Origin of the sequence: Hymenobacter sp. (assembly GCF_036387835.1) — a bacterium.
Lineage (GTDB): Bacteria > Bacteroidota > Bacteroidia > Cytophagales > Hymenobacteraceae > Hymenobacter.
Genome location: NZ_DASVSY010000119.1, coordinates 1 through 57,671 on the forward strand (window position 1 = coordinate 1; position 57,671 = coordinate 57,671).

The window sequence follows — 57,671 nt, forward strand, 5'->3', positions numbered from 1 at the left end:
ACAGGATTTCCGCGTTACAGGCTCATTGACCCTGATCTTGCCTTGCATGGCTCAACCACCTACTTCCTCTTCTACTGGGCCTGTATGGCAATCAGCAGCTTACACGCTTTACCGTGACAGATTGGTGCAGGGCCCACACACGGCGCGGGCGGTATCGCGCACTGAGCTGACATCCGACTACCAAAGCCCAGCCAATGCATTTCTAAGCCCGCAGGTAAATTTCAAGTTCAGCTTGAATGGCTACGACAATGAAATGCCACCGGGCCAGGACCACCTGTTTGTGGCGGTGCCTGACGCCAACGGTGCTTCATTGGAAACGCCGGCCATCGGGTTCGGTCAACCCTATAGAGACAGTACTCTGGTACCCGTTGGCACCTACCTCGCGCCCAACACGCCCCTGAAAATCCGGCTGGATATGCGGCCGGTGCTGGCGGCATTCGACAGCCAGGGCTTCTACACCTTATATAATGGAGAGTATCTGTACAAAGACGACCTGAAGCACATCTTCGTGGCCGGCAACACGGCGCCCTTGTGCTGGGACTTCGACAACCTGAGCCAACAGCCGCAGCTAGAGCTTAAAGACTTCGACGGCAGCGGCATCTACGAAGTAACCGTACAGCTCAACCCTCCCATAGCCGCGCAACCAACTGTTAGCCAATGGACGCCACGCCTCAATACGGCGGAGTTTCCGCAGTGCATGTCCGAGTACCCGCTGCTCGATGCGCTGTATAACCTGGCACTGGAGGAAGCGAAACGCGCCGTAGAGCCCGATGGCACCTTTCGCACCGGGCAGGAGTGGGCCGGCGTCTGGACCCGCGACATCAGCTACAGCATCATCTTGGCACAGGCAATCTTGCAGCCTGAAGTAGCCAAAACCAGCTTACTGAGCAAGGTCACGCCCCACGGTCGCATCGTTCAGGATACCGGCACCGGGGGCGCCTACCCGTGCTCCACTGACCGGGTTATTTGGGCTACGGCGGCTTGGGAGATTTACAAGACCACCGGCGACGAGGCCTGGCTGGAACAGGTGTACCCCATCATCAAGAACACCATCGAAGACGATGAGCTGGTGGCTTATACTCCCCACCGCCACAACGCGGGCGCACAGTCCTCTTCCCCAGAAGTAGAGGAAAACCGTCCTGACCAGACAGCGGGCCAGCCGACCAACTTAGTGCGCGGCGAATCTTCCTTTCTGGATTGGCGCGAGCAAACCTACCCGCAGTGGATGCAGCCGGCAGATATTTATCAATCGGAAAGCCTTGGTACCAATGCGGCACACTTCCAGGCCAACATGGTGCTGGCTTTGATGGCCGGTAAGCTCGGCGCCGCGGAAGTGGCCCGCGCGGCCCAAGAAAGAGCCGCCCGCATTAAAAGCGGCATCAACGAGAACCTATGGCTGCCCGAGCAAGGCTACTACGGCCAGTACCGCTACGGCCGCATCTACCAAGTCCTGTCGCCACGGGCCGAAGCTTTGGGTGAGGCGCTGACTGTACTGTTCGACATAGCCGACGAGGACCGTAGTCAAACCGTGGTGGCCCGTACGCCGGTCATGGACTATGGTATTCCGTGCATCTACCCGCAGATTCCTGGTGTGCTGCCTTATCATAATGATGGAGTGTGGCCCTTTGTGCAAAGCTATTGGGGACTGGCCGCCGCCAAAGCCGGCAACGAAACGGCTTTCATGGAAAGCATAGCCGCCATAACCCGGCCAGCCGCCCTGTTCTTAACCAACAAGGAAAACTTCGTGGCCAGCAACGGCGACTTTGCCGGCACGCAAGTAAACAGCAGCGTCATGCTGTGGAGCATTTCGGGGGCGCTAGGCTTAACCTATAAAGGCTTGTTTGGTATGGACTTTCAAACGGATGGCCTCACGTTCCGGCCCTTCGTGCCGCAAGCACTGCAAGGCCAGCGTAAGCTCACCAACTTCCGCTACCGGCAGGCCGTGCTGGATATCGAGTTGCAAGGCTTCGGCAACGTTATTCGCTCCATTACTCTTGATGGTCAGTTATTACCCAATGCCACCGTACCCGCCAGCCTTGTCGGCCAGCACTCTATCTATATAGAACTGACCAACGAAACCCCGCTCCCGGCAACTCAAAACAAAGTACCCCACCACGTTTCACCGGTAATGCCAACCGTAACCTACAGCGCCGGGCGCCTGGAGTGGAATATGGTGGAAGGCGCCGAAGCCTATCGGCTACTGTGTAATGGTCAGGTGGTAAGCCGCACCACCGAGAACAGTTGGCCAGTTCTCACTCCTAATATATACACCGAGTATCAGGTAATGGCCCTGGACGCGCTAGGCTTCGAAAGTTTTGCCAGTGAGCCGTTGCCCATTGAACCCGAGAAGGTACAGTACACCTTCGAGTTGGAAGCCAGCTCTTCTGGCGCAAGCAAGTCTTGCCAAGGCTACACGGGCAGCGGGTTTGTGGAAACCAGCACCACGGTTAACCGGCGCGTAATGGCCCACATAACGGTACCTATCACTGGGCGCTACGCAGTGGATTTTCGCTACGCAAATGGCAACGGCCCAGTTAGCACCAGCAACAAATGTGCTATGCGCACCTTACGCAACAGCTCCTCTGTTCTCGGCACTATAGTGCTACCACAACGCGGAGCAGACGAGTGGTCGGATTGGGGCTTCACGAACCCGTTATTGCTGAGCTTAGAAGGTGGTAATCACACCCTAACGCTCAGCTTAGAACCGGCTAACAGGAACATGAATGACGAGGTGAATGAGGCCTTGCTTGACTATTTGCGACTGACGAGGATAGGCCAAGGCTACTGATACTTTTTTAACATACTAATACTTTAATGCCTTTAAACGAAATGGAGGCATATCGAATTGGATTGTAAAATTTCAATACTGAATTATTAGCGAAAGCACTGCAACCTGCGTAAATTCGCTACGTATCTGGTATCCCAATTATCCTTCTCTGCCCATGAAAAACTCTGCTACTTTGCACGACATTCAGACCGAAGGCGATATCAAAACGCTGGTTGATACGCTATGCTACAAAGCCACTAATGATACACTGCTAGGTGCCAGTTTCGGGGCCGCAGCTCGTATTCACTGGCCACATTATCTTACCACGCAGTACCATTACTGGAGCAGCACGCTGCTCGGCAAAGGTCAGGCCAACGGCGAACCGCTGCCCGAGCAAGTGGTGCTGCCACGTAGCGGGGCCCACGTTGAGCATTGGTTTCAACTGTTCTCTACCACGGTAGAAGAGCATTTTGCTGGCACCAAAGCCGAAGAAGCCAAGCAGGTAGCTCGCCAATTGGCGACCCGCTTAGGCATACTTCGCTCCCGGGAACTTCCCGTTGATTAACTGAACAACTACTCTCCTTGTGGGCAGCAACCTCATTCTTACCGATTCTATAGAAACACGCTGATACTTACTACGCCTCCACAACCCCCTCCCGCACAAATTCCCACCCACGAAAAAGGCTCCCCGCATTACGCAGGGAGCCTTTTTGTTTTCGATACTACGTGTCGCGCCAGATTACACGCCTAGCAACAGACGGGTTGGGTCTTCGAGCAGTTCTTTCACGCGCACTAGGAACGACACTGATTCGCGGCCGTCGATGATGCGGTGGTCGTAGCTCAGCGCCAAATACATCATCGGGCGAATAACTACCTGGCCGTTTTCGGCTACCGGGCGCTGCACAATGTTGTGCATGCCCAAAATGGCCGACTGAGGCGCGTTGATGATAGGCGTGCTCATCATCGAACCGAAAATACCGCCATTGGTGATGGTGAAGGTACCGCCGGTCATTTGCTCGATGGTGAGCTTGTTGTCGCGGGCCAACATGGCCAGACGCACCACTTCTTTCTCAATACCCTCGAAGGATAGCTCCTCGGCGTTGCGAATCACGGGCACCACCAATCCTTTCGGGGCCGATACGGCGATGCTGATGTCGCAGAAGTCGTTGAATACGATATCAGTACCGTCAATCTGCGCATTTACGGATGGGAATTCCTTTAGCGCCACGCACACGGCCTTGGTGAAGAACGACATAAAGCCGAGGCCCACGCCGTTTTTCTCCTTGAACTTGTCTTTGAACTTGGTGCGCAAATCCATGATGGGCTGCATGTTCACTTCGTTGAACGTAGTGAGCATGGCCGTTTCGTTTTTCACCGACACCAAGCGGCGGGCCACCGTCTTGCGCAAGTTGCTCATCCGCTCACGGCGCTGGTTGCGGTTGCCAGAAGCTGCCGGAGCCGTTTCAACTGGCTTGGCCGCCGGAGCGGGAGCTGAAGTTGGCGGAGCAGCGGCCGGAGCCGGAGCTGCTGGGCGGGTTTGCGCGTTTTGCGCGTCTTCTTTGGTAATGCGCCCGTCGCGGCCCGTACCCTGCACCTCAGTTGCGTTGATACCTTTCTCCCCGAGAATCTTGCCAGCCGCTGGCGAAGGTGTACCCGTAGCGTAGCTCGAAGTGGAAGCCGAAGTAGCCGGTGCGGCCACCGCGGGAGTTGCCTGCGAAGCAGTTGACGCCGAAGCAGCCGGGGCCGCGGGAGCTGCGGCAACACCACTTCCACCTTCGATGCGGGCAACAGTAGCACCAATGCCAATGGTTTCGCCTTCCTTGGCGGCGTGACGCAACATACCCGTACCCTCAGCGGGCAGTTCGAAAGTGGCTTTGTCTGATTCCAGCTCGGCAATAATTTCGTCGCGCTGCACTTGCGCCCCGTCTGCTTTCAGCCACTTCGATACGGTTACTTCCGTAATGGATTCCCCAACCGCCGGAATCTTCATTTCCACCGTTGCGCCACCAGTGCTGGCTGCCGAAGCAGGAGCTGCCGCCGGAGTTGGCGCAGCACTTGGCGTGGCCGTTGGCGTGTCGGCCGAGCCTGACTGCGAGCCGCCGTAGCCGCTTTGGTTGCTGGCCTGTGGGTTTTGCTCTCCTTGCGACACAGGGTCCGCGGTAGGCTGTGCGGGGGCTGCCGGAGCGGGCTGCGCCGCTGGAGTTGCCGCCGGAGCGGCGGCGGCCGGACCATCAGAGGCCGCACCGTTGTCCCCAATATCCGCAATAACTGTCCCGATGCCGATAGTTTCGCCTTCGGCCACGCGGATCTTCAGGATACCATCCGTTTCGGCGGGTAGCTCGAACGTAGCTTTATCGGATTCAAGTTCGGCAATAACTTCGTCGCGCTTCACTGTATCACCGTCCTGCTTCAGCCATTTGGCAATAGTTACTTCGGTGATGGATTCGCCAACTGCGGGGATTTTGATTTCCAGACCCATGATGGGATGTTGAGGGGGTGTGATGCCAGCAATTAGCCGGCAGTTCGTTGAATTGTAAGTCGATAGAGCAAACAACGCGGAGCTGGTACCCTTGCTAGCAGCTAAGGTACCGTGCTACTATGCGTCCTGGCTTTTGTCGGCTACGGCTACGGCTTCTTTGATGGTGGAATCGGCTACGGCTTCTTTGGGCTTGTCGAAGGCCCGCGCCACAAGGTCCTTCTGCTCTTTGATGTGCACCTTGTTGTAGCCGGTAGCTGGCGATGCCGAGGGCTTACGCGCAACAACGTCTTCCAGCTCGCGGCGCATAAAGCGCAACAGGTAATTCCAGTAGCCCATGTTTTCGGGCTCCTCTTGTACCCAATACACCTTCGCCTTCGGATACTTCGCCAGCTCGGCATCCAGCTGCTTCTTCGGGAACGGGTGCAGCTGCTCCATGCGCACGATGGCAACATCAGTGCGGCCCGAGGTATGCTGCTCTTCCAGGAGGTCGAAGTACACTTTGCCGGAACACAGCAGCACGCGCTTCACCTTCTTGGCTTCGGCGTACGTATCGCCGAGCACCTCACGGAAACCACCACTCGTAAACTCTTCTACCGGCGACACGCACAGCGGGTGGCGCAGCATCGACTTCGGCGACATCACCACCAGCGGCTTGCGGAACTCCCACGTCAGCTGCCGCCGCAGGGCATGGAAGAAGTTGGCCGGTGTCGTCATGTTGGCCACCACGATGTTGTTTTCGGCGGCCAGCTGCAAGAACCGCTCAGGGCGGGCATTGGAGTGCTCGGGGCCTTGGCCTTCGTAGCCGTGGGGCAACAGCATCACCACCCCGTTCATGCGCTGCCACTTGCTTTCCGACGACACAATAAATTGGTCGATCATGGTTTGGGCACCGTTGGCGAAGTCGCCGAACTGCGCTTCCCATATCACCAGAGCCGTTGGGTTGGCCATGGCGTAGCCAAACTCGAAACCAAGCACCCCATACTCGCTTAGCAGCGAGTTGTAGATATTCAGCTTTTCCTGGCCTTCCCCAATGTGATTGAGCGAGTTATAGGGTGCCGACGTTTCGGCGTCGTGCAACACGGCGTGGCGGTGCGAGAACGTACCGCGCTGTACGTCCTGGCCGCTCACGCGCACAATGTGCTTTTCTGCCAGCAACGACCCGTAAGCCAACAGCTCGCCCGCGGCCCAATTGAGTATCCGCGTCTCGAAGAACATTTTCTTGCGCTCCTCGATCAGCTTTTCAATCTGCTTCAACGGGCGGAAGCCTTCGGGCAGGGTGGTAAGGGCCTTGCCTACTTTCGCCACCTCTTCCTCGCTGATGCCGGTTTCCGGCGACTTATCGAAGTCTTCGGGCTTGCTGCGGCGCAAACTGCGCCACTCGTTTTCGAGGGCCTGGTAGTTGTACGGCAGGGGCTTCTGCTTCACCAGATCCAGGCGGGCCTGGAGGGTTTCGCGGAATTCTTTGTCCATCTGCGCGGCTAGTTCGGCGTCTACGTCGCCGCGTTGTACCAGCGTGGTGTTGTACACCTCGCGCGGATTCTGGTGCTTGCTGATGATGTTGTAGAGCGTCGGCTGCGTGAACTTCGGCTCGTCCGATTCGTTGTGGCCGTGGCGACGGTAGCACACCATATCAATAAAGATATCGGCGTGGAACTGCTGCCGGTACTCGGTAGCCAAACGCACGGCAAACACGACCGCCTCGGGGTCGTCACCGTTGACGTGTATCACGGGCGCGTCGATAATCTTGGCCAGGTCGGTGCTATAAATAGACGAGCGGGCGTCTTCGAAGTCGGTGGTGAAGCCAACTTGGTTGTTGATAACGAAGTGTACCGTACCGCCCGTCTTGTAGCCTTCCAGCTGCGACATCTGCGTTACCTCGAAGCCAATGCCTTGGCCAGCCAACGCCGCGTCGCCGTGGATCAGGATGGGCAGCATCTTGTCGTAGTCGTTGCCATAACCGTGGTCGAGCTTAGCGCGCACGAAGCCTTCCACCACTGGGTTCACCGCTTCGAGGTGCGAAGGGTTAGGGGCCAGCTTCAGGTTTACGGTGCGGCCCGCGGCGTCCACCTGGCTGCTGTAGCCCATGTGGTATTTCACGTCGCCGTCGCCCATGGTCAGGTCGGGAACGGCAGTGCCCTCGAATTCCGAGAAGATCTGCTCGTAGGTCTTGCCCATGATGTTGGCCAGCACGTTGAGGCGGCCGCGGTGGGCCATGCCAATCACCACTTCCTCTACCCCAAGCTCGGCACCGCGCTGGATGATGGCATCGAGCGCCGGAATAGTGGTTTCGCCACCTTCCAAGGAGAAACGCTTCTGCCCCAAAAACTTGGTATGCAAGAAGTTCTCAAACACCACCGCCTCGTTCAACTTGCTGAGGATGCGCTTTTTGTAGTCAATGCTCGGGTTAAAGTTGAGCGAGTCTTTCTCTACTTTTTCGCGGAACCAGTCGAGGACCTGTGGGTCGCGGATGTACATGTACTCGAAGCCAATGGTGCCCGTGTACACCTTCTCGAGTGCCGCTACGATGTCGCGTAGTTTGGTGTTGGCTCCTAGCCCCAATACTTCGCCGTTTTTAAATACGGTATCAAGGTCGGTTTCGCTGAGCCCAAAATCCGCCAGGTCGAGGCGGGCTTTGCGGTCTTTGCGCTTGCGTACCGGGTTGGTGTTGGCGCGCAAGTGGCCCCGGCTGCGGTACGCGTGAATCAGATTGCGTACCTGCGTTTCCTTGTCGGCAGCCACAGTGTCAACGGAGCGAATTTGCTCGGTACCGTTGGTGGAAGCCATTTGCGTGAGCACGCCCTCTCCCACAGTTTGGGGTACGCCACCATCGGGGTACTGCTGCGAGAAATCAAAGCCCTCAAAAAATTTCTGCCAGCCAAAGTCAACCGATTGCGGGTCGTTCTTATAGGCTTGGTAGAGTTGGTCGATGTAGTCGCCGTGGGCGTTGGCGATATAAGAATATGCGTCCATGCGGTGGGAGCTGTTGGGTCGGGAGTAAAGGTAACAAGTCTGGCATTGAGGCAAAAACCTGTATTCGACTACACGAATACGCCTTACTATCAACATATTGCTTTCAAAGCAGACTCACAGGCTCAACAAAAAGGCCATCCAATCTATTCAAAATAAAACAGAAAGCCCTTTTCCTGAACGAAGGAAAGCGCTTTCTGTTACCGTAAGACGCATACTAATTCGATTTACGGTTGTGTACACAGTCGAAATCGAAGCATCTCGCATGTTGATACATGCTTATACTAAAGTAGTGTCATGCTAAGTTGAGGTGTAGCCAACGCAAGTGTCTGCCAGTATGATAACCATCACCTGCATCAGCACGCGAGATGCTTGCGTTGGCTACGCCTCCTGCTACGCGGACGCCAGATCAAGCAGGACGTTCCCGTTCCGGAGTAGCTTACCGGACTCTTATCTTAAAACGGCTTTGCTTCAAGCTTTTATTGCCAACCAATGCACGGCAGTACATATAAGAAGGACCTTAAATAAGCTACTGTGCCATTTTCATTTTGAAGATGTGGTACGGCTGATCTTGCCGACCGATGCCTTTATTCCAGGTTGCCGTTTTGTGTATGGCCGAATTGGTAACGTAGAGCATCCCCTCGGGGCCAAAGGCAAACGTATCGGGCCATTCGAGGCGCGGGTCCTGCACTACGGGCTCGATTTTGCCAGCGGGCGTACGACGCACAATCGAATGGTTTTCAAAGGCCGTCATGTAGAGGTTGTTTTGGGCGTCAATCTCCATACCGTCGCAAGCGGGCACTTTGCCTAGGTCTTCTATCTGCTGGCCGAGTTGGGCATCCGTTAGCGCCGGGTTGCGCAACGCTTCCGTTTTGATGCGGTACAGCGTGTAGCTGGTTAGGGGTTTCCAATAGAGGTATTGGAAATCCTGGCTTAGCGCAATACCGTCGGCGTTGAAACGCGCCTTCTTACCGGTTGGGTCTACCATCTCGTGACCATCGGCCTTGATATTCAGCGTAGTATCGCCGAGCATAGACGGATGCTTCTCCAGCACCTTGCGGGCCTTCCCCGATTTCAGATCCACTACTACCAGGGCCCCGATGCCAGATTCGGTGATGTAGGCGTAGTTACGCTCGGTGTCAATCCGAACGTCGTTGAGGTAGGACTTACGGGCGGCTACACTTTCGGGGAAGCTGATGTTTTGGGTTACCTTATTGGTCTTCGGATCAATCTTAACCAGTTTGGGGCCGCCTACTACGGTGCCTTTTATGTTGGGCGAGGCCGGGTCGAGCACCCACAGCATGCCCGATTTGTCGGCGTAGACACTTTGTGGGCAAATCCAGTGCTTTTGCGGCTCGTTACGCACGGTTTCGTTCCAAGTGCACCAGCTGGCATCCGGGTAGGGCTTTACAGAACCGTCCGTACCAATTTCAGCTACCGGATTAACCGGGTTATTGTCCCAACGCGGAAAGTCGCCGAACACCCGGCCGTCGGGCAGCACAGCAACCCCCACAATCTGCGGTTCGCGAAACGCGGCTACCACCTGCAATGGCGAATTGGCAGGTGCTTGCGGCGCATCCGTGGTAGTAGAATCAGTTGAGGTGGTAATGCCGGCTTGGTTGGCCGTGTTAGACGGCGATGAGCAACTGCTAACTAGCCCAACAGCAAGCAAAGCAACGGGCAAGGCTACTGGCCTTGAGGTAGAGAAACCGAAAAAATAATCCATGGATTTAAGCTTGAAACAGTTGAAGTAATCGAATACTACTGACTCCTTAAGTTGACCATTCAGTTACCCACATCTGGTAGCTTTCCTGCTTAATAATGGGCCAATAGCTACTCTCCGAGATCTTTCTTCTTTACTGCTAAGATTGGTAAAGGTTGAGGCAGTACTACACCAACTGACAGGTTTGATAGAATATCATTGACAGTTCGTCATGAATTTTGCCGTATCTTTGGCGCCTCTTACCGGGTAAGTGTCGCTAAATCCTATCTTTTATAATTTTTATCCGATTTTCCTGCTTAACATGCTTGTTTTGGCCTTTTGGCTTTCAACATAAAAAACCGGGGCAACCTTTTCTATTCGAAAGGAGTTATGCCCGTCCCTGAAGCCGAGTCGGGCCGGCTGTCCACCCTCTCCGGGCGAAGCGAGAGTACACGAACCCAAAAGTCATGTCCATTGCGTTATTCCTTCTAACCTTCCTCTTCCCGCCCCGCACTATTTCGTCCCCCGCGCTAGCTCTGCCCTCCACTGTGGCTAGTCTTAGCCCCCGTCCGGTGGCTGTTGCCGTACCCATACCGGCCGCTAGAATACTCCCCAAAACTCTGTCGTACACTGTTACGGCAACCACTTACTGGCCTGAGCTAGGTCAGACTGATAGCGCCCCGATGGAAACCGCTGATGGATCCATCATCCCAACCCGCCATTCGAGCCGCACCCGCTGGCTGGCCGTTTCCCGCGACTTACTGAAAGACTGGGGCGGCCCCTTCCGCTACGGTGAGAAAGTACGGGTCCGGGGTATCTCTGAAGCCCTTGATGGCGACTATATAATCCACGACACGATGAACCGCCGCCACCGCCACTGCGTGGATGTGCTGGTGAACGAACGGGAATGCAAATCAGGCCTCGAAGGCCGCTGGAGCAAAATCAAGCTTAGCAAGCTGACTCCTAAACCAATATGGCAGGCTAGCTAGCCGCCGCTTGCCTCCCTCCTTTTACTTTTTTGTGTTTTCCTCTGGATAGCGCGTTAGCTGTCGGGGTTCGCCATCCGCTTCATATAGGAAGGAAAGCGGCAACTCAGGATCCTGCATGATTTCGGCCAGCGGAATATTCCACCGTTTCCACATTTCCAGCAACGATTGTCCGTATGCTGCATTTTCCCAAGGGTTGAAAATGTCGCTGGTAATGTCGTCGATGAGCGTATCCATGACGATGTGCGTGGCACCAGGCTGCCGTGTGCGCGGAAAATAATCGGGCACTACATTTAGAATGTAAGCGGCGTAGTACACTCGTGCCTTAAACTCAGCTACTTGCACTGGGTGCAAGGGCCTTGTGGCATCCTGGTACACCCGGCGCATAGCCTGCCCGATAATGCCATTGTCGACAAGGCAGGCGGTTATAACTGTGTTGTCGAGCTTGATGCTGAAGGTCAGAGTGCTTAGATCGTCGTCGTATTCGAAGGGCATGGCGTCCTGCGTTGGATCGACTTCAAGCACGAACACGGAGGCAGGAGTGAAATCCTCGAATTCGATGGGTACGCGCAGGGCCTGGAAACACTGGAAGAACGCCTGAAAGCGACGCAGCATCCGGGCATTTTCGGCCAGCGGATACTGTGGCACCGCCAGCGGCTCTAGCTCATTCAGCAGTTCCTTTACCAGTACCCCGTAGAACATCTTGCCGAGCCACAGGTACAGAGTTTTGTCGTCTAAACCCCTTAGCGCCTTAACTCCTTGGCTAGCAGCTTCTTTCACCTGCTCTTCCAGAGGCTCAACGTGCTGCGTGCGGCAGCGTGGGCAGCAAGGAATCCGCAGATCCTGATACGTTACGATGCTGAGGTCGAGCAGCTTGATTTGCCGATGGTGCAGGTCGTAGCGCGTCATCAGCCACTCGGCGAAGACGGGCACAAAGTCGGCGGGCGTGGTAGGCGTGCCGCACAAAAAGCACTGTTCCGGCCCGAAGCGCATGCCGTCGAACGGGTAGTAGAAAGTGAAATCGTCGAGGGCAGGAGAATCAGACATAAGCGGGCCGCCATAAGGGCCCGCAAAGGTAGCCCACTAATCAAGCAGAGTAAAACCTGCTGATGCTAATTCCAAGCAAGCAGTGGTTAGCTAAACTCGAAGCGAGCTTTTGAAGCAACCTAAACAAAAGCGCCCCGGCTGACTGGCCGGGGCGCTTTTGTTGTCTCGGGAGTTTGTAGCATGGAAGCTATAAGGAGCCACAAGAAACCTGTTCTGTGACGCGTGTAGCAAATTCAGACGCATTCATGCAGTGCCGAATACATGCTTCGCTCGTCGCGGAACAGACTTTCTGTGGCTTCCGCGTTACTTGCTTAGCGCGAAAGTGAAGAACCCACCTTAATGAGCACCTTGCTTAGGTGGCCAAGAGGAGCTGAGTAGTCGGCGTTGGGGTCGTCGGCTACCTTGGCCGTTTCGGCGCCTAACGTGGCTATGGTTTCTGCCAAGTCATGCGTTTCGGTGTCGGAAGCCGTTAACTGTCCGCGCAAAATGGCGAGTTCCTGGATTATCTTGGCTAGGCCGGGCCGTTCGGAAGCTTGCAGTACCGCTTCCCAGCGCTCTATTTCGGCTAGGCCGTGCTGGTCGCGCTTATCAGGAACGCCAGCATTGAGCAGATTGAGCGTGTCTTCGAGCAAGGCAGTATTCTGCTGATCGGTGACGTCGAGCGGCACATTGGGTGTAGCGGGCGTCTGGGGGGTGGAAGCAGTGGAGTCCATGATGATAATAGTCAGTAAGCGAAAAACCTTGCTTTCCTATACTTACTCCCGTCGCGAAAAGTTGAGTTCAGGCAGTTCTCAAGATCAGGTACGGCTTTACGGCTATCAGCTTTGTTGCTGCATCAGAAAGCGGAAAAGGAAGTGAGACAAATAAGCTAGAATGTTCTATTATCTCACTTTACGGGGTCTTCCTCTTTCAAAGAGTTTCACTTAACCGCTACAGTACTGTTGGGTTACCTTTTGTTGAGCGCGCAGTCAAAAAAACAAGTTTTCAACCGCTCTTTACTTTCATATTTCATGAAGCTGTCCGTTAAAATTTTGTTTGTAGCTGTTGCTTTCGCTGCTATCTCCTGCACCGAAACCGGCAAAGAGAATGCTGAAGCCGCCGCCAATAACACCGGGGCCGCCGCCGAAAAAACCGGCGACCCTGTTGAACTGGAAGCCAGTAATGCCGCTGACGCCACCGGAGCCGCAGTAAACAAAGCCGCCGCCAACACTGAAGTGGCCGCTGAAAAGGCAGGCGCAGCCATCGATAAAGCTGTCGACAAAGCCGGTCGGAAACTAGATGCCGCTGCTGAAAAAGTAGCTGCCAAAACCAAAGCCGCCGCCGACAAAGTCAACGCGAAGCTCGACAAAGTAGCGGCCGATGCCAAAGCTGACGTTGATAAGGAGAACCGGGAAGAATAGAAGCTCCAGCCCGCCCGAAGCCGCACAGCAAAACCAAGCAGTAGGCTGGCTTTGTTGTGCGGCATTTAGCGTTCAAGCCGGTGCTTAAAGCTATCGGCGGTGGCCTTACTTGTTTAGCTCGGTTTCTGCTGAAATATCGGCCACCTCTAGTAGCACCTCGTAGTAGGGCCGGCGCATTATGCGGGCTTGCAGCCAGGCGTAGAAGCTCATGGCCTGCAAGTCTTCGCGTTGCAGGGGCAACGATTGGGGCATATCGTCGACCCGCTGGGCGAACGAGGGATGCTGCGTAGCCTCCGGATTGTCAATTAGCTCGCGCACTAGCGTTAGGTAGCTAAGCACGTAGGCGTACGGGCCGCCGTCCTCTACACCACTTCGCTCGCGTAGCAGCCGCTCAATGGACCGCAGGCGGTTCAAAGCCAAATCGGAGTTGCCCATTTCAAATTGGGCCAGCATTTCACCGATGTTCTTGTTGATAAGCCACTCCAAACCCATTTCCTGCTCGCACCAGTGGTCGGAGCGGCCAATGCTGATGAGGGTTTGGTTGGTTTTGCTGAATTTGCCTTCTGCGAAGTAGTGAAAGGCTAGCCCGAGCCGAGCTGTGAGCTGGTCGCGGGGCGAGAGGGTGTTGGCGGACGAGCGCAGGGCTGATTCCAGCAGTTGAATGCTTTCGGCATTGCGACGCAGAAAGGCATAGTTAGCGGCCAGCAGAAACGTGTAGCGTGGCAACCACTCGGCCTGGTAGCTGGCGCCGCCTTCCTCGGCCAGCGCCCCTCGCAGCAACTGCAGATACCGCACCGACTCCTCGAAACGCCGTACCCGGTAGAGGGCGTGCGCAATCATGTAAAGCAAACCTACTTGGTAGTAGCGGTGCGCGGGTTGGAAACCGTGGCGCTTTTCCATGAGGTGATAGCACCGCAGCACAAACGGCGCGAACGAGGCAAAGTCGCGGCGCACGAGCATGGCGTTGCGGGCAATCGACATGAGGCGGTAGAGTACGGCCGGGCGGCGCGCAAAGGCTTCCTGCAAATCATATTCGCGCAGCACATCCTGCAAAATACCATCGAAGGCTTCGCCGGCGCGGCCTTTCACGCGGGCTTGGCGCAGGCGCTGCCGGATCAGGCTGTCGACTATACCGGCGCGCTCTTCTTCATCGGCCGCTTTCTTATTGAGGTGGCGGCAGCGGATGATTTCTTCCAGTGGATCGGCAAACTCGCTACCGGCCTGGGCAATCTGGAGATTGTAGACGGTATTGAGCAACTCGTATTGCTCGTTGAGGCGGGCTAGCTTTTCGGCTTTGCGTAGCGTAGACCAAGCCAGGCGCGGTACTCCCACCTCAAACAGGTACTGGGCCAAAGTAAGTAACCCCCTCACGGAAGAGGCCGCCGTGAGGTCGTGCTGGCGCTGGCGCAGCAGCAGGTAATCGGTGAGGTGGCGCAGTAGGCGCTTGCGCAGCGCGTAATAGGCCGTGGCGTTGGGCTCGTCGGGGTAGAGGCGGGTCAGCAGCTGGGGCGTGGTGTATTCTTTGGGGTGCAGCAGCAGCTCGTAGAGGCGCAGGTCCATGCGGCCTTTTTGCTTGCGCTTTTGGCGCTGAATAAACTGGGCGAAATCCTTGCGGTCCTCGGGCGAGAAAGTAGCCAGGGTGGTACGCAAATCATCCATAGTAATAGCGGAGATAAAGTTAAATAAAGGACGAAGCTAACTGCTTGAAACCAGCAGCATAACGTCAAGAAAACAGCAACCTAAAGAAACCTGCTTGCGCGCGAAATTCAAGCAGGCAGGAACTCCTTTGCAGTAGTTTATTTAATGGACCTGCTGTTACCTAGTAACCAAGTCTTAGTAACTGAATACAACATAATTTTCGGGCTTTATCAGTCGAGCTTGTAACTGAACCGTATACCCCTTATCCTCCACTAATACCCACCTACCTATCATGGACGCTAACAACAACGGCATCGACGACAGCACCGAACTGCGTGCTCGCGGCAATTGGAACGAAATCAAAGGCCAAGCCAAGCAGAAATGGGGCAACCTCACCGATGATGACCTCTCTTACGAGGAAGGCAAACAAGACGAATGGTTCGGCAGTTTGCAACATAAAACGGGCGAAGCTGTTGATGATATCAAAGCTTGGTTTAAACGCACTTTTTAGGTGCTGAAAGCATTAGTATTATAAGTTAAAATGCCTCGGACAGCAACGTCTGAGGCATTTGCTTTAAAACCAAGATCAATTATACCAACATGCAAATTGTTGTTTACAACACTGCGTTAGTACATAATTTTTCGTATATGCATTATAATTATTATTATCTACCTACCTTTAACAAAATTGCTTTCAGTGCCCCATTAATATGAGCATTAATCCAGAGGAACTACGCACCCTGGGTAATCCGGCTCTGATACGGCAGCCGAAAACTGCTTTCTTCTGCTCTCGTCAATACCCGGAAGCCATTGAGCGGCCAACTTACGTTTGGGCCCTTGAGCAACGCTATGCACATAACTGCATCTTGTCGGGGTTCCATTCCAAGCTCGAACAGGCTGTGTTCCGCTACTTGCTGCAAGGCCCGCAACAGCCCATTATATACGCATTAGGTCGTGGTATCCAGCCTAATCTACGTTTCGAGTACGGAACCGAGATTGAGGCTGGCCGCTTGTTGTTCCTTACTCCTTTCGAAAGAACGCTGCGTACCGTTACCGACGAAACAGCGGAAATACGCAACTTATTGGTGGCTGATTTAGCTGATCAGTTTTTTGTGCCTTACATGACGGCCGGAGGCAACATCGACCGGCTGCTAGCGAGTCCGGGGGCGCAAGGCAAACCCATTTTCACGCTTGATTTGCCAATGAATCTGCCCTTACTGCAACGGGGGGCGAGTATCTATCGGCCGATGGGGCCACTAAGTCGTGGCACCGGCTTGCCAACCCAACCGCGGCCTGCTGTTTAACCTTAAGCGTAGCTTTCTACGTACGCAGGTCTTACCCACCACTAGGACTTCGTACTATGACTGTAGCCAACACTCTTTCCTCTGCTGTTCCTTCCTCGCCTTCTGCGGGTATTCGGGCGTTGGCGCGCTTCGGCTTTGCGGCTAAAGGTCTCGTGTACTTGCTGATGGGCATTCTGGCGCTACTGGCGGCCACGGGCCAGCGCGGCGGTCAAACAGCCGATAAAAAACAAGCGGTTCAAACCCTGCAAGACTTGCCAGGCGGCCCGGTACTGCTCGGCTTTATTGCTTTTGGGCTGCTCGGCTACATCATCTGGCGCTTTGTGCAGGCCGTGCGCGACACCGAGAACAAGGGCTCGGGTGCCAAAGGCATAGGGCGGCGTCTTGGGTACGCGGGCAGTGGCCTGCTCTACGCTAGCTTGGCTTGGTTTGCCGCCCAGCTAGCCTGGAGCGGTAGTGCCAGCGGTGGCAGCAACAGTCAACAAACCCTCATCGCCAAAGTGCTAAGCTGGCCTGGCGGCAACTGGATAATCATGGCGGTAGGCTTAGCCATTATTGGCGCAGGCATCTACCAGATTATCAACGCCTATTCCGGCAAGTTTCACAAGCACGTAAATGCCAGCGACTTGCCGGCTAATCAGCAGAACATTGTGTACCGCACCGGCCAGGTTGGGTACACGGCGCGTGGCGTTGTAATGGCCATCATCGGTTACTTCTTCGTGCAAGCCGGTCGGCAGTCCAGCGCTTCGGCTGCCGGCACCACCGACGAAGCCTTCGACTTGCTGGCCACTATGGGTCCTGCGGTGTTGGGCATTGTGGCGCTTGGCCTGATGGCGTACGGCCTCTATATGCTAGTGCAGGCCCGCTACCCGGTCCTGCGTGGTGTGTAAGTGAAGGTATGAGTGGGAAATAGTAGCTGCTTTATAGGCACCTCACTCATGCTGGTTTGGTGTTCAGTTGCATCAGGTACAAGAAGGCACCCTGCAGTTCGGCCCGACAATGCTTGGCTTTGTGCTGAATACTATAGTTGGCAATGTAGTTCACCACCATGTTGGGCTGATCCAGTGGTAGGGTGGTACTTTCAACCCATTCCTCGCCTTCTGGAATGTAGATGATGGCCACGCAGTCGCCCCCACCGAACTCGTAGATAACCGTAATGGTACCCGCCTCGCTGGTATACATAATGGAGCCAGAGCGCCCATGCTCTTCTATTTTCACGAATGGCTTCATAGAGGGGTATCGGTGACAGTTGAAACAGGATACTTGGTTGTTTTCGCCTGCTCTTGTGCCGGCGGAACTGGCTAGGCCGGCAGCTGCTCGGCCACGTAATCCTGTAGGTAGTTGTAGCGCGGCAGTAGTTGACCATTACGCGCAATAGTGGCTCGTTCTACTACCTCATCCTGGCCGGGCTTACCTAACAAATGAGGCAGCACGTTGTCGAGCAGCTGGCGGCTGAAGTCGCGGCTGGCGTTGCGGGGCAATTCGCAAGGCAAGTTGTCGACAGCCATGATGGTGATGTTGGACGGATTGGAGTAGGCAGGTTCCAACTCACCGGTACGGCAGTTGTAGTCGAAGGCGGGCTCCGGAATGGAGCTGCTGCGCTTGGTGGTGGGCACCGAGCCGTTTACGTCGCAGGTTACGTCGGCAATGGTATTGATGCGGAAGTCGGGGCGTTGGGTGTCTTGCTCGGTGAAGAGGCGGGGGGCGGCCGGGTGCCAATAGGCGCAGGCAATTAGTAGGTCTGTTACCGGCAGAAAGGCGCCGAAGGTGGACTCGTATTCGTGCGGATTGCGGTGAAAGTCGGGGGTGTCCCACACGCGGCCGTCGCGGCGACGGTTGTAGTCGGAGCTGCCTAGCTGGGTGTACACTGGCTCGTTGAAGTCGTGGTACAAGTAATCATAGACGCTTACCCGCTTCAGGCCCATCAAATCGAGCACTTCCAGCGCGCCTTGCGCCACGCGGCCCGAGCCCGTTACTACCATTTTGATGGGCGGCAGCCGCTTTACCTTGAAGAACTCTTCCTGCATATCCTCCATGTCGATGCATTCATAGGCCGGCTTGAGCTGATACAGGCCGTGCTTGCGGCCGTAGGTTAGCAGCCCGTTGTAGGCACCCACGATGCCGGCCCAGCGGCCAAACGCCACAATCCGCTCCCCGCCTTCCTGGTTGGTCATCAACTCGTAATCAACCAGCGTGATGTTGTGACGCAGCACCGCCCGCAGCAGGTCCCGGTTGGCGGGCTGCTTTTTTACCGTGTGCGAGAAGAACAGGTAGGTTTTGTTGGGAAGTAGCTGGCTGACCGGCACTTCTTTAACGCCCATCAGGATGTCACAGTCCGCAACCTCCGCCTGTACGGTTATGCCTAAGTCGCGGTACTCCTGGTCGGAAAAGCAGCGGTGCGGGCTCTCCTGCACCACAATGCGCAAGCCCGGATACTGCGCTTCTGCTTCCACACATTTCTTGGGCGTGAGGGGCACCCGCTTGTCGGGCGGGGTCTTGCCTTCGCAGATCAGACCGATGGTAATGGGGTTCATATAGGGCACTTGGGTGGGGTGGGAATTCGCCCCAAATCTATTGGTTTTCGTTGGGCTGCGGCCGGACTCGCCCACGTTCTGTGGCTGCCACGCTTCAGACGCTACAACACCCACGATCTGGCTTGTTCACCTCGTTTTGGCCGCTGAGCTTTAGACAGCACAACCCCCATTGCGGCTACTCTTTTTTTCGACGTACATGATTATGGGATAGCGCCTTAGCCAGTAGAGCACAGGACGGTTGCGGTAAAGGCACCTGCTAGCTTGACGCTAGCAACGTTCCTATCCTTCATCCCTTCTCACCCTATGATTCAGACGACTTACTTGCCCCCCATTTCCAGCCTCCCGCACCAGGCAAGACTACGCTGGCTGTGCGCCGCTGCCGGCCAATTTCTTTTGCTGGCTGTTCTGCTGTTGAGCGCTAGCACCACGCACGCCCAACGGCGCATGGAAAAGCTCGACCGGGGCGTAGTAGCGGTTCGGACCGGCGCCAACACCGTATTTGTGGGATGGCGCCTGTTTGGCACCGACCCCAGCGGCCTTGCCTTCAACGTGTACCGGGGCACTACCCGCCTCAACGCCACGCCCATCACGGGCGCAACCAACCTCATCGACAATACCGACGCCAACGCCACCTACGTGGTGCGGCCAGTGCTCAACGGCGTTGAACAAGCGGCTTCGCCCGCGGCCAGCGTATGGCAGCAACAGTACCTCCGAATCCCGCTGCAGGTTCCGGCGGGCGGTACTTCGCCCGGAAACTCCGCGTACACCTACTCGGCTAATGACTGCAGTGTAGGAGACCTGGACGGCGACGGGCAGTACGAAATCGTGGTGAAGTGGGACCCCTCGAACTCGAAAGACAACTCGCAATCCGGCTATACCGGCAATGTTATCGTGGACGCGTACAAGCTCAACGGCACCCGTTTGTGGCGCATCGACCTGGGCCGCAACATCCGGGCCGGGGCCCACTACACGCAGCTCATGGTGTACGACCTTGATAGTGATGGCAAAGCCGAAGTGGCCTGCAAAACGGCCGATGGCACCGTCGATGGCCGCGGGGTGGTTATTGGAGATGCCAATGCCGACTACCGCAACTCGGCTGGCTACGTGCTGGCGGGCCCCGAGTTCCTGACTGTTTTCAACGGCCGCACGGGTGCGGCCATGGCCACCACCCCCTACTTGCCGGCCCGCGGCGCGGTAACCTCGTGGGGCGACAACTACGGCAACCGCGTAGACCGCTTTATTTCAACGGTAGCCTACCTCGATGGCGTGCGGCCGAGCCTAATTATGGGCCGCGGCTACTATACCCGGCTGGTGCGCGTGGCCTGGGACTGGCGCAACGGTCAGCTCACCCAGCGCTGGATCTTCGACAGCGATGCGCCCGGCAACGGTGCTTACGCGGGCATGGGCAACCACCAGCTTACCGTGGGCGACGTGGATGGCAACGGCCGCGACGAAGTGGTGAACGGCGCCAGCGCCATCCGCGACAATGGCACCGGGCTATACGCCAATGGCCTCGGGCACGGCGACGCCCTGCACATGAGCGACATGAACCCCGACCGGCCCGGCCAGGAGGTATGGCAGCCTCACGAGGAGCCGGCCCGGTACGGCCAGTATGGCCTTGAGTGCCGCGACGCCCTCACCGGCCAGCCGCTATGGGGCGTGCCCGCTACCGGCGACGTGGGGCGCGGCCTGGCTGCCGACGTAGACCCCAACCACCGCGGCTACGAAATGTGGGGTTCAGTAGGAGGACTGTACACTTGCACGGGTGTGCAGATCGGAACCGCCAAGCCTACCGTCAACTTTGCCGTGTGGTGGGACGGTGACTTGTCACGCGAACTGCTGGATGCGGCGTACAACTCGACCAGCAACTCCAGCACCGTGCGGCTGGAAAAATGGAACCCCGCTACCAACAGTCTGGCCCGCCTGCTTACCCCGAGCTTGCCTGAGAATGGCGACGGTCAAACCATCAATGGCACCAAAGCCAACCCCTGCGTCACGGCCGACATCTTGGGCGATTGGCGGGAAGAAATCCTGCTACGCTCGCGCGACAACCAGAGCCTGCTGCTGTACTCCACCACCGCGCCTACCACCGAGCGCATCTACACGCTCATGCACGACTCGCAGTACCGGCTAGCCGTGGCTCACGAGAATTCGGCCTACAACCAGCCCCCGCATACGAGTTTCTACCTCGGCACCGGCATGGCGCCGGCGCCCACGCCCAACATCGTGCTGGCCGACAGCACCAACAACGGCCCGCTCGGCACCCACAACGGCAACCCTGGCCGGATTGGGGTGGCGGTGTATCCGAACCCAACCACCAGCACCATCCACATTCAATCGGCCGGGCAGTTCACCTACATAATTTACAACGTGGCCGGCCAAGTAGTGGAGCAAGGCGAACGGCGCGACGACTTCAACGGCGGCCTCGACCTGAAGCCAGGATTGTACATGGTGCGTGTGCGCAACGCCAAAGGCGAACAAACCACCGTGAAAGTGCTCAAGCAGTAAGTAAACTGTCATGCTGACGACAGGAAGCATCGCGCGTGCTGAGGTTGTGCTAGTATCTGCCTCACTAGCAGGATGCTTTCTGTTGTCAGCATGACAGTTTACAGCAACAAGTACAGCGGCTTTTCAAGCTAAACAGGGGCGGGGCGACACAACGAAACAATTTCGTTGTGTCGCCTCAAACTTTTAGCAGACTGATGGATTTAGGAAGCAGGCAATTCGGGTTACTTTTTTCAAGTTACCTTTGTTAGGGTCTGTCCTGATACCTTCATTCTACTACTCAATATTCTGTATGTTGCTCCAACCCAAGGCCGCCGACGTATTCATTGACCGTCATAACGGACCTGATTCCGCCGCCGTGGCCGACATGCTGCGCGCCATCGGGGTCGATTCGCTTGACCAGCTCATCGACGAAACCGTACCGGCCGCTATCCGCCTGAAGCAGCCGCTCAACTTGCCTGCAGCCCTTACGGAGCGGGCCTTTTTGGCGAAGTTTAAAGGCATTGCCAGCCAGAACCGCATCTTCAAGAACTATATCGGGTTGGGCTATCATGACACCCAACTGCCGGGCGTTATCCAGCGCAACATTATGGAGAATCCGGGCTGGTACACGGCGTACACGCCTTACCAGGCCGAAATTGCGCAAGGCCGCCTCGAAGCCCTCATCAATTATCAAACGATGATAATTGACCTGACGGGTTTGGAAATTGCCAACGCCAGCTTGCTCGACGAAGGTACCGCCGCCGCCGAAACGCTGCACATGTTCCACTCGCTCACCAAGAAGAAGAACGCCACCCGCTACTTCGTGTCGGAGCAGGTGCTGCCCCAAACCATTGACGTGCTGCGCACCCGCGCTACGCCGCTCGGCATCGAGCTGGTAGTTGGTGACCACCGCACTGCCGACCTCACCGACGAGAGTTTGTTTGGTGCCATCCTGCAATACCCCGCCGCCGACGGCGCCGTCTACGACTACACCGACTTCATCTCGAAAGCCCACGACAGCAACCTGTTTGTGACCGTGGCTACCGATTTGCTGTCGCTCACGCTGCTCACGCCTCCCGGCGAGATGGGTGCCGACGCCTGCGTAGGCAACTCTCAGCGTTTCGGGGTGCCGATGGGCTACGGTGGACCGCACGCCGGCTTCCTGTCGACCAAAGACCAGTTCAAGCGCGTAATTCCGGGCCGTATTATTGGGCAAAGCATTGATGCGGCCGGCAACAAGGCCTACCGTATGGCCCTGCAAACTCGCGAGCAGCACATCCGCCGCGAAAAAGCTACCAGCAACATCTGCACCGCGCAAGTGCTGCTGTCGGTGCTGGCGGGCATGTATGCCGTGTACCATGGGCCGCAGCGCATCAAGCAGTTTGCTACCAATGTGCATGCCCTCTCGCAGGTGCTGGAGCAGGAGCTGAAGGCCTTAGGTCTTGATCAGCGCAACGAGTTCTACTTCGATACTCTCGACATCAAGCTGGAAAGCCCGGAGCTACAAGCGGCTATTCGGAAAGAAGCCGAAGCCGCGGGCATCAACTTCCGCTACTTCGAGGAGCATGGCACGCCCCGCGTAGGCATTTCGCTGCATCAGAACACCGAAATCGAGGATGTAGCTGACATCGTGGCCGTGTTTGCCAAGGTGCTCGGCAAGGAAGTGAAGCCGGTGGCTTTGCCCGCCGAAATTTCAGTGAACTGGCCCGAGGCGCTGCTGCGTACCAGCCCGTACCTGACGCACCCGATCTTCAACACGCACCACGCCGAACACGAGATGCTGCGCTACATGAAGCACCTCGAAAACAAGGACCTGAGCTTGGCGCACTCCATGATTCCGCTGGGCTCGTGCACCATGAAGCTGAACGCCACCGCCGAAATGATTCCGGTGACCTGGCCGGAAATCGGGGGGCTGCACCCGTTCGCCCCGCGCGAGCAAGCCAAAGGCTACACCCAGATCTTCCGGGACCTGGAGCAATGGTTGTGCGAGGTAACTGGCTTTGCGGCCATGAGCTTGCAGCCCAACTCGGGCGCGCAGGGTGAGTACGCCGGCCTGTTGGCCATCAAAGGCTACCACGATGCCCGCGGCGACCAGCACCGCAACATTGCTCTGATTCCGGCTTCTGCCCACGGTACTAACCCGGCCTCGGCCGTAATGGCGGGCATGCAGGTAGTGGTGGTGAAGAGCAGCGAGGCAGGTGAAATCGACGTGGCCGACCTGAAAGCCAAAGCCGCGCAGTACGCCGACAAGCTGAGCTGCCTGATGGTGACCTACCCCAGCACGCACGGCGTGTACGAGGAAACCATCATCGACATCTGCGAAACCATTCACCAGCACGGCGGCCGCGTGTACATGGACGGCGCCAACATGAACGCCCAGGTGGGCCTCACCTCCCCCGCTACCATCGGGGCCGATGTGTGCCACCTGAACCTGCACAAAACGTTCTGCATCCCGCACGGCGGTGGTGGTCCTGGCGTAGGCCCCATTGGCGTAGTAGCCGACTTGGCTCCTTACCTGTCGGGCCACGTGGTAGTGGATGCCGATGGCCGCACCGGTGGCGCGGTATCGTCGGCTCCGTGGGGTTCGGCCAGCATTCTGCCCATTTCTTATGCCTACATCAGCATGATGGGCGGTGCAGGGTTAACGGAAGCTACTCGCATAGCTATCCTGAACGCCAACTACATCAAGGCCAAGCTGGAAGAGCACTACCCTGTGCTGTACACTGGTGCCAACGGCCGCTGCGCCCACGAAATGATTCTGGACTGCCGACAGTTCAAGAAAGCGGGTATCGAGGTGGAAGACATAGCCAAGCGCCTCATGGACTATGGCTTCCACGCCCCAACCGTGTCGTTCCCGGTAGCGGGTACGCTGATGGTAGAGCCCACGGAGTCGGAAAGCAAAGAAGAACTGGACCGCTTCATCGAAGCCATGATCTGCATCCGCAAGGAAATTGCGGAAGTGGAAGCCGGCCGCGCCGATGCCAAAGACAACCTGCTCAAGCACGCCCCGCACACGGCCGCTGTCGTCCTCACGGAGGAGTGGACTCGTCCTTATACCCGCGAGCAGGCCGTGTACCCCACCGACTACGTGCGCGCCGCCAAGTTCTGGCCCAGCGTTTCTCGCATCGACTCGGCCTACGGTGACCGGAACCTTATCTGCTCTTGCACCTCGGTGGAAGAGTACGCCGACGCCGAAGAGAAGCTCGTGGAAACCGACAAAGGCCCTTCGTACTAATGCTTAATGCGCTACTTCGATTTGATTTTTAGTTGAAAAGGAAAGCCGATTTCTGATGAAATCGGCTTTCCTTTTTTCCTGGAAGCAACAAGTTTTCCTACGCACTAACAACCAAGCAGGAGGCACTAAAACTATGGCTGCGGGAAGCAGGTGCGGTACATGTACCCGCTGACCGTTTTGCCGTCTTTGGTTACGCGGGCTTTCACGAAGTAGACGTCTACCGTATCCGTCACCTGCACTTCGGAGCCAGGGGTGAGGTTGGCCAACTGAGCTGACTCTTTGGTCATGCCGTCATAGAGCACACAATCAACGATTGTATTGTGTGCCACTGGGGTCTTGTTGCTGTTCGTGCTGCTGGTGTTTTCTTTGGCTGCTGTGCAAGCAGTAAAACCCAGTAAACTGAGAAAAAGGAGCAGAGTTCGGTTCATTGTTGAGTTTGTATGGTCGGGGAAGGTAATTAGATTCTTAAATAAGAAGATAATTTTCTCGGAATAATTTTAATAGATTCAACCCGCTATAGCTACTGTTAGGGAACATTGGCACGTTTGAAAACGTTGAAGTAATAAGCAACGAAAGGTGCGAACCGAGCCGCTGAGAGCGGTTTTCCAAGTAGTTGCAGCTTTCTTCATACTGATCCATACCCATGAACTCCATCACTCGCTTATTTGCCCGTCCAGCTGCTTACATGGCTATCGGTTTTTCGCTGCTACTGGGTGTTACTGGTTGCGCTACTTCCTCCCGAGTTGGTGTTACTTCTGATTTCGACCACTCGGTCAATTTCCGTAATTACAAAACGTGGGCTTGGTACCCACAGCAAACGGTAGATGCAGAAGGTGGTCCTGCTAAAGGCTACGAGTCGTTTTTGGACCAGCGCCTGCAAGCAGCCGTAGAGCGCGAGCTTGCTGCCAAAGGTCTAACGCGGGTCGAGAAGGATGCCGACTTGTTTATTGCCTACAGCGCCAAAGTAGAGGAGAAACAGCAGGTTTCGCCTTACTACAACGGCCTCGGCTACCCCTACTACGGCTACGGCCTTTACAACCGCGGTTTATATTCGCCCGTCACGCAATACAAAGCGGGTACCGTTATTATCGACTTAGTTGACGCCAAGCGCAAAGAGCTAACATGGCGTGGCACTGGCCAAGCACAGGTCGATAACCAAAGCATTTCCGAAGAAGAAGTGCACCGCATTGTAAACGGCATCCTGGGCAACTACCCACCCACCGACGCCAATGCTCGTCGCTAACGAGTAGCCTTATTGACAACCTTTTATAGGTAAAAAGCCTCTTAGTTTTAAGAGGCTTTTTTTGTACCTTATGTTATGACTTCCTCTGCCCTTCCTAACTGGCCAGTTGCCGCGTTGCTCATGCTTGCTAGCCTGGGGCTGACAAGCTGCACCACCGTAGCAGAAGGAGTGTATGGCATGCGCCGCTCAGAGACGGTTGACGTGCCGCAGGTGCGCGAATACGCCCAAGATTATGGCGTGGGGGTAGTTCCCGGCAAAAGCTTTGTGTTGGATGTCAGCTACTTCGAATTCTTGAAACGCCAACCCCTGCGGCTCCAGGAAGTAGCTATGAACCACGCGCAGCCACTACAGCTGCTCTACTACAACCGCGCCGGCCGACTGATATCCTATTACGTGAACCGCTACGCCGGCGGCTTCCCCAATCTCGACTGGAACCACGACCGGCAATTGGAAGTGTTTCCGCCCGTTACCCAGGCTCCCGCCGACAGCATGCTTTCCTTTGCGGAGCTGGCGCCCTTTCTGCGCACCGTAGACGGCAGCCGCGTGCAAGCCATGCAGTCGTTTGCCGACTACACGGTAGTGGTGTTCTGGAGTAACCGCATGGGCCGCCAAAGCCGCCGCCTTTTGGCCGCCGCTCAACAAAACCTGCAACTTGCTCCTGCCACCAAGAAAGCCTACATCCTGTATGTTAATAACGATGCCTATCTGAGGCACGTCGGGCTTTGATGTGGTTAGCCACCCTTGCGAGTTCCCTGCGGTTCTTTTCAGGTACCTAGTGCTTATAGCTGCTGTTGCAAATATGAGTAGACGGCTTAACATCGGTATCCTACCGTAACCTGCTCTAGCAGCAAAAAAGGACCAGCTGCGAACAACTGGTCCTTGTGGTAATCTGGCGAAACGACGCCTACTGTGCCGGCTAACTAAATCGGTACGTTCACGTGGCGCTCAGCGTGGTAGCTGCTGCGTACCAAGGGGCCACTTTCTACATACTTGAGGCCACGAGCTAAGCCTTCCTCTCGATAATGCGCAAACAGGTCGGGGTGAATGAACTCGGCTACCTCGAGGTGGCGCTTAGTGGGCTGTAGGTACTGACCCAGCGTTAGAATGTCGAGGCCATACGCCACTAAATCGTCCATAGCGCGGTACATCTCGTCCTTGGTTTCACCTAGGCCCAGCATGATGCCCGACTTAGTGCGCTTACCGGCATCTTTGGTGCGCCGGATTTGCTCTAAGCTCCGCTCGTACTTGGCCTGCGGGCGTACCAGACGGTAAAGGCTGCCCACCGTCTCGATGTTATGCGACACCACTTCCTGGCCACCGGCAATCATCAACTCTAACGCTGTCCAGTTGGCTTTCACGTCCGGAATCAGCGTTTCTATGGTAGTTTCGGGCGACAATTGCTTGATGCGCACTACCGTTTCGTGCCAGATGCTGGCGCCGCGGTCCTTGAGCTCGTCGCGGTTGACGCTGGTGATAACGGCGTGCTTCACACCCATTAGCTGAATGGCTTCAGCCACCCGGCGGGGCTCATCGGTATCGTATTCGGTGGGGCGGCCGGTAGCCACGGCGCAAAACGAGCAAGAACGGGTACACACGTTGCCCAGAATCATGAAGGTAGCGGTGCCGGCTCCCCAACATTCTCCCATGTTGGGGCAGTTGCCACTCTCGCAAATGGTATGGAGCTTGTGCTCGTCCACCAAACGGCGCACGGCGGCATATTCAGGGCCCACGGGCAACTTTACACGCAACCAATCGGGCTTGCGTGGCTTGGCAGGTACGGGCACCTGTGGTTGCACTATGGGCAAGGTTAACAGCAAATCATCCATGTAGTAAAGATACTATAGAACTCAGAAGTCAGAACGTAGCGATGCAAGACAACGCTAAATCCCAGGTACCGCACGAGCTACGAAGCACCTAACAAGAAGTGAGAGGCAAGATTTGTTCCGATGAGTTATAAAAGCTCTTTCAGAACATGTCTTACCTCTCACTTCTAAGCTCTTGCTTCTAGAAATTAACTTCTCGACCCCAAGTAGATAGTCAGGTACACCGAGGGGTAGAAGCGGTTGTTGATTTGGCTGTCGGGTACGTCGCGGGAGCGCAGAATCACGGGTCGCTTGCCGTAGAGTTCCAATAACACTCCCGTCTCTATTCCTGCCACGGCGTCGCGGTAACGGCCATACTCGAAGCTAAGCGCGCCGCGCCAGTGGGCTCCGATATAAGGTTTGGTTTCGTTGGCTCCCGTAAAGAGCGGGGCCCGGTCACGAATCCTTGCTTCGTCGAGGTGGATATACGGATCGTACTGCTCGGTGCGTATAATCTCGCCGCCACCTCGGGGCTGTCCGTTTATGCGTTCTGTGTAATCGTAATTGATATAGTAAGGCATCAACAGGCCAATGGACGGACCCGCCGACATCAAAGCATTCACTTGCACACCCGACTCGGCAGCTTTGCGGAACACTACGCGCTGCGCGCCCACCGAAGGGCGCAGCGCAATAAAGTAGTTCGCTTTGTCGAGCACAAAGGAACTGCCGTTGTAGCTGGCTACTTTCACCTCTTTGCGGTGTTTCACTTCCACCGCCTCAATGCTCCAGAAGCGCGACCAGTTTTCGGAGAGCACCCGCGAAGAGCGTACCGAAACACCACCAATAAGACCGCCTCTGGTGTTGAAGTTGACGCCGTACACAAACTCCTTCCGGTACGAAGGGTCATCATTGGGCGAAGCCAAAGTGCTCTGCGCCTGAGCGGCGGAACCCGTAAAAACGGTCAACAAGCCGGTTAGTGAAAGTAGACGTCGCAAGGGAAACCGGGGGGATAGGGTGAGCGAAGAAACAGAACAGTTGGGGGCTTTAAGGGCCACCCTATCGAAAGTACGTAAATTTGCTGGCATCATCTTGTTTACTAGCTTACTTCCTTAAATATGAACACAGCCACCGCCCGCTACGCCGGCCATTTGCGCACCGAAGCCACTCACACTGCTTCCGGCAATACCATTCTTACCGACGCACCGGTCGATAATCATGGTCGTGGCGAAGCTTTTTCGCCTACCGACCTAGTGAGTGCCGCCCTCGGCAGCTGCATGATGACTATTATGGGCATCGTGGCCGAACGCCTTGCTTTGAATCTGACCGGCGTCACCTACGAAGTAACCAAGCATATGGCGGCTGACCCTCGCCGTATCCGGCAGATTGACGTCCAGTTTCATTTGCCTGCTACCCTAAGCACGAAAGAGCGAACTGTATTGGAAAACGCTGCCCGCACCTGCCCGGTGGCCCTTAGTTTGAACCCGGAAATCCGGCAAGAGGTTCAGTTCGAATACGCAGGATAAGTAAATGAGTTTAAGATCAGTAGCCAGCTTTTAGAAGATTTTCTGCTAGGCAGTCTATCTTCTAAAAGCTGGCTACTGGTGCTGCGTGGCAGCCTTTCTGCGCTTGTTGGCAAGTTAGCCCACTACGCTTTTCACCTCGCTCAGCCGAATACCCATATGCGAGGCATTATAAAGGCATTCCCCATCCTTGATAAGCAAGAGCTGCGGCGACTCGTGCCGCACGCCAAACTGTTGCGCAATTTCCGCTGAAATCGGACGGAAGCGCAGCAAATCCAGGTAGTAGAACTTAGTATCATCAAGGCCTGCCTCGGCCCATTGGCGCTCCAGCTTGCCTTTGGCAGCAGCGCTAATCGAGCAAGTGGTGCTGTGCTTGAAGATGAGCACGGGCTGCTCGTGCGACTCGCGCACTATGTCTTGCAGTTGCTCAGCTTGGGTAAGAGGTTGCCAGGGTATCATGGGAAGAAATGAAGGTTAATTACTAGTGGTCTTTGTCTTCTTACGCAGACGCAGACTAATAGTACTAGGTTCACTTACGCGGGCCGTCCCTGTATTATCGAACTTATACTTCTGCCGGCCATCGTTGGGCTTTGCGGGGCGGCCTCCGTCGCCGCGCTTGAGCGCTGCTTTATCTACTGCCAAGTGCGAGTCTTTGTAGGGTGCCGGGTATTTGTGCGCGTCTCGTAAAGCACGACGGTTGACGGCGCGCTGGTTGGGCTCACTAATCTGAGCTGAAGCGCTGAAACCAACTAGCAACAAAACCACGGTCAAAGCAAAGACGCGCATGGATGGGGAGAAAAAAGAGAGCAGAAATTGAGGAGCTGTTTGTGAACAAGAATCTATCCAAACAGATACTAATACTTACGGAGCGCCGCTAAACCAGCAGCCACACCTACCTGCCAGATTCTAGAAGGGCAATACGAAACCTAGAAACTTACGCTGTCCAACTTTGTGCGTAAGCCGGCGGTGTTCATACTTCGGTTTCTTTAGGAGGCCGTTTTTATCGTAGCTGTTTTTCTGTGGTTTCACTTCCACCGGCTCGGCGCTTACATCACTGCCGTCCGCATTTTGGTCGGCCGATTTCTTGGCCGTTTTCTTGACCTTCGGCTGCGGCGGCCCCTTCGGGCTAGGCAGCGCATAGCGGTGACTTTGGCAGGAAGCCAAGAGCAACATGGCGCTCAGCATATAAGCTAATACACTTCTTAACCTCATTTCACCTAGTATTTTTAAGTAGCAGGAATTGATTATCGAGTAGCGACTTTGATATAGAACATTTAGGCAAACTACTTTATGACTAGCTCAAGTGCTTAACATGCAATGCCTACGAGCCTACAGTCATCTATAACGGCAACATTCTAATTACCGAAATTATCTAATAATTCAGCAACTTCTCTACTGTCTCGCGCAAACGCTGCAGCGGCAAGAACTGCTTTTCCAGATTGGGCGAGAAAGGAACGGCCGTATCCAGCGACGCGACGCGCAGAACGGGAGCATCCAAATGCTCGAAACAGTGCTCGGCTATCCAGGCGCTTAGCTCGCCGCCGAGGCCACCCGTGAGCGTGTCTTCGTGCAGTAGCAGCACCCGGCCATTCTTGTTAACGGTACGGCGCACGGCTTCTTCATCCCAAGGCAACAGAGTGCGCAAATCCAGGATGTCGGCATCGAGGTGGAGCTCACTCGCCAGCGCCAAGGCCCAATGCACGCCGGCCCCGTAAGTAATGATGCTGAGCGTCTCGCCTTCGCGCACCAAAGCTGCCTTGCCAATGGGCGTGGTATAGTAGGCATCGGGCACCGGGCCGGATATACTACGGTAGAGCATCTTGTGCTCGAAATACATCACGGGATTAGGGTCTTCAATAGCGGCACAAAGCAAGCCCTTCGCGTCGTGGGGGTTACTGGGGTAGACTACCTTCAGGCCAGGCGTGTGCGTAAACCAAGCTTCGTTGCTTTGCGAGTGGAACGGGCCAGCCGCCGTACCAGCCCCGGTGGGCATGCGCACCACCACATCGGCGTTTTGGCCCCAGCGGTAGTGGCTTTTGGCCAAGTTGTTTACGATCTGGTTGAAACCACAGGTCACAAAATCAGCGAACTGCATTTCCACCATGGCTTTCTTGCCCTTCACGCTCAATCCTAATCCGGCACCCACAATAGCTGATTCGCAGAGCGGAGTATTGCGGACTCGTGCTTTTCCGAACTGGGCCACGAAGCCTTCGGTGATCTTGAATACCCCCCCGTAGTCGGCAATGTCCTGGCCCATGAGCACCAGTTCCGGGTATTTTTCCATGCTCTGCCGCAAGCCGTCTGCAATAGCATCTACGTAGCGTTTGTCGGTGGTAGGTGCGTCGGTGGCGGGGCTTTGGCTGGGTGCTAGGAAAGTGCGGTACATATCCCCCACTTCTTCCGACTCGCTAGCGGTAGGCATGGGCACTTCGTCGGCTACTCGCAAGCCTTCCTCTATTTCGCGCTTGATTGTGTGGCGGTAACGCATGCGTGCTTCCTCGTCTAGGATGCCTTCCGCCAGCAGCCACTTTTCATAGTTCTCGACGGGGTCTTTCTGCGCCCACTCCTCGAACAATTCCTGCGGCACGTACTTGGTGCCGCTGGCTTCTTCGTGGCCGCGCATCCGAAAGGTAAGCGCTTCCAGCAGCACCGGTCGGGGGTTGCGGCGCATGTCCTCGGCCAGCCGTTGCACGGTGTCATAAACTTCCAGCACGTTGTTGCCGTCGATTTGCAGGGCTTCCATGCCGTAAGCTGGTCCTTTATCAACAAAGTAATTGAAGCGAAACTGCTCCCGGCTGGGCGTACTGAGGCCGTAGCCGTTGTTTTCAATGATGAAAATGACGGGCAGCTGCCACACGGAGGCCACGTTGAGCGCTTCGTGGAAGTCACCTTCGCTGGCGCCGCCGTCGCCGCTGTAGGCTACGGTTACCTTCTGATTGCGATCCAGCACATCGGCTAGCGCAATGCCATCGGCTACCGCTAACTGAGGACCGAGGTGCGAGATCATGCCCACAATGTGGTGTTCATTGGAACCGAAGTGGAAGCTTCGGTCGCGGCCTTTGGTGAAGCCAGTAGTTTTGCCCTGCCACTGCGCGAAGAGCCGGTCGAGCGGCACGTTGCGGCCCGTGAACACCCCCAAGTTGCGATGCAGCGGCAGAATGTACTCGTCGGGCTCTAGAGCCAGCGTGCTCCCCACCGAAATAGCTTCCTGCCCGATGCCCGAAAACCACTTGCTTATCTTACCCTGCCGGAGCAAGATGAGCATTTTCTCTTCTATCAGGCGCGGCTTAAGCAAGTGCTGATAGAGGTACAGAAGGGTTTCGTTGGAATAGTCTTTACGGTCGAAATGCATAGGGCGGGGCGGGTAGGCTATATGTCGGGGCCAAAAGTAACGGATTGGGTCGTAGGGAGGATAGATCATACCGTTCGATCCGACAAGCAGCAGGGACAGGGGCAATTCAAGACTAACACCTTCATTGGTATTTATGCTAGTTACATCAAACGGCCCAACTTACGCCTGTGGCCATGCAACGAGTTTTCGCCTCACTTATGACTGCTGCCTTTGTTGTGATGCTGCACTCCACGCTTGTGTCGGCTTTGGTTTGGCGCCATGCTAGTCCTGGCAAAATTTTTATCTAACCTTGCTATATTCTACTGTAGGGTTGCGCCATAACAACACCAAGAACTACAACTTTGCTTCCGAAGCCTTGGCATTAACGCAATGAACAGAGTGAACTCCTGCCATGGTTTTGTACAGCGCTACGCTTCTGTTTACCTTGCTCGCGGCAACCCTTAATGTGCTCTTTTACTGTTTTATAACACAGGTTAATACTATTCTATGCCCCAACTTCTACCCGCTACTCTTCTCCTGCTGACGGCCACAACTACGGCCACCCATGCGCAACGTCCCGACTCACTTACCCAGCGCCTGGTTTCCGTTAAATTAGACGCCCCAGACAGTCTCGCAGCCAAGCTGAACCCAGGATACAGAGTCTATTGCACGCTTGGTGTAGTGACAACTATAACGCCTTTTATCTTTCCTTCTTTCACTACCGTTCAGTCCGTACTCACTCGGATAGCCGGGGTGCAAGTGACGCCCTACTCCGGGGCGCCAGGCGCCTGGAGCACAGTGCGTATCCGAGGTGTAGCCAACGTAACGGGCAACAGCCAACCGCTGTACGTGGTAGACGGTATGCCGGTGTATAACCTGAATATGACGCCGGAAAGGTGGACCAGCATTCAGTACCGGCCGCAAGACGGGCCTAATTTCGGTAACACGACAACAAGCCCCTTTTCGCCGGTCAGCAATCCACTGCTGGACCTGCCCGTGGAGGATATAGACCTGGTAGAAGTGGTGAAGGGTGCAGCGGCTACCGCCTTGTATGGCGCCCAGGGCACCAACGGCGTTATCCGTATCAGCACCCGGCGCGGGGCCGATGGCACTGCCTCCACCCAAGCGCCACGGGTGCGCTACGCAGGCTGGGGCGGCGTGCAGCAGGTGCGCCAGCGCTACGATCTGCTCGATGCACGCCAGTACGCCGACCTGATTAATGTGGCGGCCGTTAACAACGGTCGTCCGGCGCCCTACTCAGTTACTGATCTGAGTAACCTGCGTGAAACAGACTGGCAAGACGAAGTATTTCGGGTTGCCGCCATTCAGAGCCATAATCTCAGCCTGAATGGCCTGACGGCCCGCCGCACCCGCTACTATGCTGCCGCCGACTATTTACGCCAGTCAGGTGTACTAATCAATTCCAGTCTGAGTCGCTATAGCCTGCGCACTAATCTGGAGCAACAATTTGGCAGCAAGCTGACGGTTGGCGTACGGGTAGCCGCCAGCCAGCTCGACCAGCGCCAGCCCGGCTACGAGCCCGACGCCGGGCCGCTGCTGCAAAATATTTTGTTGGCGAGCCCGGCCGTGCCCGCTCGCAACGCCACTGGTAGCGTAACGCCCGATCCGCTGCGCGACGTGGCTACGGCCGGACATACGCCCCGCACCCGTCGGCTGCTGGCGCAGTTGCAGGCTACCTACCAGTTCGCACCCGGCTTTTCGCTGCGCCTGTTCGGTAGCCGCGAGCAAGCTCTTACCCACGACGCGTATAGTGTTAACTACAATTCCCCAGACAACAACAGCCGAATTTTGCGGCAGGATACGTCGAAAGTAGACTCGAAAAGCTGGATGGCAGGTATGGAAATGCACTACCAGCGCATTTTGCGCGAGCGGCATACTCTCACGGCTAACCTAAGCTACCTGCGCCAGCAATACAAGTGCGAAACCAGCTATACTCAGCGACAGGAAACTATTAATCCCAATCAAAACGGCAATGCGTTTAGCAGTCTCGGTGCTACCTCGCGGCAGGAGTTGTTCCCAACCCACAGCCCCACAGCCGCCCTGACCTACGCATACGACGGCCGCTACGAACTGCAAGCCGCGTTGCGAACCGACATTTGGTTGAAAGATAATTTTGCACCCTCAGATTCCCGTTGGTTTCCGGGCGGCGAAATACGCTGGCATATCGGTAAGGAGAAGTTTCTGGGGGCCGTACCGAGCCTGAATACACTCACCCTCAAAGCCGGCGCGGGCCGTACCAGTAGCAGCCTCACTACCGACGGCCTGCTACAGCCCTTTATTATCGGAAATAATACCCTCGTTGATAAGCCCTCTTACGACCTAACCACACAACTTGATGCTGGTTTGCACCTAAGCTTGCTACAAGAAAAGCTAACGCTGGACGCAGACGTGTACCAGCGCCGAACCCTGGGTGCCCGTACAGTAGTAGTGGCAACGTTGCCCGGATCTGGCAGTAACCCGAGTACTATAGCTCTTCCCCTTGGTGTCGACCTTCGGAACCGAGGGCTAGAACTGACGCTAGGCAGCACTTGGCAGGCGAATAGCTTGGCAGGAACAAGCCGATTGGCGGTTGCCACCAATCACAACCAAGTAGACGAGCCACAGGACCAATTGAGGACATCCCCAGTCTATTTGGGGCTGGAAGAGGGCAAGGCAGTTAGTAGCTTTCTGCTGTACGAGCAAGATGGCATCTACCCCATCGGCTCGGCGCGAGCCGGGCAGGTTCGCCTGCGCGACCAAAACAACGACGGTCGGATAGACATGGCTGACGCCCAGTACCAAGGCACGGGCCTGCCCCGCTACACGCTCAACTTCTACCAGCAGCTTGCTTTAAAGAAATGGCAATTAGAAGCTCAACTGGACGGCTTGTTCGGCTACCAGCTGCTCAATTCCACCCTGGCCTTGCTTGACTCCCCAACTGGCATTGGCAACAGCACCTTCCAGGCACTCAACTACTGGACTGCTACCAACCAAAACACGTTGGTGCCACAGCCTGGCAGTGCTGCTTTTCCCTCTATCTATCAGCTCACTAGCCGCAGCCTAGCCAGTGGCAACCATGTACGACTCTCGCAGCTTAGTATCAGTTACGAACTACTGAGCACCGGCTCGCGCAAAGCCAGCGTGTGGGTGGGCGGCCAGAACTTACTCGTGACAGGCAAGTACCACGGCTACGATCCTAATGTGAGCAGCGCCGGGGCCTCACCGCTGTATGCTGGCCGCGACGCTAGCGTGTATCCGGTGGCACGGGTGTGGCAAGTAGGTGTGCGAGGGCAGTTTTAACAGTTGACTGGTTGTCTAGCGCTACGGTCGAGACACTTATTTCGTCAGCAACCAGCCCAGTTGCAAAGCTCCTACGCTTCTCTCTATCTTGCCTTGCCGAAAGCACCTTTTCAGGGTGCTTTCGCTGTTTCAGATTCTGCTGCCTACCAACTATTTCGAGCTTATGGCAGCGGTATTTTGCTAATTATCTCGTCCTGCAACTTCAACAATTGCTGCACACCTCTGCGCTGCTCCTACAGCGACTCGGGCCTACTAGTATTGAGCGTTAGTTCAATGATAGCCACCCGTTGGTAGTAAGCAAGAAGTACGGTCTAGGCTTAACGCAATATTGTGTTGGGCCTGATGCTGGTACAACAGTTCCATGTTGTTGCTCACCTAACTTGCACACATCAGCTTACAAGCCCACTTTGTAGTTGGCTATCATTAGTAAATGAAGAAAAGTACTCTGTTCGTTTTGCTGGTCTTGTTTGTGCTGCTGGACCTGGGCTACACATTTGTGCAAGCCTATCAACTACCACTAGAAGGCGACTTACCATCTATTGTATTACCTGCCCCTGACTGTCGACAAGTGTTGCAGGATCCTTTTGGTTGGGGAGCACTAACACGCGATGAAGTATACGTTGCTCCTAACCGCTTTTTTGCGCACGCCTCCATGGTGTCCTATTTCAAGTCCGTACCGTTTGCTTTGCAACGTATTACCAATCCCATCAATAGCATATACGCAGCCTGTGCGCTGTTTGCGGTGGGCGTGCAAGCACTGCTACTCTATATATTGGGAGTTTATATTACAGGTACGTATCGTCTTAGCCGCTTCAATATATGGCTGGCCATAGCACTTCTAGTTCCTCTGTTCCAGATATCGGGCTATAACGACCAGATGGGTATAATTGATCGGGCCATCACGTACACGTTCTTTTACGCGTTTCCGATGACGTTGCTGCTGCTGCTGCTGCTGCCCTTTTATCAGGCTGCTTACTATGGGCAGCCACTACGCATCAGTTGGCCGGGACGCATAGCCTTAGTTGGGTTGATGGTGGTGCTGGCTTTCAATGGCGCCATCATTACAGGAGTAGTAGCAGTGCTTTTTTTCGGCATAGCCTTGCACTGGATTATTCGTCAATGGCAATCTGGAAGCGGCTTGTCAGTAGGGCAGCGGCTTATTCGGCTTGTGCAAGTGCCTGTTTTGCCAGTGGTAATGCTTGGGCTGTTTACTGTACTTTGCTTATACTCACTTTATATCGGACTTAGCGAGAAGGAAAGCAGTGAGCATGTACTACCCCTATGGGACCGGTACGCTCGCATTCCATCCGGTATTGCTTGGCAATTTCGTAAACCAGGCTTGCCAATATTGATAGGAGCTGCTCTCATAAACGGTTTTATCGTCCGTCGATTAGTCCCTCCTAGCCCAGGCCGGCAGCGTGTTCTTCGCATTTTCGGGTGGCTTGGTTTGTTTGCTCTGGTTTATTTGCTGCTACTCCCTCTTGGGGGCTACCGTCAATACCGACCACTCATTATTCGTCGCGACTCAATTCTGCCAATTATTTTGGGAATAATGTTTTTCTATGGCCTATCCAGCTATTTTCTGTTACACCAGTTGCCCGCTTTGTTCCGCCGCCGGTATATAGCTTGGCTGGTCGTGCTTTCTAGCTTTTATCTGATAACAGACACTCTATTTCTAACGGACAACAACACCTGTGAGCGCCAAGGCCTGGAGCGCTTGGCACAGGCTACCGAGCCGATAGTAAGAGTAAGCGCCGAGTGCGCCGTGATGTCGTGGTGGAAGATAAACAGGCCTGAGTATTCGGAGACTAATGCCCAGCTGCTGGAATACTGGGGCATTACGAAAGGCAAAAAGCTATACTACCACGAGGGCTGGTAAGGATTTGAGCGCAGTTTATATTTTGTCTTACCTGAGGGCACGCTCTGTTACGTTCTTAACTACAGATCAACTGCGCTCAGAACCCAATACCTACACTCGCAGTTAGACAATTATCTGTTCACAACTTCGCTTTCATGATTCATTTCGAAGAATTCACTTTGGCCAATGGTCTGCGCTGCATTGTACACGAAGACCACACCACTCCTATGGCCGTGCTCGACGTACTCTACAATGTTGGCTCACGCGACGAAGAAGCCTCCCACACTGGCTTTGCGCACTTGTTTGAACACCTCATGTTCTCAGGCTCCGTCAATATCCCAAGCTACGACGAGCCTCTGCAGCGGGTAGGAGGAGAAAATAATGCTTTCACTTCCCCCGACATCACCAACTACTACCTTACCGTATCGGCCGCTAATCTAGAAACCGGGTTTTGGCTGGAATCCGACCGGATGTTAAACTTGGCTTTCTCGGAAAACGGGTTGGCTGTCCAGCGCAAAGTAGTAGTTGAAGAATTCAAGCAAAACTACCTCAACCAGCCCTACGGCGACGTGTGGCTGAAACTTCGGCCCTTAGCTTACAAGCACCACCCCTACCAGTGGGCAACTATTGGCAAGGAAATCAGCCACATCGAAAACGCAGTGATGGATGATGTGCGCGCTTTTTTCAAAAAGCACTATGCTCCTCAGAACGCCATCTTGGTGGTTGCCGGCGCCATTACGGTAGCGGAAGCGCAACGATTAGCTGAAAAGTGGTTTGGCCCGATTCCGGGTGGTTCTCGCTACGAGCGGCAGTTGCCCGTAGAGCCCCGCCAGACGGAAGCTCGATTTTTGGAAGTTGCCGCCGACGTTCCGCTCGACGCGCTTTACAAGGTATACCACATGCCCGCCCGTACGGCACCCGAGTACTATAGCATCGACTTGCTCGGCGACTTACTAGGCCGGGGCAAATCGAGCCGGCTGTACCAGCAGCTAGTAAAGGAACAGCCACTTTTCAACTCTATTTCTGCTACGGCCACGGGTTCTTTAGAGCCGGGCTTGCTGGTCATAAGCGGCAAGCTCAACGCTGGCGTCACGCTCGAAGCGGCCGATGCCGCCGTTGAGGCTGTAGTAGCAGCCCTGCGCGACGAAGAGGTACCAGAAGCCGAGCTGGAAAAAGTGAAGAATCAGGCTGAAGCCGGTATCGTATTCGGCGAAATTGAGCTGCTGCACCGCGCTTTGAACCTTGCCTACAGCAAGCTGATGGGCAATGCAAACTTGGTGAACGAGGAAAGCGCGCGGCTGCAAGCCGTAACGCCTACCGACCTGCAAGCTGCCGCCCGCGAAGTAATGCGTCCCGACAACTGCAGCACGCTTTATTACCGGGCCCAAGTTAACACCGAAGTAACCGAACCGGCCGAAGCTGCGGTATCGGCAGCAGGGTAAAGCTGCCAGATCAGTTGTGTAAGCGAAAAGCTTCTAGGCTAAGCTGTTTTTGATGCAACAAAGAAGGCCCACCCGATATGTATCGGGTGGGCCTTCTTTGTTGCTGTTGAAATCGAGAGAAGCTTACCAGCCGCTACCACCCGAGCCCCAGCCATCATCTTTCTTTTTGGCAGGAGCGGCTTTTTTAGGAGCTGTAGTAGTTTTCTTGGAAGCGGCCGCAGCACCACCCGAAGCTTTGGTTGCGGTGGCAGAAGCGGCTGCCGGAGCTGGGGCCGGAGCCTCTGCTACTGGAGCTGGCTCAGGCTCAGGCGCTGGTGCAGGGGCTACCACCGGGTCTGGGCGACGTACGTTACGACGAATGTAGGGGGCGATAGGCCGGCCCCGATAGTCAGTGGTTACGCGGTGCGAAGGCGCGGCCGTGAAACCAGGAGCTACTACTGATCCGCCAGGCTGCATTTCAGCTGGAGCTGCTGCAGCCGCACCGGCTCCCCCAAACCCACCTTTGCCGGAAGTCATTTCGTTGGCCGGAGCAGCCGCTGCTTCTGCGGGTGCAGCCGCGGGAGCTGGAGCAGGTGCTTCGGTGGCAGCCGGAGCTGTTGCTTTCTTGGTTGAAGTAGCAGCTTTCTTGGGCGCCGCAGCCGGGGCACCCCAGCCATCAGAAGAGCCCCAGCCATCCGAAGACTTGGCTTTTTTGGTTTGAGCCTGCGAAGGAGAAGCTATAAAAACAGCACCAACCAGCAGCAACGGGAGGAAGATTCGATTCATCAGTAAAGGCTTTAAATAGTTTGTGCAAGTTACAGACCTTCCTACATCCAAGAAAGTGCTTATGCGCTTTCCCCTCAAACGCCGTAGAAAACAAGAAGTTCCTGACAAGAAAAGTATCGGTTACAAAAAGTGCGCGCAAGTAGGTTTGCCCCCCTAACGATCAGACTATCAAGTATGATATGCCTACCCGCACTTATTGTCAAGAATTAAATCATCTCGCAGCTAAACTTTGCTACTAGCAAATATTGGCAAAAGCTTCGCCCTATCTGGGGCGAAGCTTTCTCGGATTTAAAGCAGGCACTTATTGGAAAAACGCTAAAGTCATAAAAGGCCGCAAGTGGCTTTTTAGCGCTTACGAGCCTTTTTGGTGGCAGCCGGGGTAGCTTTGATAGGGATTGCTCTTTCCGAAGACATCGACGTAGCGCTGGTGGCTGCCACCTTAGGCGCTTTCTTTTTTAGAGGCCGCCCCATATAGTCGGTAGTGGGAGGGCTAGGCATATTCAGGCGCAGCCCGGGTGCCAACTTCATGTCCTCCTCGTTGCGCCGCCCTGATCGGTCGTAGCGGGCATAGGCCCCTGCACGAGCCTTGGCTTTTGTATTGCTGGTCCGATGGTAGCCGTTAGCCGGCTTCTTGGCGCCGGTAGTTTGCTGCGCCTGTATAGGAGAAGCAAGTAACAGGCTAGCAAAAGCTAGGAATACGCACAGAAACGGAGACAAGCGCATGATAGAAAGATTATGTGAAATCTGGATATTTCCTACTTACGAAGAATCCATCTATCTCGGCTGTGCTTACCACCCCGTTGTGGAGTGAGACAATACTGGGGCCTCTGCTTCCGTCGTTTTTGTTGCAGCAACCGAGTTTTTCGATTTTTTCTTTAGGGGCCGGCCCCAATAATCGGTGCTTACGCCACGGGAAGGCGACGAGCTCATGCCAGGAGCCACCATAACGCCCGATGACTGCATCATTGGGTCGGCACTTTCCTGCTCAGCATAAGCTGCTTGCTTTGCGGCCACGGTAGTTAGGTTCTTTGATTTCTTTTTGAGTGGGCGGCCCCAATAATCGGTGGTAGGCTTACCGTGCAAACTCAGGCTTTGGCCGGGAGCCGTGTTCCAGCTCATGGTATATTGAGGAGCTTCGGCATCTTGGGTAGCGCTAGATGGAGCGGCAGAAGTTGGCGTGTCCAGCCAAGGGTCGGGGGCAACCGACGTTTGAGTTTGAGCAAAAGAAGCGCCAACCGAGGCAGCCACCAGGCAAGCGGTAAGGAGGAAAGTTTTCATGACAACGAGGAAGAGAAGATAAAAGAGGAGGGCCGGCTCAAAGGCCGTCAGAATCAACTCAGCTGAACGGGTGGCGCCCCGCGTTCTGGCTGCAAGCCGCTGGTAGAACTGCCTTTTGCAGCAACCGTACCAACTTTTATTATTTAGTGATGAGTTTTTGTTTTTGCTTGATTCCTCGTCTACTACTCCGCCACCTGCGCCTAACTAGAAGCAAAAAACCCGCCGAGAGAAACTTATCTTTGCGCTACTATGCAGGATAATATCACACGGCTACGCGCCGAAATTGAAGCCTATGATCTGAGCACGCCCGAGTTGCTCGATCAGTTTCGCGTTGCCTACACCGGCCGTAAGGGCCAGCTAGCCGATCTGTTTGATCAACTCAAAACCGTACCGCAGGAGCAGCGTCGGGCGGTGGGCCAAGAGTTGAACCAGCTGAAACAACAGGCGCTAGCTCGTTTTGAGGAACGCCAGCAGGAGTTGGAAGCTGCTACCCGCAACGCCCCCGTCGACCCTACTTTCGACTACACACTGCCCGCTGTACCAAACCAGTTGGGTACCCGGCACCCGCTCAATTTGGTGCGCGAAGAAATTGTGCGTGTTTTGTCCCGCATTGGGTTCAACGTTCAAGAAGGCCCCGAAATTGAAGACGACTGGCACAACTTCACGGCCCTAAATTTTCCCGAAAACCATCCGGCCCGGGACATGCAGGACACGTTTTTCGTGCACCGCACACCCGGCGAGCAAGATTGGTTGTTGCGCACGCATACCAGCCCTGTGCAAGTGCGGGTGATGCAAACCCAAAAGCCCCCCATCCGTAGCATCATGCCTGGCCGCGTGTATCGCAATGAAGCTATTTCGGCCCGTGCCCACATGATGTTCCATCAGGTGGAGGCCCTCTTCGTGGATGAGAACGTAAGCTTCGCTGACCTTAAGCAGACCGTGTACTACTTCGTGCAGGAGTTGTTTGGCAATGATTTGCAGGTGCGCTTTCGCCCTTCTTTCTTCCCCTTCACGGAGCCTAGTGCCGAAATTGATATCACCTGCCTGATCTGCAAAGGCAAGGGCTGCAACATCTGCAAGCACACCGGTTGGGTTGAAATTGGGGGCAGTGGCATGGTCGATCCGGCCGTGCTAGAACAATCCGGCATCGACCCTGAGCGTTACTCTGGCTACGCTTGGGGTATGGGTATCGAGCGGATTGCCATGCTCAAGTACCAAATCAAGGATTTGCGCTTGTTCACCGAAAACGATCTGCGGTTTCTGCGCCAATTCGAGGCAGTGCAATAACGCACGGTATAGCTATCAACCTTTTGCTTTGAAGCGAATGACTGACCTACCTTCCATCTATTCGCGGCTACGCTCCCTTGTAAGCACTTGGCGTGCCCTGGCTATGGTGAGCTTACTAGGCAGTCAACTACTGGTCGCCTGCGGCTCCGATACCACCCGTGTCGAGCCGCAGATACCAATAGTCACCTTTTCGGAGAGCCTTAACATCACCAATCAGCAGTACACGGCCTTGCGGGCCGATAACGGCGCGGTTTATCATACCGGAGGAGTTCGTGGTTTGATTATCGTACGGCAGAATGCCAGCACTTACTTCGCTTTCGAGCGTAATTGCCCTTACCGCGTCACCGATACCTGTGCCCGCGTCAGCATCGACCTCTCTCGCTTGTTTCTGAAGGATGCTTGCTGCGGCTCCCAGTTCGATTTGCAAGGCCGCGTGCAAGGCGGGCCGGCCACTCGCGCCCTCCGACAGTACAACACTTCGATATCAGGAAACCTACTGAGTATCACCAATTAGGCTCTTTATTGAAATATTTTCTAGAGGAATGCTTGCACAACCTTTTGCTTTGCCCTAATATTGCACCCGCAACGGCCACTAAAAGCCGCCATAACCGCTTCCTTAGCTCAGCCGGTTAGAGCATCTGACTGTTAATCAGAGGGTCCCTGGTTCGAGCCCAGGAGGGAGCGCCACTACCTAGAATGCCCGTCCTTATCGGCGGGCATTCTTCGTTTTCAAGCTATTTAGGGCATAATTGCAGTTTGCATCTTCGAGTATCTCCGATTAACTTTGGCTAAGACCGGGACATAAACCGGGACACGTACCGGGACAGGACCTGGGATAAAGGCCAAACAGATGCTGACTCCTACCCTTTATAAGCGCACCATCAGCATACAGTTTTACCTTCGGCTTGCCGCCCGAAACAAGCACGGGTACTGTCCGGTGCGCATGACATTGCGGTGGCACGGCCAGGAACTGCAGATGGATGCCGGGGTTCTGGTGCTACCGGAGCGGCCCGGCCCGAACGGTTTAGGAGTCGAGGTGCTATGGGACACCAAAGCGCAGCGGGCGTTGGATGGGCGGAGGCTCACGGCGAAGGAAATGGGCACCGTTCCTACGCACCCTGGTACAGCTACTAACATCAACGCGCACCTGATGTCGCGCAGGAAAACGGTTGAGGATACCTTCTACCGGTTGTTTGACAATGGAAGTCCGGGGAGAATACCCAAGGCTGCGCTGGCGGCAGAGTTGGTGCCTGATAAAGAGAAGCCCGAGCTAAAGGCCGCGCCCGTGGTTAGCCTCACCTTCCGGCAGGTGCTAGAGGAATGGAAAGCGGAAAACCGCAACCTGGCCAAGGACTCGCTACGCAAGTACGACCAGTTGGCTACGATGATGGAAAGCTGGCGGCCGGAGCTGCGGCCGGACCAGGTGACGCAGAGAGTAGCGAAGGAGTATCAGCAGCACTTGCTGGACCTGCAGAAGTCAGACGCGACTATCAAAGTGCATTTTGGAGGTATCCGCAAATGCCTGGAGCAACTGGGGCTGCAGGCGGACATGGCGTGGCTGCAATACTCAGCCAAGAACGCGCCGCAGTTGGATTTGGAGATTGAGGAGGTACGCAAGCTCATCCGGTGGCGGCCTACTTCGGAGCACTTGGCCGAAGAGCGGGACCGGTGGCTGTTTCAACTGTTCAGCGGGCGGCGGTACGAAGACCTGGAAAAGTTCGACAAGCGTGAACGAATCACACTGACGCTGCCCGATGGTAGCCAAGTGCCCGCGCTACTCCATGCGCAGGGAAAAACGGGCAATGATGCGGCTGTACCACTGCCACCTATTGCCCTGAAAATCGGTGAGCGTTGGGGCTGGCAGTTTCCGGCCCGCAACTGGCAGCAGCGCGGTGACTGGATCAAGGAAATAGCGCAGGGTGCAGGCCTCAACCGGGAATGGGACGACCGGCTGATTACGGGTGGCAAAGTGGTTCACAACTGGCGGCCCATCTGGCAAGTAATCAGCACCCACACGGCGCGGCACACAGCAGGCACGCTGCTAAAGCAGGTGAGCAACGGAAACAAGGCTTTGGCTAAGCTTGTGCTCGGGCACGCCGATGAGGACGTGACGGACCGGTATGCCAAGGACAAAGCGCGGCTGCTGGCCCCGGCCGTGCTAGATGCCTGGCAGAAAATCTTAGGTAAGTGGTATGACAGAGAACCTACTTTGTAAGTAGAATATAAAATTAGCTCGACGTTTCTGATCAAGGGTTAGCGGCACTGGCTACAAGGCCTCGGTTTTATAACATCATCTTTTTTACCCTTGCAGTTGCAAACTTCCAAGTCAGCTACTGTCATTGTACCATCAGGAGCGTGAACAGACATCGAGATTTTAAAATCCTTTAGTGAGTCAATAGCGGCAAGGTTACCTTTTCGCAAGGTAGAAAGGGCAGCGGTTAAAGCCTTTTTCAGGTGTACTTCGAGTAGCTGTTGGTCTGTTGTCATGAGAGGATGTAAGTAGAGGTTAGTTTAGTTCGCAATAGACACTTGGTCGGGAGGTATTGGCTTGGGCGTAAAGGCTCGCGGTGTGACTCCAAAAACGTCTGTTATGCCATTGAGAAGAGTTGTTAAGCTCATGTCTAATGAAAGACCAACAAAAGGCCAAGCGCGTAGATTACGCCCTGTATAAGTCATAGTAGCAGGATCCTGCTTGTATTGAAAATACCACACCCCACCGGCTGTTATGCGAGCAGCATTTCCTAAGCGGAAGCCTGCGCCAGTGAGTAAAGTCCCCTTGCCTTTGAAATAACTTCTGATTGAATCCTGAGTGAGATTATAGGTTTGCTTAGGCCCATTGTCAATTTGAACCAGCGTCCATCCAATGGATAATGACAGATAATGTGATATGCGATGAGGATACGACCGAAAGTAGTTTTCTCTGTTTATCGGGTGTAGATTAACGTTAAAGCCTAGATATGGCAGAAACGAGTATGGATTATTGCGGCCCTCCTTTGTAAAACGGGTTGTAACCAGACCAAAATCCGGTGCAATGCTTAGTTTATTACGAGTTTCAAAACCTACAACATTGGTGTTTCCCGAAATTATCTGAAGTGAGGAAGAAGCTAAGCCTGCAATACTGATACCCAAAGCCTGGCGGAATTTCGCTGTGTTTTCGAGTTGAGGCTGCACAGTTCTCAGGTTCGTTCTGAGGTTCTGCAGATCCTTGACAGCTGGATTTAAAACTGCTGAATCTGTTGGGAATGAATTTGCCATAGCCGCCAGTTCATCCAGAGCAACAATAGTTGCTTTGAGGTTGGTGAGGCGAGCTTCATATTGACGGGCCTGGGTTTGCTTGCACTGGTCGCAGTCAATTGATTCCAAGCCTTTCAACAGCCGTTCGTAAGCCCCTTTGTCTAGAATACGGAGCTTCATCAAGCGCTTGGTCACTTTAGCTGGTGCCGACGCATAAGAAAGCTTAAGTCCGGAATCAAATTCTGGGGACTCCTGAATAAGCAGAGAATTTAACCGCTTATATGCATGTGTTGCAGATGCGACAGGACCGAATCGCAAAGTAAGCGTGTCAATCTTGTTCTTCAATAAGGTCTCAGCAGCTTCCAGTTCAGTGTAGCGGTCCACTAACTTCGTTTCTTGATATTTATACCAAACTGCTAAACTGTTCTTGAAGCGAATAGTATCATTCTTATGATCAGCAGTTGGAGAGAAGCTTGAACTTAATTCACTAGGAACAAAATATATGTTAAACCCTACTGCCTTCTTGTTTATATCAATAAGTTGAGCGTATGTCTTTCTAACCTCTTTCAACTCTTTATTTGCGGTGGCAGTATCTGGTGCGGTGCGGTAGCGGCGGTACTGATCGAAAAGTGCCCACACCTCACTGCTTACATCTCCTGACCACAGAAAAGCATAGGACTTACCAGGTGACAAATAATAATTGTCACCTGCTTCGTCTTTAGTGTGTTTTGCTGACGAGTCTGCCTTGCCAGCTATGATTTTCGCTTTGATGGCTTCAGGACTGGTTGCACCTTTTTCCTTTTCAACCTGCTGCCAATCAGAGTGAGCCTGCCGACGAGCTTTTTCAGCGCGAAAAACATTAAGTTTTCTAGATAAATAAACTGTGCCATAATTGATAGTGAGGTAGCGCACTTTACCTACAGGCTCAACCTTATATCCATCTACTGGAATAGGATGAAAGCCAAAGTCTCCACTGGCTAGACGACGTTCAAGCGTTTCTATCAGGCCAGCGCGATTGATCAATTCAATCTGGGTAACTCCCGCAACTGATTGCGACTTAATTGGAATTTTAAGGATGAATGGCTCATCAAACGGAATGCTCTGATTAGGCAGCCTTGTAACAGAGTCCACCTCAATGACCTTTACTTGTGCGAGGCTCGGCAAGCTACAACTTAAACCAAGCAGGACTGCAAGCGCATAAATACCTTTTAGAAACGGCAGGTGCGATGGTAAAATGTTTTTCACAGGGCCTTCGGCGAGTAATAGAAAAACAAGCTGCTCCAGCCTCTTGCTTTAGGAGTGGCTTAGTATAGGTAAAAGTAGGACTGCTTAATCTAAGCCGCGTCAGTGCTATCACTGATATGCGAGTGTATCTAGGATGCCTTCAGCCTCGGTTGAGAGCGGTGATTACTTCAGCCCTTAGGAGGCTCGTATAGGCGCGGGCGAGTTTGCACAACTAGTCGCCCTGTGAGACTATGGCTGCCCGAGACATAGACGTTCATACTTCAGCTATACTTGAAGGTGGGGGATGCAATGCTCTAGCTACGCTTCAGGGCCTCGGCTACTTCGGCTTCGGGCAGGCCGGTGTAGTGGCAGAATTCTGAGATGGAGACATAGGTGCGGGCGGGCTTATCCAAGCTGGCGCGGATGCGCTGAAGCAGGCGCTTGCCGGCGTCGTAGCCGGTACCGGTGAGTTGAGCGGCTTCCTTGGGGTAGATGCAGACCTGGGGCATTGTGGGGCTGATGAGGGCGTTTGAGACAGGCAAAGATACAACGGAGCGGACTTTCTACATAGGTTTATTCCTATGATATACAGCAAGTTACGTTTGGTTGCACTTGGTTTCCTGGCTTCTTCTTCTCTTTTGAGCGACTGTGCACCAGTGCTCGGTAGTGAAGGACCAGATAGCGGCGATGCCCGGCAGACCAAGCCGGCAACAGAAGCGGGGCGGCTGGTGCGGGTCGTGGATGGGGACACCTACGATGTACTGACCGGCGGCGTGGTAGTGCGCATGCGCCTGCTAGGCGTGGATGCCCCGGAACGGGACCAGCCGTTCGGGGTGCAGGCAACCGATTCGGTAACGCGGCTGCTGCCGGTGGGAAGCCCGGTCAGGCTGACGCGGGTAGGGCTGGATCTGTATGGCCGGACGCTGGGTACGGTGCGGCTGCCTGTGGCAGGCCATTATCTGGCTCTGGATTCACTGCTAGTCGTGCGGGGCTGGGGCTGGGCAGCAGCGGCCAACCGTAAACCAGTAATTCGCGCCGCTCAGCAGGCGGTGGCGGAACAGAGCCGGCGCGGGCTTTGGAAATGCGGGCTGACTAACGCGGTGTCGCCGAAGCTGTGGCGGTCTTTCAATGCCAGCACGAAGCGGCGCCTGCGGGGCAGCTGCACTTGGTAGCCGCTCCCTCCTACTTACTTTTTTCTCTTTCTCTCACTTCTACCTTTTCCTGACAATGGCACAACAATCCGGTATTCTGGGTATCCGCGGCACCGTGGGTGGCCTGGTTTTCGCCAAAGACGGCAGCATACGGCAAAAGCCCGCTTCCAACAAAGCTTCTTTTAACAGTTCGGCCAGCATGGCTCGTACGCGGGAAAACGCGTCGGAATTTGCGGAGGCGGCCTCGTCGGGCAAGCTGCTGCGTGATGCGTTGCGCGCCACGATTCAGACGGCCAGCGACAGCAAGATGGTGTCGCGCCTGACGCAGAAAATGCGCGAAATCATCGGCTTCGACGAGGACAACGACCGGGGCGGGCGCATGGTGCTGAAGGACAATATTGCCGGCCTGCTAGGCTTCAACTTCAACGTTGGGGCCGGCATCAGCCAGTCCTTGTTCTTCGGCTACGCGGTCAGCCACGCCAATGCGGACGTGACGCTGAACATTAGTGGCATTAACCCGCAGACTGATATTACGGCTCCGCAGGGTGCTACGCACTATGAGGTTGTGTTCGGAGCGGCGGCGTTGAACTTCGAAGCCAAAACTTATACCTCGGGGGCGGTGGCTGCGCCACTGGGCGTGCAGGCACTGGCAGGTCCGGTGGTGGCCGCGCAGGCTGTGACAGCTACACTGTCGGCAGCCCCTACGGTGGAGGAAACGGTAATTGCGGTGCTGGGCATCAATTTCTACCAGCAGCTTAACGGCAAGTACTACCCGCTCAATAACAACGGGTCCAACCCTTTGGCTATTGGGTATGTGGCCTAGCCCTAAGGCATAGCGAAGAAACGGCTGGCTGGTAACGGCCGGCCGTTTTTCATGCTGCTCCTCCTTCACTTCTACCTTCCTTTTTCACTATGGCCAAGGCCACACTCTACCAGAAACAATACAGCCGCCGGATGCGGCGGGCTATTATGCTGCGCAAGAAAGCCGATAGCAAAGCCCGCCTGTACGCCCAACGCCTGCTCACCGCGCTGCAGGATGCCAGCCTAGCGGCCCGAGTAATGAATCAGCTGAATCAGACCTACAACGTAGACGTGTCTACGAAGACGCTGCTCACGGCCGAACTGACGCGTAATCTTGATTTGAGCTTGTTGAGTAACGCCTTGGCCGGCTCTACGCCGGGCGAAGAGCTGGTGCTCTTCAACTTGGTACCTGATAATGGTGTCGGGAGCGAGCTGGCAAGCAACTGGCTGCTGGATGGGCTGCCGGAACCCTTAACGCCGGTTGATGGTGGTTCGGGGCCCGCCGTTACGCCTCCGCTGGCTGTCACTAAGCTAAAGGCGCAGCTCAATGTGCTGGGTAGTTATACAGTGGTCGTATCGGCTACTTCGCCGATGGGCCGATATCATTTAACGAATGATTTGGCGCCCTACGCCTACGATTTCGAGAACGGCCACGAAATGAGCTTTACGCTGGATGATGCGAAGCAAGGACAGACCGTGACGTTCACGTTTACAGACGCAGCGGGCAACCAAGTAGTACAAGCACTAACTATGGCGTAAGCCAGCCTACGCTATCAGCATCGGTAAAGCCGGCTCCTACCTTGCAGGGGCCGGCTTTTTGCGTCTGACCGGAATTGATAGGGACGGTCATAGAAAGGCACTGTATCTTGGCCCGCATGGCAGAATCAACGCTTTTAGGGCTGGCGGAGCGCATCGGCATCGTGCATGAGCAGACGCAGCAGGCAGCGGCACAGCAAGTAAACTACTGGCTCACAGTGCGCAACTGGGTTGTCGGCTGGTACATTGCCGAGTATGAGCAGCACGGCTCGGACCGGGCCGCGTATGGTGAGCGGTTGATGCCGGAGCTGGCGCGCCGCTTGCAGCAGGTGCGAGGGCTGTCGGTACAGCGCCTGTATCAATGCCGGGATTTCTATCAGCAGTACCCGGCAATTCTCCAGGCAGTGTCTGGAGAATTGCAACAACTTGGCTTACTTGACATTACCTCCCTTACCGCAACAGCATTGTCAGCTAAGAGTGAGCCTGACAGCCTCCTGTTAGGCATTGCCCCAAGAATGCTGCTGAGCCGGCTAAGCTTTTCGCACTTCATTGAATTACTCTTGCTGGATACGCCCTTGCAGCGGGCTTTTTACGAGGTGCAGGCAGTGCAGAACAGCTGGTCGGTGCGGGAGTTGAAGCGGGCGATTGATTCGGCATTATATGAGCGGACGGGCCTGTCGACGGATAAGGCGGCCGTGTTAGCGGGTCACGCCGGGAGGCAGCCGCTGGCCGTGGCTGACGTGGTGAAGAACCCCTACGTGCTGGAATTCCTGGGTCTGGAAGAACGAGCCAGCTACAGTGAAAACGACCTGGAAGCGGCTATTATCGGGCACTTGCAGACGTTTCTGGTGGAGCTGGGCCGTGGCTTCTGCTTCGAGGCCCGGCAGAAGCGCATCACCTTCGACAACGAGCACTACTTTATTGACTTGATTTTCTATCACCGCATTCTGAAGTGCCACGTGCTGGTGGACCTGAAGATCGGGGCGTTCAGCCACGCCGATGCGGGGCAGATGAACGTGTACCTGAACTACTACCGCGAAAACGAGATGAGCGAAGGCGACAACCCGCCGGTAGGCCTGATTCTGTGCGCGCAGAGGAACGAGACGCTGGTGCGCTACGCCACAACGGGTATGGCTGAGCAGCTGTTTGTGAGCAAGTACCGGGTGAATCTGCCGAGCGAGGCGGAGTTGCAGCAACTGATTCGGGAGGAGCAGGATAGGCTAGGGTATGACACGCATAATGGGTAGAGGCTGGTACTTATTGGGTTTGGATATAGATTGAAAAGTATTCCATATTGCTTATCGGTGCGCTATTGCGTGCTTTTACAATCCCAATAGCGCTATTTACTTGGAATCGGGCCATTACGAAACGCTGATTACGCAGCAGCTGCGGAGCCAATTAGCCACTTTAGAAACCGCAGTGTATGCCGTAGCGGAGCGGAAATTAAAGGCAGATGATGCGGCAATGTTCATCACCCGATACCTGGCGCAACTGCTGAGCCGCGTGCTGGGGCAGTTAGCTAAAAATGAAGACGTGACGCAGCAGCTCACGCTAGCCAACGAGGTAATTGCCTACTTACAAGAACGTTCCAACGTGCTAGCCACCGGCAGTAGTCTGGCACCGGAAGGCCAACTCTTGCGGGCGGTACTGCCGCGGTTGCAATTGCCCTTGACGGCACAAACCGATTTGGACAAGCACCTGGATGGGATGGAGCCAGCTTTGCGTTTTTCGCAAAGCGACTTATTCAGCGGGGGCAACTCGGAGCTTTCGTTGGAAGCCGAGTTGAAGAAAGAAATTGCGACAGCCGACCGGATCGACTTTATCGTGAGCTTCGTGAAGTGGAGCGGCCTGCGGTTGCTGCTGCCGTCGTTGCAAGCTTTTGCGGAGCAAGGCAAGCCGTTGCGCCTGCTCACCACTACGTACATGGGCGCCACCGATCAAAAGGCGGTGGATGCCTTAGCCGCACTGCCAGGGGCTCAGCTGCGTATTAGCTACAACACCGCGCATGAGCGCCTGCACGCCAAAGCGTATTTGTTTAGCCGCAACTCAGGATTTGACACTGCTTACATCGGGTCGAGCAACATGAGTCGTTCGGCGCTGACGAGTGGATTAGAGTGGAACGTGAAGGTGACGGCACAAGATAACGTAGCCATTCTGAGCAAGTTCCGGGGGACCTTTGAAACGTACTGGAACTCTCCGGAATTTGAGCTGTACGCCAGCCTGCCCGAGCAACGACAGAAGCTAGCGCTGGCACTGCGGCACGAAACGAGTGGAACGGAGCCTGAAATACTACCCAACTTTCGGCTACGGCCCTTTCCGTATCAGCAGGAGATTTTAGACCGGTTAGCCGTTGAACGGAGTCTACGGGGTTACTTTCGGAACTTGGTGGTGGCCGCGACGGGTACCGGAAAAACGGTGGTGTCGGCCTTTGACTATGCGCGTTTTGCCACTAGCCTAACGGGCCTGCCACGGCTGCTGTTCGTTGCGCATCGAGAAGAAATCCTGCGGCAGGCCCGTGCCACATTCCGGCATATTTTAGGGGAGGCCAATTTCGGAGAGTTGTGGGTAGGTGACGAGCAGCCGCTGCACTATGAGCATCTGTTTGTCTCGGTTCAAACCTTTGCCTCACAGTTGGCATTTTTCGAGCAAACTATACCGCGAGACTATTACCAGTATTTGGTAATTGATGAGGTGCACCACCTAGCCGCAGCCTCTTACCGGCCTATTCTGGCTTGGTTCCAGCCTACTATTTTGTTGGGGTTGACGGCAACGCCCGAACGGGCCGACGGGGAGAGTATTTTGCCCGATTTCGACAACACTATTGCCGCCGAAATTCGCTTACCGGAAGCCATAGCGCGGGGGCTACTGGTACCCTTTCAATACTTCTGCATCACGGATCCAGTGGATTATCGCCATGTGCGGTGGACCAATGGGCGGTATTCGGCGGAGGATTTAACCAACGAGTACACGGGCAACGATGTACGAGTAAGTGCGATTATAGGCGCTTTGCACCGTTATTTGCTGGCTCCCCACCAAGCACGGGCCCTAAGTTTCTGTGCCAGCCGCGAACATGCGCGCGTGATGGCGGAGAAATTTCAGCAGGCGGGGTTGCGAGCCGCGTACCTGGCGAGTGGTACAACCACGGCGGAGCAACGGCGGGCCGCCGTGGCCCAATTAAAACGGGGCGAACTGAACTACTTGTTTGTCGTCGACCTGTTCAATGAAGGCGTCGATATTCCTGAAGTAGATACGTTGCTGTTTTTGCGGCCAACCGAAAGCTTGACCGTGTTTTTGCAACAGTTGGGCCGCGGGCTGCGGCTGCACGACAGCAAAGAATGCTTGACCGTGCTGGATTTTGTGGGCCAGGCCCGGCAGGAGTATAGCTACGAGCAACGATTCCGAGCCTTGGTGGGTCGTACCGGGGTATCGGTGTTGAGCGAGGCGGAGGACGGCTTTCCGCGCTTGCCCGCCGGGTGCAGCATTCAGATGGAGCGCGAGGCCATGAAGTTTATCCTGGCAAATATCCGGGCGGCTACGGGCGAAAACGTGCGGGTTTTGGAACGCCGGCTGCGGGGTTTTGGGCTAGAAAGCAGCCTGCCGCTTACGCTCTCTACCTTTCTGGACCACACGCATTTTTCACTAGTTGATATTTATCGTTCGCGCGGCGACCGGGGCTGGACAGCCCTTAAAGTACGGGCGGGGGTGCTCACCCCGCCAGACCTGACTGAGCAAGAAAGAGTACTGGTTGGCAGTGTGTGGCGCTTGGCACAACTGAACGGACCGGCTTTCCTGGTATTTATCCGACGTGTGTTCGACCCTAACGAAGACCTGGCACAACTGCTAGGCTTGCCTTTGGCCCTAGAAATGGGGTTGATGCTACACTACATACTCTATCAGAAGTCAGGGCCGAAGCTAGGTTTCAAGAGCATGGCAGATAGTTTAGAAGCGCTGCGCACCATGCCGACCCTGAAGGCTGAGGTTTTGGAAGTCTTGACCGTATGTGAGGAGCAAATCAGCATTCCTCCGGTAGCCTTATCGCTGCTTTACCCGTGCGCCTTGCAATTACATAGCCGCTACAGCCGCGACGAAATACTATGCGCATTCGGAGTATGGACTTTCGAGCGCAACCCGCCGGTGCAAGCAGGCGTGTTCGACATACCTGCGTTGAAGACAGAGCTGCTATTTGTTACGCTCGAAAAATCTAGTCGTGACTTTTCTCCTACTACTCTTTATCAGGATTATGCCATCAGCGACACCCTATTTCATTGGGAATCGCAGAATAGCACGGCAGAAGACACTCCTAAGGGAATTAGCTACGTGCAGCACCAGGCGCAAGGCAAAACCATTCTGTTGTTCGTACGTGAACATAATCAGGATGCTGCTGGCTTAACCATGCCCTATGTATTCCTAGGCCCCGTGCAGTACCTCAGTCACAAAGGCAACCGGCCTATGGCGATTATTTGGCGATTAGAAACGCCTTTACCGGGTTTCTTGTGGCATGAGGCGGGGAAGATGGCTGTTGGTTGATTGAAAAGAAGCCTCTGCACTCACTGAAGCCTTGCGTTGCACGCGAGAGGCATCGTAGGTAGTGCGGGGGCTTTGCCGGTTAATGAGTAGCTGTTGCAGCCAGCGGTCGAAGCTTCAAGGTTCTATAAAAGCAACTAACTCAGGTTTTCGATGCGGGCGTAGGGCGCTTCCTGCAGCACTACTTGGATACCGTTGTCGCGGGATTTAGCGGTGGTGTACTTCCCACTGTGGCCGATAATTTCCCCGTTGGCCGCGACATGATTAAAGCCATACTGGCCAGCATTAAAAAAAGATTTAAAGCGATGGGGTTGACAGTTAGCCTGCACAGACCGTATACCGTTCTCGCAACTGGACATTGTGGTGTATCCCTCGCTTGATTGGATGATTTCGCCGTTGTGAGCACGCAGGCGATAAAAGTATTGACCCGCGCTATAGAGTATTTGAAAGCTAGACTGACTCTGCTCACCGGCCGCGTACACACCAACCGGGTCAGCTTGATAGTGCTGGCGCAGGTAGTGAGCGGTATCATGCGCGTATTCCTCAAGCCGGCGGCCTTCGGTAATGATTTGCTTGGGAGCGGGGGTAGTGTCCAAAATATTCACGGCCTGGTCGAAAGCAGTAAACAGCTTGCGGTCGGTAGGCTGTGCCAGCAGCAAATCAAAGCGGTAGTTTTCGGCGGTAGCCACCGGGGCCAGCAAATGCAGCCAGCCGTGGGTGTATACAGCTTTGCGGTTGATTTCATCGGCATCAGCCAGGTCGAAGCTGACGGGTTTGATGAAATTTTCGGTGCCGTTCTGCCAAGCGTAATCAAATCGTATGGCAGTGGCGGCGGCCTGTACTTCCACGTTGCGGCGTAGCAACTGAAACACACCCGCGTCGTGGGCTTCCAGGTTGCGACGGAAGTTGCTAATCAGAAAAGAGTCCCGCTTGTGTTGGCCGGCCCGGGGTGCGGGCTGGGTCTCAGCGAAATACAGTTCGTAGTATTCGTCGGCCACCTGTTGCGGGTCATCGTCGGGATGGGCCACAGCTTTGGTCAGGTTTCCGAACCGGAGTACGGTGGCATCTGTCGGCACCAACTCCCGGGTGATGAAGGAAGTGTAGTGCTCCGGCGTAAGGGTGCCGGCCAACTCGGTATTGGCACGGGCCACGCGCTTGCCAAAACTAGTGAGATAGGAAAGCAGCTGGCGTTCGGAAAACGATTGGTACAGGTGGCGCAAGCGCTTGAAGCGGACCGGATACCGAAATTCCAGCCGCCCTTGCTTCGGAAAACAGAGCAGGATGCCCACGTTCACTTCCTCCCCGAGAAAGGGGGAATGCACGTACTTGAGCAGGTTGAAATAAATCGTATTCACGAGATGGTATGGCGCAGCAGGGTCTCAAATTGTCCGGCGTTGGCCTTTTGGTGGCAAAGGTACTGGATTAACAAATCGAAGTCAGGCAAAGAACAATTCAACTCCGAAAGTTGCTGGTGATACGGCAGCAAGGAGTGGGGGTTGAAGCCACGCAGGTATTCTGTAAAGGTGCCGAAAGCCGAGCTGTTGGCAATTGGACCGCGGGCTTTAAGGTAGGAGTAGAACAAGTGACGCTGGTATAGATGTTCCCAACGGGCATCCAATAAGTTGCTAAATGCCTGTTTAATGCCAGAAAAAGCAAGTTCGTGGTCAATCAGAATGGCTTCCTGATCGGGCATCAGCAGATTGGGCTTGTCCGGGCGACGGTCAACATTAAGAATGAGGTTATCGAAGCCGTAAATGGTTTCCATTTCGTAGGCCTCGAGCTTCTTCAGTGGCAGGGAGCGGGAGTATGCATAGGGGCTTTCTACCAGCCGGCAGCCAAACAGTAAGCCGGGCGCGACTTCGGCCAGTTGCCGTTGCTGAGGTTCATTGAGGGTGGCGCGAAAGGCCGGGGAGAATTCAATCAGGGCCGGTTCTGGATGGGGCAAGTCAAACATCTCCGCCAACACGGAGCCAAAGACTTCTGCAGCCAGATGAGGATGTTGGTCGAGATGAGATGCTTTAAACAGCTTAACAACGAAAGGCTGGAGCTTACCACGTGTTCCTTCACGCACGTAGACCGCCCACGGTCGGGTACCGCCGCCGGGCATGAGGCCATTGAAGGAGACAGCGGAATAAATAGGAAGCAAACGCAGCAGGCAGGAAGATGGACCAGCAAGGTCGCAATAAATCCATCAACCAAATAGTCAGCAACTGTGATGCTAACTATTTGATTCACCCCTTCGTCAGCACGTCCAAGCTAGTGAACAAGCAAACGAGTTTATGGGAGAAGCTGAGCTGCATAGCGGCGAAGCAATGCCGTGTACTTCTTGCGGCCCTGCTCGATGAAGCCGGGCGCGGCGGTGGCGTCGAAGAGCCAAACTGCGTGCGGGGCCTTCTTTTGTACACCAATAATCAGGAAGCGAGTGGCATTCAGGGCGTCGAGGTATAGGGCGGCCTGGCGGTCGTAGTCGTACTGCACGGCGCTGGTCAGAAAGTGTGGCAGGTCGGGGCAGCTAGTAGTTTTGAAGTCGATGAGGGTGGTGCGGCGGCCGGCGGGGCTTACCACTACCAGGTCAGGGCGAATCTTGACCTGCACGCCTGTAGCAGTGTGCGTGGCCGTGTGGGTCAGTTCGGCGGTGCCGCGGTAGAGCACATCACGGCAGTAGCGGTGGCGGCGTACCCGGCGGGCCAGCTGCTCCAACTGCTGCCAGGGGCATTTTTCCTGAGTGCGGGCGTAGGTGGCAGGTTCGAGGGTGGCGGCGTGGAAGTGGGAGCCGAAAGCCAGGGCCTGGGGGTTGGGCCGGCGCAGCTGGCCGAGCAGCCGCGCCTTCAGCTCTGAGAGGTCGGTATTGGAGACGTGAGGCAGGGCGCGGTGCTGCTCCTGGGTGAGGCCGGGGTATGAGGTGAGGTTGTGAAACATTGCAGTGTTTGAAGATGAGTGTTAGCGAATGAGAGCTAAGCGGGCGGGGCCGCCGGCACGATGCAGCCAGATGTGGGCGCTGCCGCAGCCGACTAGGTAAGCAGGCTCGGAGAAAAGCTGACGCACGGCCGGGGCTAGGTCGCGTAGATCGGGCAGTGGGTCAGTGGCAGCCAGCAACTCAGTGAGCTGCACCAGCAAGGCGGCCTCGGCTTCATCGTGGGGCTGCTGCTCAATGAGTAGCTGGGGCGGGTCAATAATGGTATCCATGAAATCAGGATTTAAGAAGTAGGCAGGTGGCCCCCACGGCGGGCACCGTGAGGGCCAGGTACTAGGCAGCCTGGGGCAGTGCGCCGGGCTCGGCGGCTGCCGGCTCCGGCTCTTGGTGCCCCTCCCCGACGGGCACGGTGTAGCCATGCTGGATGCGCATATCGGCCGCGCCGGTGTAGGTTTCGGCGCGCCAGATGGGAAAGTCGCGGGCGAAGTCGCGGCGGGCGGCTACCTCGGCCGGGTCGGCGGCTTCGTAGCTGAACTGAGCTATGTAGTAGGTGGCCGTCTTGCCTTCTTTGGTGGTCTGCTTCTTCTCGGCCGTCACCTTTACGGCCACATCAGCTAGGGTCAGGTCGTCGTAAAACAGCGGCTCAATGAGGCGGTACAGGTTTTCGACGCTGTACCCGTGGAAGAGCACGGCGCAAA

The 57,671-nt window shown here is 55.3% G+C and carries 49 protein-coding genes and 1 tRNA gene (1 of these 50 running past the window's edge); 24 read left to right on the plus strand and 26 right to left on the minus strand.

The features are described 5' to 3' along the window. Nucleotides 1–46: 46 nt before the first annotated feature. Nucleotides 47–2,788 (plus strand): MGH1-like glycoside hydrolase domain-containing protein, encoded by a 2,742-nt coding sequence (locus tag VF639_RS23415; protein ID WP_331148384.1) that lies wholly within the window; start codon nt 47–49, stop codon nt 2,786–2,788. 154 nt (nt 2,789–2,942) lie between these two features. Then, nucleotides 2,943–3,332 carry a group III truncated hemoglobin gene (locus VF639_RS23420; protein ID WP_331148385.1) on the plus strand — a complete coding sequence of 130 codons (390 nt, stop codon included), beginning with the start codon at nt 2,943–2,945 and terminating at the stop codon, nt 3,330–3,332. A 174-nt stretch (nt 3,333–3,506) separates the two neighbouring features. Here VF639_RS23420 and odhB read toward each other — a convergent pair whose 3' ends face one another. From odhB to VF639_RS23435, 3 genes are all read right to left on the minus strand, one after another. Next, a complete protein-coding gene (gene odhB / locus VF639_RS23425; protein ID WP_331148386.1) occupies nt 3,507–5,246 on the minus strand; it encodes a 2-oxoglutarate dehydrogenase complex dihydrolipoyllysine-residue succinyltransferase in 1,740 nt (579 codons plus the stop codon). Between the two features lie 117 nt (nt 5,247–5,363). Beyond that, nucleotides 5,364–8,216 carry a 2-oxoglutarate dehydrogenase E1 component gene (locus tag VF639_RS23430; RefSeq protein WP_331148387.1) on the minus strand — a complete coding sequence of 951 codons (2,853 nt, stop codon included), beginning with the start codon at nt 8,214–8,216 and terminating at the stop codon, nt 5,364–5,366. Nucleotides 8,217–8,742: 526 nt separating this feature from the next. Beyond that, nucleotides 8,743–9,939: an SMP-30/gluconolactonase/LRE family protein gene (locus VF639_RS23435; RefSeq protein WP_331148388.1), complete on the minus strand. Its 1,197-nt coding sequence runs from the start codon at nt 9,937–9,939 to the stop codon at nt 8,743–8,745. Between the two features lie 443 nt (nt 9,940–10,382). Between VF639_RS23435 and VF639_RS23440 the strand changes: the two genes are divergently transcribed. Beyond that, on the plus strand, nt 10,383–10,904 hold the full coding sequence (locus tag VF639_RS23440) for an RlpA-like double-psi beta-barrel domain-containing protein (protein ID WP_331148389.1): 522 nt from the start codon (nt 10,383–10,385) through the stop codon (nt 10,902–10,904). A gap of 21 nt (nt 10,905–10,925) precedes the next feature. On the opposite strand, the gene VF639_RS23445 is transcribed toward VF639_RS23440, so the two are convergent. Together VF639_RS23445 and VF639_RS23450 are read right to left on the minus strand one after the other, a co-directional pair. Further along, nucleotides 10,926–11,948, minus strand: coding sequence for a hypothetical protein (locus tag VF639_RS23445; protein WP_331148390.1), 1,023 nt, complete (start codon nt 11,946–11,948; stop codon nt 10,926–10,928). Nucleotides 11,949–12,259: 311 nt separating this feature from the next. Continuing rightward, entirely contained in the window at nt 12,260–12,661 is a 402-nt protein-coding gene (locus VF639_RS23450; protein ID WP_331148391.1) for a hypothetical protein, read from the minus strand. A 297-nt stretch (nt 12,662–12,958) separates the two neighbouring features. Between VF639_RS23450 and VF639_RS23455 the strand changes: the two genes are divergently transcribed. Then, the gene (locus VF639_RS23455; protein ID WP_331148392.1) at nt 12,959–13,348 is read left to right on the plus strand and encodes a hypothetical protein; all 390 of its coding nucleotides are present in this window, start codon (nt 12,959–12,961) and stop codon (nt 13,346–13,348) included. Nucleotides 13,349–13,453: 105 nt separating this feature from the next. Here the strand turns inward: VF639_RS23455 and VF639_RS23460 are convergent, their stop codons facing one another. Beyond that, nucleotides 13,454–15,007, minus strand: coding sequence for a hypothetical protein (locus VF639_RS23460; protein ID WP_331148393.1), 1,554 nt, complete (start codon nt 15,005–15,007; stop codon nt 13,454–13,456). 271 nt (nt 15,008–15,278) lie between these two features. Between VF639_RS23460 and VF639_RS23465 the strand changes: the two genes are divergently transcribed. The 3 genes from VF639_RS23465 to VF639_RS23475 all read left to right on the plus strand — a co-directional run bounded on the left by VF639_RS23465 (nt 15,279) and on the right by VF639_RS23475 (nt 17,177). Next, nucleotides 15,279–15,497 (plus strand): CsbD family protein, encoded by a 219-nt coding sequence (locus VF639_RS23465; protein WP_331148394.1) that lies wholly within the window; start codon nt 15,279–15,281, stop codon nt 15,495–15,497. A 199-nt stretch (nt 15,498–15,696) separates the two neighbouring features. Beyond that, nucleotides 15,697–16,290 (plus strand): hypothetical protein, encoded by a 594-nt coding sequence (locus tag VF639_RS23470; RefSeq protein WP_331148395.1) that lies wholly within the window; start codon nt 15,697–15,699, stop codon nt 16,288–16,290. 56 nt (nt 16,291–16,346) lie between these two features. Continuing rightward, nucleotides 16,347–17,177, plus strand: coding sequence for a DUF1206 domain-containing protein (locus VF639_RS23475; protein WP_331148396.1), 831 nt, complete (start codon nt 16,347–16,349; stop codon nt 17,175–17,177). A 46-nt stretch (nt 17,178–17,223) separates the two neighbouring features. Here the strand turns inward: VF639_RS23475 and VF639_RS23480 are convergent, their stop codons facing one another. Next, the gene (locus tag VF639_RS23480) at nt 17,224–17,517 is read right to left on the minus strand and encodes a hypothetical protein (RefSeq protein ID WP_331148397.1); all 294 of its coding nucleotides are present in this window, start codon (nt 17,515–17,517) and stop codon (nt 17,224–17,226) included. Nucleotides 17,518–17,588: 71 nt separating this feature from the next. Next, nucleotides 17,589–18,821 carry an NAD(P)-dependent oxidoreductase gene (locus VF639_RS23485; protein WP_331148398.1) on the minus strand — a complete coding sequence of 411 codons (1,233 nt, stop codon included), beginning with the start codon at nt 18,819–18,821 and terminating at the stop codon, nt 17,589–17,591. Nucleotides 18,822–19,124: 303 nt separating this feature from the next. Between VF639_RS23485 and VF639_RS23490 the strand changes: the two genes are divergently transcribed. Both VF639_RS23490 and gcvP read left to right on the plus strand, forming a co-directional pair. Further along, a complete protein-coding gene (locus tag VF639_RS23490) occupies nt 19,125–21,329 on the plus strand; it encodes a rhamnogalacturonan lyase family protein (protein WP_331148399.1) in 2,205 nt (734 codons plus the stop codon). 289 nt (nt 21,330–21,618) lie between these two features. Then, nucleotides 21,619–24,543 carry an aminomethyl-transferring glycine dehydrogenase gene (gene gcvP, locus VF639_RS23495; protein ID WP_331148400.1) on the plus strand — a complete coding sequence of 975 codons (2,925 nt, stop codon included), beginning with the start codon at nt 21,619–21,621 and terminating at the stop codon, nt 24,541–24,543. Between the two features lie 131 nt (nt 24,544–24,674). On the opposite strand, the gene VF639_RS23500 is transcribed toward gcvP, so the two are convergent. Beyond that, nucleotides 24,675–24,872, minus strand: a complete 198-nt coding sequence (locus VF639_RS23500) for a hypothetical protein (RefSeq protein ID WP_331148401.1) — start codon at nt 24,870–24,872, stop codon at nt 24,675–24,677. Between the two features lie 314 nt (nt 24,873–25,186). Here VF639_RS23500 and VF639_RS23505 point away from each other — a divergent pair, with 314 nt between their 5' ends. Further along, nucleotides 25,187–25,786 carry a DUF4136 domain-containing protein gene (locus VF639_RS23505; protein WP_331148402.1) on the plus strand — a complete coding sequence of 200 codons (600 nt, stop codon included), beginning with the start codon at nt 25,187–25,189 and terminating at the stop codon, nt 25,784–25,786. A gap of 75 nt (nt 25,787–25,861) precedes the next feature. Continuing rightward, nucleotides 25,862–26,512 carry a hypothetical protein gene (locus tag VF639_RS23510; protein ID WP_331148403.1) on the plus strand — a complete coding sequence of 217 codons (651 nt, stop codon included), beginning with the start codon at nt 25,862–25,864 and terminating at the stop codon, nt 26,510–26,512. 194 nt (nt 26,513–26,706) lie between these two features. Here VF639_RS23510 and lipA read toward each other — a convergent pair whose 3' ends face one another. Beyond that, entirely contained in the window at nt 26,707–27,612 is a 906-nt protein-coding gene (gene lipA, locus VF639_RS23515) for a lipoyl synthase (protein WP_331148404.1), read from the minus strand. Nucleotides 27,613–27,797: 185 nt separating this feature from the next. After that, nucleotides 27,798–28,583 carry a hypothetical protein gene (locus VF639_RS23520; protein ID WP_331148405.1) on the minus strand — a complete coding sequence of 262 codons (786 nt, stop codon included), beginning with the start codon at nt 28,581–28,583 and terminating at the stop codon, nt 27,798–27,800. A gap of 120 nt (nt 28,584–28,703) precedes the next feature. Here VF639_RS23520 and VF639_RS23525 point away from each other — a divergent pair, with 120 nt between their 5' ends. Further along, entirely contained in the window at nt 28,704–29,111 is a 408-nt protein-coding gene (locus VF639_RS23525; RefSeq protein WP_331148406.1) for an OsmC family protein, read from the plus strand. Nucleotides 29,112–29,225: 114 nt separating this feature from the next. Here VF639_RS23525 and ytxJ read toward each other — a convergent pair whose 3' ends face one another. From ytxJ to VF639_RS23545, 4 genes are all read right to left on the minus strand, one after another. After that, nucleotides 29,226–29,567, minus strand: coding sequence for a bacillithiol system redox-active protein YtxJ (gene ytxJ, locus VF639_RS23530; RefSeq protein WP_331148407.1), 342 nt, complete (start codon nt 29,565–29,567; stop codon nt 29,226–29,228). A 15-nt stretch (nt 29,568–29,582) separates the two neighbouring features. Then, on the minus strand, nt 29,583–29,894 hold the full coding sequence (locus VF639_RS23535) for a hypothetical protein (protein ID WP_331148408.1): 312 nt from the start codon (nt 29,892–29,894) through the stop codon (nt 29,583–29,585). Nucleotides 29,895–30,014: 120 nt separating this feature from the next. Beyond that, the gene (locus VF639_RS23540) at nt 30,015–30,281 is read right to left on the minus strand and encodes a hypothetical protein (RefSeq protein ID WP_331148409.1); all 267 of its coding nucleotides are present in this window, start codon (nt 30,279–30,281) and stop codon (nt 30,015–30,017) included. A 199-nt stretch (nt 30,282–30,480) separates the two neighbouring features. Continuing rightward, nucleotides 30,481–32,460: an alpha-ketoacid dehydrogenase subunit alpha/beta gene (locus tag VF639_RS23545; protein ID WP_331148410.1), complete on the minus strand. Its 1,980-nt coding sequence runs from the start codon at nt 32,458–32,460 to the stop codon at nt 30,481–30,483. 486 nt (nt 32,461–32,946) lie between these two features. Here VF639_RS23545 and VF639_RS23550 point away from each other — a divergent pair, with 486 nt between their 5' ends. The 3 genes from VF639_RS23550 (at nt 32,947) to VF639_RS23560 (ending at nt 39,039) form a co-directional block, all read left to right on the plus strand. Then, a complete protein-coding gene (locus VF639_RS23550; RefSeq protein ID WP_331148411.1) occupies nt 32,947–35,739 on the plus strand; it encodes a SusC/RagA family TonB-linked outer membrane protein in 2,793 nt (930 codons plus the stop codon). 454 nt (nt 35,740–36,193) lie between these two features. Then, a complete protein-coding gene (locus VF639_RS23555) occupies nt 36,194–37,618 on the plus strand; it encodes a hypothetical protein (protein WP_331148412.1) in 1,425 nt (474 codons plus the stop codon). 134 nt (nt 37,619–37,752) lie between these two features. Further along, entirely contained in the window at nt 37,753–39,039 is a 1,287-nt protein-coding gene (locus VF639_RS23560; protein ID WP_331148413.1) for a M16 family metallopeptidase, read from the plus strand. Nucleotides 39,040–39,162: 123 nt separating this feature from the next. On the opposite strand, the gene VF639_RS23565 is transcribed toward VF639_RS23560, so the two are convergent. The 3 genes from VF639_RS23565 to VF639_RS23575 form a co-directional block, all read right to left on the minus strand. Next, nucleotides 39,163–39,804 carry a hypothetical protein gene (locus tag VF639_RS23565; protein ID WP_331148414.1) on the minus strand — a complete coding sequence of 214 codons (642 nt, stop codon included), beginning with the start codon at nt 39,802–39,804 and terminating at the stop codon, nt 39,163–39,165. Nucleotides 39,805–40,149: 345 nt separating this feature from the next. Beyond that, on the minus strand, nt 40,150–40,527 hold the full coding sequence (locus tag VF639_RS23570; RefSeq protein ID WP_331148415.1) for a hypothetical protein: 378 nt from the start codon (nt 40,525–40,527) through the stop codon (nt 40,150–40,152). A 66-nt stretch (nt 40,528–40,593) separates the two neighbouring features. Then, nucleotides 40,594–41,082 (minus strand): hypothetical protein, encoded by a 489-nt coding sequence (locus tag VF639_RS23575; RefSeq protein ID WP_331148416.1) that lies wholly within the window; start codon nt 41,080–41,082, stop codon nt 40,594–40,596. A gap of 249 nt (nt 41,083–41,331) precedes the next feature. Here VF639_RS23575 and pheS point away from each other — a divergent pair, with 249 nt between their 5' ends. From pheS to VF639_RS23595, 4 genes are all read left to right on the plus strand, one after another. Further along, entirely contained in the window at nt 41,332–42,369 is a 1,038-nt protein-coding gene (pheS, locus tag VF639_RS23580) for a phenylalanine--tRNA ligase subunit alpha (protein ID WP_331148417.1), read from the plus strand. A 37-nt stretch (nt 42,370–42,406) separates the two neighbouring features. After that, a complete protein-coding gene (locus VF639_RS23585) occupies nt 42,407–42,883 on the plus strand; it encodes a Rieske (2Fe-2S) protein (protein ID WP_331148418.1) in 477 nt (158 codons plus the stop codon). Between the two features lie 96 nt (nt 42,884–42,979). Further along, nucleotides 42,980–43,056, plus strand: a tRNA-Asn gene (locus VF639_RS23590). A gap of 163 nt (nt 43,057–43,219) precedes the next feature. After that, nucleotides 43,220–44,584, plus strand: coding sequence for a site-specific integrase (locus VF639_RS23595; RefSeq protein ID WP_331148419.1), 1,365 nt, complete (start codon nt 43,220–43,222; stop codon nt 44,582–44,584). A 38-nt stretch (nt 44,585–44,622) separates the two neighbouring features. On the opposite strand, the gene VF639_RS23600 is transcribed toward VF639_RS23595, so the two are convergent. The 3 genes from VF639_RS23600 to VF639_RS23610 form a co-directional block, all read right to left on the minus strand. After that, nucleotides 44,623–44,856 (minus strand): hypothetical protein, encoded by a 234-nt coding sequence (locus VF639_RS23600; protein WP_331148420.1) that lies wholly within the window; start codon nt 44,854–44,856, stop codon nt 44,623–44,625. A 24-nt stretch (nt 44,857–44,880) separates the two neighbouring features. After that, a complete protein-coding gene (locus VF639_RS23605) occupies nt 44,881–46,848 on the minus strand; it encodes a hypothetical protein (RefSeq protein ID WP_331148421.1) in 1,968 nt (655 codons plus the stop codon). A 293-nt stretch (nt 46,849–47,141) separates the two neighbouring features. Further along, nucleotides 47,142–47,336: a hypothetical protein gene (locus tag VF639_RS23610; protein WP_331148422.1), complete on the minus strand. Its 195-nt coding sequence runs from the start codon at nt 47,334–47,336 to the stop codon at nt 47,142–47,144. A gap of 129 nt (nt 47,337–47,465) precedes the next feature. Between VF639_RS23610 and VF639_RS23615 the strand changes: the two genes are divergently transcribed. The 5 genes from VF639_RS23615 (at nt 47,466) to VF639_RS23635 (ending at nt 54,062) form a co-directional block, all read left to right on the plus strand. Continuing rightward, complete coding sequence (locus VF639_RS23615; RefSeq protein WP_331148423.1) at nt 47,466–47,999, plus strand: thermonuclease family protein; 534 nt, start codon at nt 47,466–47,468, stop codon at nt 47,997–47,999. Between the two features lie 55 nt (nt 48,000–48,054). Beyond that, on the plus strand, nt 48,055–48,801 hold the full coding sequence (locus VF639_RS23620; RefSeq protein WP_331148424.1) for a hypothetical protein: 747 nt from the start codon (nt 48,055–48,057) through the stop codon (nt 48,799–48,801). A gap of 89 nt (nt 48,802–48,890) precedes the next feature. Further along, nucleotides 48,891–49,538, plus strand: coding sequence for a hypothetical protein (locus tag VF639_RS23625; protein WP_331148425.1), 648 nt, complete (start codon nt 48,891–48,893; stop codon nt 49,536–49,538). A gap of 116 nt (nt 49,539–49,654) precedes the next feature. Continuing rightward, a complete protein-coding gene (locus tag VF639_RS23630) occupies nt 49,655–50,782 on the plus strand; it encodes a PDDEXK nuclease domain-containing protein (protein ID WP_331148426.1) in 1,128 nt (375 codons plus the stop codon). Nucleotides 50,783–50,882: 100 nt separating this feature from the next. Continuing rightward, complete coding sequence (locus VF639_RS23635) at nt 50,883–54,062, plus strand: DEAD/DEAH box helicase (RefSeq protein WP_331148427.1); 3,180 nt, start codon at nt 50,883–50,885, stop codon at nt 54,060–54,062. Between the two features lie 134 nt (nt 54,063–54,196). Here VF639_RS23635 and VF639_RS23640 read toward each other — a convergent pair whose 3' ends face one another. The 5 genes from VF639_RS23640 to VF639_RS23660 all read right to left on the minus strand — a co-directional run. Further along, nucleotides 54,197–55,414 (minus strand): DUF3037 domain-containing protein, encoded by a 1,218-nt coding sequence (locus VF639_RS23640; RefSeq protein ID WP_331148428.1) that lies wholly within the window; start codon nt 55,412–55,414, stop codon nt 54,197–54,199. Next, nucleotides 55,411–56,205 (minus strand): HipA family kinase, encoded by a 795-nt coding sequence (locus VF639_RS23645; RefSeq protein WP_331148429.1) that lies wholly within the window; start codon nt 56,203–56,205, stop codon nt 55,411–55,413. The genes VF639_RS23640 and VF639_RS23645 overlap by 4 nt, the downstream gene beginning before the upstream one ends. 131 nt (nt 56,206–56,336) lie before the next feature. Beyond that, nucleotides 56,337–56,978 carry a PD-(D/E)XK nuclease-like domain-containing protein gene (locus VF639_RS23650; protein ID WP_331148430.1) on the minus strand — a complete coding sequence of 214 codons (642 nt, stop codon included), beginning with the start codon at nt 56,976–56,978 and terminating at the stop codon, nt 56,337–56,339. Nucleotides 56,979–56,999: 21 nt separating this feature from the next. Continuing rightward, nucleotides 57,000–57,245 carry a hypothetical protein gene (locus VF639_RS23655; protein ID WP_331148431.1) on the minus strand — a complete coding sequence of 82 codons (246 nt, stop codon included), beginning with the start codon at nt 57,243–57,245 and terminating at the stop codon, nt 57,000–57,002. Nucleotides 57,246–57,306: 61 nt separating this feature from the next. After that, a protein-coding gene (locus VF639_RS23660; protein ID WP_331148432.1) for a hypothetical protein crosses the window boundary here: on the minus strand, nt 57,307–57,671 show its 3' portion. 358 nt of this gene lie beyond the right edge of the window; only the last 365 of its 723 coding nucleotides appear in the window; the start codon falls outside the window, past its right edge; its stop codon occupies nt 57,307–57,309.

What these genes read in the sequence shown, in the direction of transcription:
- VF639_RS23415 (WP_331148384.1), top strand. Translation starts at nt 47, where the DNA reads ATGGCTCAACCACCTACTTCCTCTTCTACTGGGCCTGTATGGCAATCA.
- VF639_RS23420 (WP_331148385.1), top strand. Translation starts at nt 2,943, where the DNA reads ATGAAAAACTCTGCTACTTTGCACGACATTCAGACCGAAGGCGATATC.
- odhB (WP_331148386.1), bottom strand. Translation starts at nt 5,246, where the DNA reads ATGGGTCTGGAAATCAAAATCCCCGCAGTTGGCGAATCCATCACCGAA.
- VF639_RS23430 (WP_331148387.1), bottom strand. Translation starts at nt 8,216, where the DNA reads ATGGACGCATATTCTTATATCGCCAACGCCCACGGCGACTACATCGAC.
- VF639_RS23435 (WP_331148388.1), bottom strand. Translation starts at nt 9,939, where the DNA reads ATGGATTATTTTTTCGGTTTCTCTACCTCAAGGCCAGTAGCCTTGCCC.
- VF639_RS23440 (WP_331148389.1), top strand. Translation starts at nt 10,383, where the DNA reads ATGTCCATTGCGTTATTCCTTCTAACCTTCCTCTTCCCGCCCCGCACT.
- VF639_RS23445 (WP_331148390.1), bottom strand. Translation starts at nt 11,948, where the DNA reads ATGTCTGATTCTCCTGCCCTCGACGATTTCACTTTCTACTACCCGTTC.
- VF639_RS23450 (WP_331148391.1), bottom strand. Translation starts at nt 12,661, where the DNA reads ATGGACTCCACTGCTTCCACCCCCCAGACGCCCGCTACACCCAATGTG.
- VF639_RS23455 (WP_331148392.1), top strand. Translation starts at nt 12,959, where the DNA reads ATGAAGCTGTCCGTTAAAATTTTGTTTGTAGCTGTTGCTTTCGCTGCT.
- VF639_RS23460 (WP_331148393.1), bottom strand. Translation starts at nt 15,007, where the DNA reads ATGGATGATTTGCGTACCACCCTGGCTACTTTCTCGCCCGAGGACCGC.
- VF639_RS23465 (WP_331148394.1), top strand. Translation starts at nt 15,279, where the DNA reads ATGGACGCTAACAACAACGGCATCGACGACAGCACCGAACTGCGTGCT.
- VF639_RS23470 (WP_331148395.1), top strand. Translation starts at nt 15,697, where the DNA reads ATGAGCATTAATCCAGAGGAACTACGCACCCTGGGTAATCCGGCTCTG.
- VF639_RS23475 (WP_331148396.1), top strand. Translation starts at nt 16,347, where the DNA reads ATGACTGTAGCCAACACTCTTTCCTCTGCTGTTCCTTCCTCGCCTTCT.
- VF639_RS23480 (WP_331148397.1), bottom strand. Translation starts at nt 17,517, where the DNA reads ATGAAGCCATTCGTGAAAATAGAAGAGCATGGGCGCTCTGGCTCCATT.
- VF639_RS23485 (WP_331148398.1), bottom strand. Translation starts at nt 18,821, where the DNA reads ATGAACCCCATTACCATCGGTCTGATCTGCGAAGGCAAGACCCCGCCC.
- VF639_RS23490 (WP_331148399.1), top strand. Translation starts at nt 19,125, where the DNA reads ATGATTCAGACGACTTACTTGCCCCCCATTTCCAGCCTCCCGCACCAG.
- gcvP (WP_331148400.1), top strand. Translation starts at nt 21,619, where the DNA reads ATGTTGCTCCAACCCAAGGCCGCCGACGTATTCATTGACCGTCATAAC.
- VF639_RS23505 (WP_331148402.1), top strand. Translation starts at nt 25,187, where the DNA reads ATGAACTCCATCACTCGCTTATTTGCCCGTCCAGCTGCTTACATGGCT.
- VF639_RS23510 (WP_331148403.1), top strand. Translation starts at nt 25,862, where the DNA reads ATGACTTCCTCTGCCCTTCCTAACTGGCCAGTTGCCGCGTTGCTCATG.
- lipA (WP_331148404.1), bottom strand. Translation starts at nt 27,612, where the DNA reads ATGGATGATTTGCTGTTAACCTTGCCCATAGTGCAACCACAGGTGCCC.
- VF639_RS23525 (WP_331148406.1), top strand. Translation starts at nt 28,704, where the DNA reads ATGAACACAGCCACCGCCCGCTACGCCGGCCATTTGCGCACCGAAGCC.
- ytxJ (WP_331148407.1), bottom strand. Translation starts at nt 29,567, where the DNA reads ATGATACCCTGGCAACCTCTTACCCAAGCTGAGCAACTGCAAGACATA.
- VF639_RS23535 (WP_331148408.1), bottom strand. Translation starts at nt 29,894, where the DNA reads ATGCGCGTCTTTGCTTTGACCGTGGTTTTGTTGCTAGTTGGTTTCAGC.
- VF639_RS23540 (WP_331148409.1), bottom strand. Translation starts at nt 30,281, where the DNA reads ATGTTGCTCTTGGCTTCCTGCCAAAGTCACCGCTATGCGCTGCCTAGC.
- VF639_RS23545 (WP_331148410.1), bottom strand. Translation starts at nt 32,460, where the DNA reads ATGCATTTCGACCGTAAAGACTATTCCAACGAAACCCTTCTGTACCTC.
- VF639_RS23550 (WP_331148411.1), top strand. Translation starts at nt 32,947, where the DNA reads ATGCCCCAACTTCTACCCGCTACTCTTCTCCTGCTGACGGCCACAACT.
- VF639_RS23560 (WP_331148413.1), top strand. Translation starts at nt 37,753, where the DNA reads ATGATTCATTTCGAAGAATTCACTTTGGCCAATGGTCTGCGCTGCATT.
- VF639_RS23565 (WP_331148414.1), bottom strand. Translation starts at nt 39,804, where the DNA reads ATGAATCGAATCTTCCTCCCGTTGCTGCTGGTTGGTGCTGTTTTTATA.
- VF639_RS23570 (WP_331148415.1), bottom strand. Translation starts at nt 40,527, where the DNA reads ATGCGCTTGTCTCCGTTTCTGTGCGTATTCCTAGCTTTTGCTAGCCTG.
- VF639_RS23575 (WP_331148416.1), bottom strand. Translation starts at nt 41,082, where the DNA reads ATGAAAACTTTCCTCCTTACCGCTTGCCTGGTGGCTGCCTCGGTTGGC.
- pheS (WP_331148417.1), top strand. Translation starts at nt 41,332, where the DNA reads ATGCAGGATAATATCACACGGCTACGCGCCGAAATTGAAGCCTATGAT.
- VF639_RS23585 (WP_331148418.1), top strand. Translation starts at nt 42,407, where the DNA reads ATGACTGACCTACCTTCCATCTATTCGCGGCTACGCTCCCTTGTAAGC.
- VF639_RS23595 (WP_331148419.1), top strand. Translation starts at nt 43,220, where the DNA reads ATGCTGACTCCTACCCTTTATAAGCGCACCATCAGCATACAGTTTTAC.
- VF639_RS23600 (WP_331148420.1), bottom strand. Translation starts at nt 44,856, where the DNA reads ATGACAACAGACCAACAGCTACTCGAAGTACACCTGAAAAAGGCTTTA.
- VF639_RS23610 (WP_331148422.1), bottom strand. Translation starts at nt 47,336, where the DNA reads ATGCCCCAGGTCTGCATCTACCCCAAGGAAGCCGCTCAACTCACCGGT.
- VF639_RS23620 (WP_331148424.1), top strand. Translation starts at nt 48,055, where the DNA reads ATGGCACAACAATCCGGTATTCTGGGTATCCGCGGCACCGTGGGTGGC.
- VF639_RS23625 (WP_331148425.1), top strand. Translation starts at nt 48,891, where the DNA reads ATGGCCAAGGCCACACTCTACCAGAAACAATACAGCCGCCGGATGCGG.
- VF639_RS23630 (WP_331148426.1), top strand. Translation starts at nt 49,655, where the DNA reads ATGGCAGAATCAACGCTTTTAGGGCTGGCGGAGCGCATCGGCATCGTG.
- VF639_RS23650 (WP_331148430.1), bottom strand. Translation starts at nt 56,978, where the DNA reads ATGTTTCACAACCTCACCTCATACCCCGGCCTCACCCAGGAGCAGCAC.
- VF639_RS23655 (WP_331148431.1), bottom strand. Translation starts at nt 57,245, where the DNA reads ATGGATACCATTATTGACCCGCCCCAGCTACTCATTGAGCAGCAGCCC.